The 56490-nt window shown below is 68.1% G+C and carries 56 protein-coding genes and 2 tRNA genes (1 of these 58 running past the window's edge); 21 read left to right on the forward strand and 37 right to left on the reverse strand.

The features are described from left to right. From EV648_RS26780 to EV648_RS26790, 3 genes are all read right to left on the reverse strand, one after another. Window positions 1–57, reverse strand: the beginning of a protein-coding gene (locus EV648_RS26780; RefSeq protein ID WP_132297390.1) for a ClpP family protease. It extends 567 nt beyond the left edge of the window; only the first 57 of its 624 coding nucleotides appear in the window; the start codon lies at window positions 55–57; the stop codon falls past the left edge of the window. A gap of 355 nt (window positions 58–412) precedes the next feature. Next, on the reverse strand, window positions 413–1810 hold the full coding sequence (tig, locus tag EV648_RS26785; protein ID WP_132297393.1) for a trigger factor: 1398 nt from the start codon (window positions 1808–1810) through the stop codon (window positions 413–415). Window positions 1811–1887: 77 nt separating this feature from the next. Beyond that, a tRNA-Pro gene (locus tag EV648_RS26790) sits at window positions 1888–1960 on the reverse strand. A 125-nt stretch (window positions 1961–2085) separates the two neighbouring features. Here EV648_RS26790 and EV648_RS26795 point away from each other — a divergent pair. Further along, window positions 2086–2159: transfer RNA gene (locus tag EV648_RS26795), tRNA-Gly, on the forward strand. A 91-nt stretch (window positions 2160–2250) separates the two neighbouring features. On the opposite strand, the gene EV648_RS26800 is transcribed toward EV648_RS26795, so the two are convergent. The 3 genes from EV648_RS26800 to EV648_RS26805 all read right to left on the reverse strand — a co-directional run bounded on the left by EV648_RS26800 (window position 2251) and on the right by EV648_RS26805 (window position 4982). Next, window positions 2251–3414, reverse strand: coding sequence for a tyrosine-type recombinase/integrase (locus EV648_RS26800; protein WP_199234840.1), 1164 nt, complete (start codon window positions 3412–3414; stop codon window positions 2251–2253). Window positions 3415–3478: 64 nt separating this feature from the next. Further along, window positions 3479–3610, reverse strand: a complete 132-nt coding sequence (locus tag EV648_RS45280) for an excisionase family DNA-binding protein (protein ID WP_199234841.1) — start codon at window positions 3608–3610, stop codon at window positions 3479–3481. Between the two features lie 19 nt (window positions 3611–3629). Next, on the reverse strand, window positions 3630–4982 hold the full coding sequence (locus EV648_RS26805) for a replication initiator (RefSeq protein WP_132297396.1): 1353 nt from the start codon (window positions 4980–4982) through the stop codon (window positions 3630–3632). On the opposite strand from EV648_RS26805, the gene EV648_RS26810 reads away from it, so the two are divergent. Genes EV648_RS26810 through EV648_RS26820 form a run of 4 tightly spaced genes read left to right on the forward strand, consistent with a single transcriptional unit; the run spans window position 4976 to window position 6848 of the window. After that, the gene (locus EV648_RS26810) at window positions 4976–5728 is read left to right on the forward strand and encodes a GntR family transcriptional regulator (RefSeq protein WP_132297399.1); all 753 of its coding nucleotides are present in this window, start codon (window positions 4976–4978) and stop codon (window positions 5726–5728) included. The genes EV648_RS26805 and EV648_RS26810 overlap by 7 nt on opposite strands. Continuing rightward, window positions 5725–5853 carry a hypothetical protein gene (locus tag EV648_RS44820; protein WP_255512874.1) on the forward strand — a complete coding sequence of 43 codons (129 nt, stop codon included), beginning with the start codon at window positions 5725–5727 and terminating at the stop codon, window positions 5851–5853. The genes EV648_RS26810 and EV648_RS44820 overlap by 4 nt, the downstream gene beginning before the upstream one ends. Window positions 5854–5874: 21 nt before the next feature. Continuing rightward, a complete protein-coding gene (locus EV648_RS26815; protein WP_255512876.1) occupies window positions 5875–6348 on the forward strand; it encodes an N-acetyltransferase in 474 nt (157 codons plus the stop codon). Beyond that, entirely contained in the window at window positions 6348–6848 is a 501-nt protein-coding gene (locus EV648_RS26820; RefSeq protein WP_132297402.1) for a hypothetical protein, read from the forward strand. Before EV648_RS26815 ends, EV648_RS26820 begins: the two co-directional genes overlap by 1 nt. Before the next feature lie 54 nt (window positions 6849–6902). On the opposite strand, the gene EV648_RS42715 is transcribed toward EV648_RS26820, so the two are convergent. The 6 genes from EV648_RS42715 to EV648_RS26850 form a co-directional block, all read right to left on the reverse strand. Next, on the reverse strand, window positions 6903–7058 hold the full coding sequence (locus EV648_RS42715; RefSeq protein ID WP_158294070.1) for a hypothetical protein: 156 nt from the start codon (window positions 7056–7058) through the stop codon (window positions 6903–6905). 179 nt (window positions 7059–7237) lie between these two features. Then, window positions 7238–7795, reverse strand: coding sequence for a potassium channel family protein (locus tag EV648_RS26825; protein ID WP_132297405.1), 558 nt, complete (start codon window positions 7793–7795; stop codon window positions 7238–7240). Window positions 7796–8234: 439 nt separating this feature from the next. After that, a complete protein-coding gene (locus tag EV648_RS26830) occupies window positions 8235–9269 on the reverse strand; it encodes an FUSC family protein (RefSeq protein ID WP_132297408.1) in 1035 nt (344 codons plus the stop codon). Window positions 9270–9311: 42 nt separating this feature from the next. Next, the gene (locus EV648_RS26835) at window positions 9312–9599 is read right to left on the reverse strand and encodes a hypothetical protein (protein ID WP_132297411.1); all 288 of its coding nucleotides are present in this window, start codon (window positions 9597–9599) and stop codon (window positions 9312–9314) included. A gap of 1433 nt (window positions 9600–11032) precedes the next feature. Continuing rightward, entirely contained in the window at window positions 11033–11695 is a 663-nt protein-coding gene (locus EV648_RS26845; RefSeq protein ID WP_132297414.1) for a hypothetical protein, read from the reverse strand. Between the two features lie 186 nt (window positions 11696–11881). Next, window positions 11882–12481 carry a dihydrofolate reductase family protein gene (locus EV648_RS26850; RefSeq protein ID WP_132297417.1) on the reverse strand — a complete coding sequence of 200 codons (600 nt, stop codon included), beginning with the start codon at window positions 12479–12481 and terminating at the stop codon, window positions 11882–11884. A 353-nt stretch (window positions 12482–12834) separates the two neighbouring features. On the opposite strand from EV648_RS26850, the gene EV648_RS42720 reads away from it, so the two are divergent. Beyond that, window positions 12835–13011: a hypothetical protein gene (locus tag EV648_RS42720; RefSeq protein ID WP_158294072.1), complete on the forward strand. Its 177-nt coding sequence runs from the start codon at window positions 12835–12837 to the stop codon at window positions 13009–13011. A 580-nt stretch (window positions 13012–13591) separates the two neighbouring features. Then, window positions 13592–14146, forward strand: a complete 555-nt coding sequence (locus tag EV648_RS26855; protein WP_132297420.1) for a TIGR03086 family metal-binding protein — start codon at window positions 13592–13594, stop codon at window positions 14144–14146. A gap of 46 nt (window positions 14147–14192) precedes the next feature. On the opposite strand, the gene EV648_RS26860 is transcribed toward EV648_RS26855, so the two are convergent. From EV648_RS26860 to EV648_RS26875, 4 genes are all read right to left on the reverse strand, one after another. Continuing rightward, a complete protein-coding gene (locus EV648_RS26860; RefSeq protein ID WP_132297422.1) occupies window positions 14193–14480 on the reverse strand; it encodes a DUF1905 domain-containing protein in 288 nt (95 codons plus the stop codon). 79 nt (window positions 14481–14559) lie between these two features. Next, window positions 14560–15222 carry an MFS transporter gene (locus EV648_RS26865; protein WP_132297425.1) on the reverse strand — a complete coding sequence of 221 codons (663 nt, stop codon included), beginning with the start codon at window positions 15220–15222 and terminating at the stop codon, window positions 14560–14562. 13 nt (window positions 15223–15235) lie between these two features. Continuing rightward, a complete protein-coding gene (locus EV648_RS26870; protein WP_241995626.1) occupies window positions 15236–17020 on the reverse strand; it encodes a hypothetical protein in 1785 nt (594 codons plus the stop codon). 75 nt (window positions 17021–17095) lie between these two features. Next, window positions 17096–18157, reverse strand: coding sequence for an AAA family ATPase (locus EV648_RS26875; protein ID WP_132297428.1), 1062 nt, complete (start codon window positions 18155–18157; stop codon window positions 17096–17098). 166 nt (window positions 18158–18323) lie between these two features. Here EV648_RS26875 and EV648_RS26880 point away from each other — a divergent pair, with 166 nt between their 5' ends. The 4 genes from EV648_RS26880 (at window position 18324) to EV648_RS26895 (ending at window position 25853) form a co-directional block, all read left to right on the forward strand. Next, window positions 18324–21131 carry a hypothetical protein gene (locus EV648_RS26880; RefSeq protein ID WP_132297431.1) on the forward strand — a complete coding sequence of 936 codons (2808 nt, stop codon included), beginning with the start codon at window positions 18324–18326 and terminating at the stop codon, window positions 21129–21131. 371 nt (window positions 21132–21502) lie between these two features. Beyond that, window positions 21503–23167 (forward strand): ABC transporter ATP-binding protein, encoded by a 1665-nt coding sequence (locus EV648_RS26885; RefSeq protein WP_132297434.1) that lies wholly within the window; start codon window positions 21503–21505, stop codon window positions 23165–23167. Further along, window positions 23164–25032, forward strand: a complete 1869-nt coding sequence (locus EV648_RS26890) for an ABC transporter ATP-binding protein (RefSeq protein WP_199234843.1) — start codon at window positions 23164–23166, stop codon at window positions 25030–25032. The genes EV648_RS26885 and EV648_RS26890 overlap by 4 nt, the downstream gene beginning before the upstream one ends. A gap of 80 nt (window positions 25033–25112) precedes the next feature. After that, on the forward strand, window positions 25113–25853 hold the full coding sequence (locus EV648_RS26895) for a hypothetical protein (protein WP_132297437.1): 741 nt from the start codon (window positions 25113–25115) through the stop codon (window positions 25851–25853). Here EV648_RS26895 and EV648_RS44825 read toward each other — a convergent pair. Continuing rightward, a complete protein-coding gene (locus EV648_RS44825; RefSeq protein WP_132297440.1) occupies window positions 25820–26824 on the reverse strand; it encodes a Gfo/Idh/MocA family protein in 1005 nt (334 codons plus the stop codon). The two genes, EV648_RS26895 and EV648_RS44825, sit on opposite strands and share 34 nt — an antisense overlap. A gap of 248 nt (window positions 26825–27072) precedes the next feature. On the opposite strand from EV648_RS44825, the gene EV648_RS26905 reads away from it, so the two are divergent. Further along, on the forward strand, window positions 27073–28269 hold the full coding sequence (locus tag EV648_RS26905; RefSeq protein ID WP_132297443.1) for an AAA family ATPase: 1197 nt from the start codon (window positions 27073–27075) through the stop codon (window positions 28267–28269). A 6-nt stretch (window positions 28270–28275) separates the two neighbouring features. Here the strand turns inward: EV648_RS26905 and EV648_RS26910 are convergent, their stop codons facing one another. From EV648_RS26910 to EV648_RS26935, 6 genes are all read right to left on the reverse strand, one after another. Next, window positions 28276–29139 (reverse strand): hypothetical protein, encoded by an 864-nt coding sequence (locus EV648_RS26910; RefSeq protein ID WP_132297446.1) that lies wholly within the window; start codon window positions 29137–29139, stop codon window positions 28276–28278. Between the two features lie 34 nt (window positions 29140–29173). Next, window positions 29174–29902 (reverse strand): phosphatidylcholine/phosphatidylserine synthase, encoded by a 729-nt coding sequence (locus tag EV648_RS26915; protein ID WP_132297449.1) that lies wholly within the window; start codon window positions 29900–29902, stop codon window positions 29174–29176. 299 nt (window positions 29903–30201) lie between these two features. Beyond that, complete coding sequence (locus EV648_RS26920) at window positions 30202–30639, reverse strand: nitroreductase family deazaflavin-dependent oxidoreductase (protein ID WP_132297452.1); 438 nt, start codon at window positions 30637–30639, stop codon at window positions 30202–30204. A 10-nt stretch (window positions 30640–30649) separates the two neighbouring features. Next, the gene (locus EV648_RS26925) at window positions 30650–31015 is read right to left on the reverse strand and encodes a helix-turn-helix transcriptional regulator (protein WP_241995627.1); all 366 of its coding nucleotides are present in this window, start codon (window positions 31013–31015) and stop codon (window positions 30650–30652) included. Window positions 31016–31031: 16 nt separating this feature from the next. Then, on the reverse strand, window positions 31032–31466 hold the full coding sequence (locus EV648_RS26930) for an SRPBCC domain-containing protein (RefSeq protein WP_132297458.1): 435 nt from the start codon (window positions 31464–31466) through the stop codon (window positions 31032–31034). 63 nt (window positions 31467–31529) lie between these two features. Next, complete coding sequence (locus EV648_RS26935; protein WP_132297461.1) at window positions 31530–31724, reverse strand: hypothetical protein; 195 nt, start codon at window positions 31722–31724, stop codon at window positions 31530–31532. A gap of 79 nt (window positions 31725–31803) precedes the next feature. Between EV648_RS26935 and EV648_RS26940 the strand changes: the two genes are divergently transcribed. From EV648_RS26940 to EV648_RS26950, 3 genes are all read left to right on the forward strand, one after another. Continuing rightward, complete coding sequence (locus EV648_RS26940; protein ID WP_132297464.1) at window positions 31804–32259, forward strand: MarR family winged helix-turn-helix transcriptional regulator; 456 nt, start codon at window positions 31804–31806, stop codon at window positions 32257–32259. Between the two features lie 68 nt (window positions 32260–32327). Continuing rightward, window positions 32328–32615, forward strand: a complete 288-nt coding sequence (locus EV648_RS26945; RefSeq protein WP_132297467.1) for a DUF1778 domain-containing protein — start codon at window positions 32328–32330, stop codon at window positions 32613–32615. Continuing rightward, window positions 32615–32995, forward strand: coding sequence for a PIN domain-containing protein (locus EV648_RS26950; protein ID WP_132297470.1), 381 nt, complete (start codon window positions 32615–32617; stop codon window positions 32993–32995). Before EV648_RS26945 ends, EV648_RS26950 begins: the two co-directional genes overlap by 1 nt. A 16-nt stretch (window positions 32996–33011) precedes the next feature. Here EV648_RS26950 and EV648_RS26955 read toward each other — a convergent pair whose 3' ends face one another. The 3 genes from EV648_RS26955 to EV648_RS26965 all read right to left on the reverse strand — a co-directional run bounded on the left by EV648_RS26955 (window position 33012) and on the right by EV648_RS26965 (window position 35647). Further along, window positions 33012–33473 carry a hypothetical protein gene (locus EV648_RS26955; protein ID WP_241995628.1) on the reverse strand — a complete coding sequence of 154 codons (462 nt, stop codon included), beginning with the start codon at window positions 33471–33473 and terminating at the stop codon, window positions 33012–33014. A gap of 61 nt (window positions 33474–33534) precedes the next feature. Further along, window positions 33535–34704: a PP2C family protein-serine/threonine phosphatase gene (locus EV648_RS26960; protein ID WP_132297473.1), complete on the reverse strand. Its 1170-nt coding sequence runs from the start codon at window positions 34702–34704 to the stop codon at window positions 33535–33537. Window positions 34705–34819: 115 nt separating this feature from the next. Continuing rightward, entirely contained in the window at window positions 34820–35647 is an 828-nt protein-coding gene (locus EV648_RS26965; protein ID WP_132297476.1) for an Fpg/Nei family DNA glycosylase, read from the reverse strand. 10 nt (window positions 35648–35657) lie between these two features. Here EV648_RS26965 and EV648_RS26970 point away from each other — a divergent pair, with 10 nt between their 5' ends. Next, the gene (locus EV648_RS26970) at window positions 35658–35864 is read left to right on the forward strand and encodes a hypothetical protein (protein WP_132297479.1); all 207 of its coding nucleotides are present in this window, start codon (window positions 35658–35660) and stop codon (window positions 35862–35864) included. Here the strand turns inward: EV648_RS26970 and EV648_RS26975 are convergent. From EV648_RS26975 to EV648_RS26985, 3 genes are all read right to left on the reverse strand, one after another. After that, entirely contained in the window at window positions 35822–36295 is a 474-nt protein-coding gene (locus tag EV648_RS26975; protein WP_132297482.1) for a ribose-5-phosphate isomerase, read from the reverse strand. The two genes, EV648_RS26970 and EV648_RS26975, sit on opposite strands and share 43 nt — an antisense overlap. Window positions 36296–36317: 22 nt before the next feature. Then, window positions 36318–37325, reverse strand: coding sequence for a hypothetical protein (locus EV648_RS26980; protein WP_241995629.1), 1008 nt, complete (start codon window positions 37323–37325; stop codon window positions 36318–36320). A gap of 93 nt (window positions 37326–37418) precedes the next feature. Next, window positions 37419–38033 carry a disulfide bond formation protein DsbA gene (locus EV648_RS26985; protein ID WP_132297485.1) on the reverse strand — a complete coding sequence of 205 codons (615 nt, stop codon included), beginning with the start codon at window positions 38031–38033 and terminating at the stop codon, window positions 37419–37421. A 161-nt stretch (window positions 38034–38194) separates the two neighbouring features. On the opposite strand from EV648_RS26985, the gene pepN reads away from it, so the two are divergent. From pepN to EV648_RS27000, 3 genes are all read left to right on the forward strand, one after another. Then, window positions 38195–40768 carry an aminopeptidase N gene (pepN, locus tag EV648_RS26990; RefSeq protein ID WP_132297488.1) on the forward strand — a complete coding sequence of 858 codons (2574 nt, stop codon included), beginning with the start codon at window positions 38195–38197 and terminating at the stop codon, window positions 40766–40768. Window positions 40769–40857: 89 nt separating this feature from the next. After that, complete coding sequence (locus EV648_RS26995) at window positions 40858–41295, forward strand: hypothetical protein (RefSeq protein WP_241995630.1); 438 nt, start codon at window positions 40858–40860, stop codon at window positions 41293–41295. Between the two features lie 229 nt (window positions 41296–41524). Then, on the forward strand, window positions 41525–42241 hold the full coding sequence (locus tag EV648_RS27000; RefSeq protein WP_206751952.1) for a hypothetical protein: 717 nt from the start codon (window positions 41525–41527) through the stop codon (window positions 42239–42241). Between the two features lie 65 nt (window positions 42242–42306). Here the strand turns inward: EV648_RS27000 and EV648_RS27005 are convergent, their stop codons facing one another. Then, window positions 42307–44616 (reverse strand): Hsp70 family protein, encoded by a 2310-nt coding sequence (locus tag EV648_RS27005; protein ID WP_132297497.1) that lies wholly within the window; start codon window positions 44614–44616, stop codon window positions 42307–42309. A gap of 49 nt (window positions 44617–44665) precedes the next feature. Between EV648_RS27005 and EV648_RS27010 the strand changes: the two genes are divergently transcribed. Together EV648_RS27010 and EV648_RS27015 are read left to right on the forward strand one after the other, a co-directional pair. Beyond that, window positions 44666–46717 (forward strand): NlpC/P60 family protein, encoded by a 2052-nt coding sequence (locus EV648_RS27010; RefSeq protein ID WP_132297500.1) that lies wholly within the window; start codon window positions 44666–44668, stop codon window positions 46715–46717. Window positions 46718–46827: 110 nt separating this feature from the next. After that, window positions 46828–49569 (forward strand): winged helix-turn-helix domain-containing protein, encoded by a 2742-nt coding sequence (locus tag EV648_RS27015; protein ID WP_132297503.1) that lies wholly within the window; start codon window positions 46828–46830, stop codon window positions 49567–49569. On the opposite strand, the gene EV648_RS27020 is transcribed toward EV648_RS27015, so the two are convergent. Genes EV648_RS27020 through EV648_RS27050 form a run of 7 tightly spaced genes read right to left on the reverse strand, consistent with a single transcriptional unit; the run spans window position 49520 to window position 55675 of the window. Then, window positions 49520–50062: a phage tail protein gene (locus EV648_RS27020; RefSeq protein ID WP_132297506.1), complete on the reverse strand. Its 543-nt coding sequence runs from the start codon at window positions 50060–50062 to the stop codon at window positions 49520–49522. The two genes, EV648_RS27015 and EV648_RS27020, sit on opposite strands and share 50 nt — an antisense overlap. Then, window positions 50062–52008 (reverse strand): putative baseplate assembly protein, encoded by a 1947-nt coding sequence (locus tag EV648_RS27025; protein WP_132297509.1) that lies wholly within the window; start codon window positions 52006–52008, stop codon window positions 50062–50064. The genes EV648_RS27020 and EV648_RS27025 overlap by 1 nt, the downstream gene beginning before the upstream one ends. A 1-nt stretch (window position 52009) precedes the next feature. Next, entirely contained in the window at window positions 52010–52444 is a 435-nt protein-coding gene (locus tag EV648_RS27030; protein ID WP_132297512.1) for a GPW/gp25 family protein, read from the reverse strand. A gap of 1 nt (window position 52445) precedes the next feature. Next, window positions 52446–52727, reverse strand: a complete 282-nt coding sequence (locus EV648_RS27035) for a PAAR domain-containing protein (RefSeq protein ID WP_132297515.1) — start codon at window positions 52725–52727, stop codon at window positions 52446–52448. A 10-nt stretch (window positions 52728–52737) separates the two neighbouring features. Further along, window positions 52738–54489: a VgrG-related protein gene (locus tag EV648_RS27040; RefSeq protein WP_132297518.1), complete on the reverse strand. Its 1752-nt coding sequence runs from the start codon at window positions 54487–54489 to the stop codon at window positions 52738–52740. Continuing rightward, entirely contained in the window at window positions 54489–55235 is a 747-nt protein-coding gene (locus tag EV648_RS27045) for a peptidase M23 (protein WP_132297521.1), read from the reverse strand. The genes EV648_RS27040 and EV648_RS27045 overlap by 1 nt, the downstream gene beginning before the upstream one ends. After that, complete coding sequence (locus EV648_RS27050) at window positions 55235–55675, reverse strand: phage tail protein (protein ID WP_132297524.1); 441 nt, start codon at window positions 55673–55675, stop codon at window positions 55235–55237. Before EV648_RS27050 ends, EV648_RS27045 begins: the two co-directional genes overlap by 1 nt. Window positions 55676–56490: the final 815 nt, after the last annotated feature.

Consider the following 56490-nt stretch of genomic DNA (forward strand, 5'->3'; position numbering starts at 1 on the left):
TCCGCCGGATCCGTTGCCGCCCGCGGCGGTGGGGCTGGCTGCAAATGTCTCGTTCACGAAGCCGACATTACTGGTCCGTGGCGACAGACCTAAGGGTGGTCGGCAAGTGTTCGCTCACGGCGCACTGTGTCTGCTCAGAGCGAATACGCCCGACCTCACCACGCACACACGACAGCCGACCCGAAGTCGTGCAGTTTCTTCCGCTTGCGGACCGCCGGTACTGCGGGGCCACGCGCCGTACGCGCGGCTCCTGGAGATCCGTCACCTTCGGCTTCATCAACCGACCCCTCTCGCGGTTGGGAAGAACAGCCGCAAAGGTAGGGACGGTCGCTTTCAGATCGCTTTCACCAACGAACTACGGCCCGGATCCAGCAGGATCCGGGCCGTAGGTAGTGCTCTGTGCAGGGCTTGGTCAGGCCTTCGCGGGCTCTTCCGCCGGGGCCGCGGCCTCGTCCGTGTCGGCCTGCTCCGCCTCCGGGTCGGCGTACGTGCCGTCCGGCTGCAGGGTCTTCAGCTCGACCTCGTTGCCGGAGGCGTCGGTGACCTTGGCGTTCTCGACCAGGTGCGCGAGCGCCTTGCCGCGGACGACCTCGGAGACCAGGCTCGGCACCAGGTTGTTCTCGACCGCGTGCTGGGCGAACTGGTCCGGGCTGACGCTGGAACGCTGCGCGTGCCGGACGATGTGCTCGGTCAACTCCTGGTCGTTGACGCTCAGCTCCTGCTGCTCGGCGACCATGTCGAGCACGAACTGGGCCTTGATCGCGTCCTCGGAGCGCTTCTTCAGGTCCTCGTCGAACTCTTCCTCGGTCTGCTCCTCACCCTCGAGGAACTGCGCGAAGGTCATCCCGGAGTAGCCGAGCTGCTGCTCGAGGTTCTCCCGGCGGGCCGCCAGCTCGTCGGTCAGCAGGCCCTCGGGAACCGGCACGTCGACCATCGTGAGGATCTTCTCGAGCACCGCGTCACGGGCGTCGCCGGCCTGCTCGAGGCGCTTGCCGCGCTCCAGCCGGCCGCGTACGTCGGCGGTCAGCTCCTCGGCGGTGTCGAACTCCGAGGCGGTCTGCGCGAAGTCGTCGTCGAACTCGGGCAGCTCCTGCTCCTTGACCGCGGTCACCTTGACCTCGACCTGGACGTCCTCGCCCTTGAGCTCGCCGCCGACCAGCTGGGTGGTGAAGGTGGCCGACTCGTCCGCGGACAGGCCGATGACGGCCTCGTCCAGGCCGTCGAGCAGCTGACCGCTGCCGACCTGGTACGACAGGCCGGTCGCCTGCGCCTCCTCGATCTTCTCGCCGTCCTTGGTGGCCGACAGGTCGATCGTGATGAAGTCCTTGTCCTGCACCGCGCGCTCGACCGGGTTCAGCGAGCCGAACCGCTGCCGCAGCGCCTCGATCTGCTCGGTCACCTCGTCGTCGCCGATCGCGATGTCGTCGACACCGGCCTCGATCCCGTCCAGGTCCGGCAGGGTGATCTCGGGACGGACCTCGACCTCGGCGGAGAACTGCAGGCTCTCCTTGTCGTTGAACTCGGTCACGTCGACCTCGGGCCTGCCGATCGCCTTGACCTGGTTGTCCTGGACGGCCTGCGAGTACAGCTTCGGCAGCGCGTCGTTGATGGCCTCTTCGAGAACCGGCCCACGACCGACCCGCTGGTCGATCACCTGCGGGGGAACCTTGCCCTTGCGGAAGCCCGGGACGACGATCTGCTGGGCGATGCTCTGGTACGCCGCGTCGAGGCTCGGCTTGAGCTCCTCGAACGGCACCTCGACGATGAGCCGGACCTTGGTCGGGCTCACGGACTCGACGGTGCTCTTCACGGTGGCGGTTCTCCTTGGTAGATGACGTTCACAGCCGGGGCCGGACAGGCCACGCTGCACGGTGCTGCTGGGGTTTGTCGGGGCGACAGGACTCGAACCTGCGGTCTCCTGCTCCCAAAGCAGGCGCGCTAGCCACTACGCTACGCCCCGCAGTGACCGCACGAGTCTAGTGGACGCGGACCAGTGCTCGCTCCACCACCCTCCCCGACCCCGGAATTGGGTCCGGACCGCAGGATGTGGAATCATGTCCGAGCGCTCGCCGACCGCGACCGCACGCGGGTGTAGCTCAATGGTAGAGCCCCAGTCTTCCAAACTGGCTACGCGAGTTCGATTCTCGTCACCCGCTCCACACGACGAAGGCCCAGGTCAGAGGCACAAAACCTCCGAACTGGGCCTTCCGGCTGTCTAGCCCAATCGGGCCTTGGGCGATTAGCGGGCGATTAGCGCGCCAGCGCCGGAAGCCCGGTCCCTCCCTCGTCGTCGCCCGGCTTGTTCTCCCGGGCGACCACCTCGTTCAGCGCAGCGGCGATCTCCCGCGCCCGCGCGTCGGTGTGATGCTGGTATATCAGCGCGGCACGCATCGACCCATGCCCCATCCGGTGCATCAGCTCCCTCGTGGATGCGCCACTCCTCGACGCCAGGTGATTACCGGTATGACGCAGATCGTGGAAGTGGAACCCGGCGGGCAGGCCGGCCTCTTTGACCTTGGCCGTCCACTTCACGGTTGAGCGCCAGCTCCCCCGCTTCGGCGTCCCCCCGCGCTCGCCGGTGAAGACAAGACTCTCAGCGTGCGGCTCGACGTACTTCACCAGGTGAACCCGCAATTCCTCGACCAGCACGGCCGGGATCGGGACGGTGCGGATGCCGGCAGCCGACTTGGGCCGCTTTGCCACCAGCCGTCCACCGCTCAGCTCCGCGAAACTCCGGTGAACGCTGATGGTCGCGTCGTCCAGGTCGATGTCCACTCGCCGAAGCGCGATCAGCTCGCCCCACCGAAGTCCGGTGAGCGCGGCGGCCAGGACGAACACCCGAAACCGGGGCCCGATGGCCTCAGCCAGGGCGTACACCTGCTTGACCGAGGCGACCGGCCGCTCAGCCCGGGCAGCGGTGTCAGCTCCCTTGATCCGGCACGGGTTCCGCTTGATCCGCTCATCGTCCACGGCGGTGGTCATGATGGCGCGAACCAGCCGGTACGCCTTGGCCACGGTGTCGGCTGACCGATCAGCATCCTGCAAGTCCTTCCGCCACTTGCGCACGGTCTCCGGCCCGATCTTGGCCAACTCCTTCTTCCCGAGGAACGGGTCGATATGCAGCCGGAGCAGCGCCTTGTACAGCTCCCGCGTGCGCGGACTCAGCTCGTGCTCGTCCACCCAGCTCGCGCCGAAGTTGCCGAACGAAATGCGGCCGAGGTCCGGGTCGTTCCATTCCCCCCGGATCAGGTCCGCCTCTCGCAGGGTCAGCCATCGCCCTGCCGAGGTCTCGTCCGGAAAGGTGCTGGGAGCGAAACGCCGGATGCCGTCCGGGCCGAGGTAGCTTGCCTGCCACCGGCCGGACTCCCGCCTCCGCACGTTCCCGAACTGGCGGTGACCAGGCTTGTTCCCCACTATGCCGCCCCTGCAATCAATCGGCTCGACCGTGTTCGCCTCGACGTACTCCCTGATGGCCGACTCAGGAACCCCGGACGTTGCGCCCCACCCTGACGAACCGGATGCGACGCTGTGCGATCAGACGTCGAGCAAGGCGTGCCGATGTCGCCCCGAGGTACGGTGCCGCCTCATCGACCGTCAACAGCCGTTCCATTTTGGTGATGTCCTCTCACTCATGCCGCACTCGTCGCAGTCGCTTGGTCAGTTGCCGAATGGGTGTCTCCGGGTGGCGATGTTCCGTCGCGCGCACGTTGTTTGGCTTGCTCGTATTCGGTGCGCCATCGGATGCGTTTGGTGATGGCGTAGGCCATGACTTCTTTGTGCGTTGGTACGTCTTCGTCACCAGGTCTGACCGGGGTCCACACGAACCGCGGTTGTTCGTCGTCGCTGGTGTTCTGGGTGACAGACAGTGCGTTCTGGTCTTCCATCTGGACGCCGGCAGCGGCCAGGGTCTGGCGGATGACTTCGGCGCGGTCGGCGCGGTGATCGGTCAGGGTCTTACCGGTCCATTGGCGAGAGACGAGCACGCGCCGGCCACCGACGCCGAGGTGCTGGCGGTCGTGCGCTTTGGCGTCACACGCGCCCGGCGTGACGTTGCCGTCGGCATCCTTCGGGGTGACGCCGTAGAGGAGCCAGTTCGCGCAGGTGGGCGAGCACGGTAGGACCTTGACCTGGTCGTGGAGGCGGATCATGTGGTCGAGCTGGGCCGGGTGGAGTTCGTCCGGGTCGTCGCCGTAGGTCTCCGCGATCGCTTTGCCGAGGTACTTGGTCAGGTAGCCGATGGCCTTGCCGACCTTGGACCGATTGCCGGTGTCGTCGTCGGCCACGATGCCCTTGTAGTCGAGCTGCGCACCGAACCGGACCACGTGCGCAGGCTCAGCGGCATCGTCGGCGGCCAGGTCGTCTAGTGCTTCGTCCCAGGTGGGCAGGAGAACGCCCGTAGCCGGGTCGAGGAACCGTCCGGACGGCTCGTCCCACACTGGCAGCTCTCGGCCCGCGTGAAGGCCGTACAAGACCGTTTCGTGGGAGGGCCACCAGACCTGGTGATAGGTAGCTTCGAGGACCTTGCGGACAACCTCGCGCGGGATGGTGCCACGCACAGCCGCATGAAGATGCGGCGCGAGTCGTTTCTGTGGCTCGACCACGGCGAAGTACTGGGCCTTGTACCCGGCGCAGCGACGCAGGTTCTGAATGAACCGGTCCACACCTTTCGCGAAGTGCAACGCGTCGAGCGCGGCCCGCCGGTAGTCATAGGTCTTGGGGTCGAGCGGAGTCGACAGCACCGGCGAGTCGGCGCTGTGGTGGACTCCGCAGCCGCACGGAACCAAACCCCTGCCAGGAACCCGGTAGGGCAGCCGGTGAGTCGGGCCGTAAGAATCGCAGGTGACAGTGAGGAACATCGACGGCCGGTAGGTCTTGCCGTTCGGCGCGTGGAACGTCTTGCCCAGAGTGCGCTTGTCCATCGGTACGCGCGGCAGGTCCGGCGCGTCTTGACGGCGGCGGGTCGAGCGGACCCGGCGTGTCACCTCATCGGCCGGCGTCTCGTCCGATCAAGGCCGGCGACCGCCTCCCGACCGAGCAGGAGCTGCGCGAGCAGTACGACGTATCGCGGAACACCGTCCGCCTCGCGCTCGGCTTGCTTCAGAACGAAGGCATGATCAGCAGCGTTCAGGGCAGGGGCACCGTCGTGCGCGAGCAGATAATGCTCACCTATCACGCGGCATGGGCCGAGAGTCGGGACCGTGCTGCCAGCGACCAGACGGACGCCTTCTACGCCGAGATGAAGGACCAAGGGCGCACGGGCGAGTACCGCGACTTTGAGATGCGGATCAAGCCAGCCAGTGTCCAGCTCGCAGCCCGTCTCAGGGTCGAGGAAGGCGATTCGCTCGTATCGCGTGCGATCAGCCGCTACGTCGATGGGCAGCCGTTCAGCCTGCAAGACAGCTACTACCCCATGGACATTGCGCAGGAGTGCGGCCTCATCACCCCACACGACGTACCGGGTGGAGTCATCCGCGCCATGGCCGCCAAGGGACACGCGGAGATCGGCTACGTAGACGAGCTAACCACCCGGATGCCACAGCCCGACGAGGCGCGGAAGCTCGGGCTAGGTACAGGCACGCCGGTCATGGTGTACGTGCGCACGACCTACAGTGAGGTTCGGCCGCTTCGGCTCACCCTGACGATCTTCCCGGGCGACAAGAACCGCGTGGTCTACGAGCTCGGCGACCTCCAGGCCTACACGCCCACCACGAACGGCGCGGCGTCGTGATCGTCGAGCAGGCGACCATAGGCGACCTGCCCGTCATCCTCGCGATGCGCCAGGAGGCGAGCGACTGGCTGGCCAAGAAGGGGATCGAACAGTGGGCTGTCGCATGGCCCAATCCCGAGGCCTAGGCCGAGCGCATCCTCTCCAGCATCCGCGCCGGCGAGACTTGGATGATCCGGACAGATGACGGCGAGACGGCAGCTACTGTCGCGCTCGATTCGTTCTCCGACCCTCAGCTCTGGGTACCGAGCGAGCAGGCCGAACCGGCGATGTATCTGCATCGGCTGATCGTCCGCCGCAAGTACGCCGGTCTCGGAGACGACATCATCGACTGGGCATGCAGGCGCGCCGGACAGCTCGGAAACCACTGGGTCCGCATCGACGTGTGGACCGACAACGTCGGCCTGCATCGCTACTACGAGGAACGCGGATTCAAGCATGTCCGGACACTCGATCTGGACTATCCGTCTGGCGCCCTTTTCCAGCGTCCTGCGACCGATTGGCGCGAGCAGACGGATTCCGACGCGCTTGCCCAGCAGCCGCAAGCCCTGCCAACGCGACGAGGACGATTCGAGAACCTTCAGCGCACCCTTTGGCCGGTGCCGAGCGAAGCGGTCATCTGATGCTGCAGATCGTCGCTGGCGCTGCCATCGGTGCACTGGCCACCTTGCTTGTCACTTGGTGGTCGAACCGCAACAGCGCAAGCCGCACAGCTCGACGTGAGACGTATCTCGACCTCCTCACCATGCTCCAGGCCGCGCTGCGTGTTCAGCAGTCGGCGGTGTATGACCACACTGCTCCGATGCCCGACATCATCAGCAATGACAAGATCGACCAGTTCAACGCTCGACTTGAGATCGACTCCTCGCCTCAGGTACGCGAGCTTGCTAAGGCCTCTTTCCAGCTCATCCATCGGTTCAACGTCTCGCATATGTTGAGGGTCCCGATTGACGTTGACGACCACGGCCTGTTTCATCACAGATTCGATCTCGTGCGGGGGGTCGATGAAGAGGCCGCAAGCCTGCATATTCGAATGTCACTCGGCAAACTCCACGACGACCTTCAGAGCGCGATTGATCGACTCGCACGCCGGGTGCGTTACGAAGTTCATGGAGCGAATTGATAGACAGCTCGCTTACCTGTGATCCGCCAACTGCGGCGCAGTACAACGCGTAGTTCACGCCCCGAACGTGACGCTGAGCAGGTACTTGTCCTCGTCGAGCACGATCAGCACCACGACCGGCACCGCCGGCCCAGCGAGAACCTCGAAGAGGCCGAACACGTCGAGCGCTTCGCGGTTGAGGGCGAACGCCTTCGCGAGCCGACCCATCACGCTGCCCAGACTGCCCGAAACAGAACCCGGTCACCAGACGTCAGCGAAAGCGCATCCAACACCCGCACAGAGCCACCGACAGAGCGCGACCGTGCCGATGAGTGTTACGTTCGTGCCCGGTGCCTGGGTTCAGGCCGTATCGCGTTGCGCGGAACTCGCTGATTCCGGGAATGCTGATGTCAGGCGTCTGCGGTTGGGGTCCCCGAACGCTTGGGGGCGACCTTGGCCGCCTGAACAAGCGCCCTGATCACGGCACCGATCAGGACCAGGTCGAGGATCATTTGGGCCGTTACGATCGTGCGGGCGCTGTGGCTGGTGGCCAAGATGTCGCCAAAGCCCACCGTCGTAAAGACCGTGACCGTGAAGTAGAGACTGTCGCCGCGGGTGAGCCCGGTCAGGTTGAAGTTCCCCGGGTTGGCCTGCGACATCATGTAGTACGTCGAGGCGAACAGCAGCAGGAACAGCGGTACGGTCACGGCCAGGGCCTCAATCGCCTTGGCCGCCGGTTGGGCTGCCCGGATGATCGAGCGCACCTGGAGCATGGTCACGGCGGCAACAATGACGACACCGCCGGCGACAATCACGCCGAACGGTACCTTCGCCAGCTCGTCGAGTGGCAGAGTGAAGTAGGCCACCACGAGGACGGTCACGATGCTCAGGCCACGGACAACAGCGATAAGTAACACGCGACGCCGGTGAGCCGGCATCGGCGTCTGGACCTCCGCAGGGTCGGGCATGCCGCCTCCTTTGCTCGGGAATCACTGTCCACCAGTGTCCTTGGTGGACCACGAGGCGGCCGATGTCGTGGTGACAAAGAGTTTCCGCACACGCCGCGATCCGAGCTCAGTCACGTGCCGATGTGCGGATGCTGACGGCGACCCCGATGTCAGAATGCCGCATGCCCACTGAGCGCTTCGAGGGTGCAGCCAGGCGAGTGCTCGCCGGGGACGAGTCGGTTCAAGCGGCCCAAGAGCTGAAGTTGGTACGCGTATCCCGCTCGGTTCTGAGCATCCCTGAGAAGGCGAAGATCTGCCGGCTGTCTTCCACCCGCAAGAACTTACCAACGTCCGGACATGGCCGCGATCCGCGCGGTCATGGGGATTTGCGTGTGCCTTGTTGCGGGCGCCGGTTCTCATCTGAAGGTCCCGCCGCGTGGCGACCGGCCAGGGTCAGCGATCAGGCACCCGGCGCGTTGCTTGCCAGTTCTGGTTGTGGGTATCGCCTGGCCAGCCTGTCCGCGATGAGATGGAGGGCGGCCAGGCCGATGATCAGCAGGGCGACACCGGCGAGAATCTGGACCCCGCGTTCCTCGGCTTCGTGCGCGACGTCCCCTGGAGCGGCCAGGAACAAAACGAGCGCGAACGTGTACAGGCCGTACATCCGCCAGTACGTCGCCCGCTGCAGCACCGCGAGCAAGACTGCGACGATGGCGAGCGCGGTCATGGCCCACGGGGGCGGGGCGATGATCGCCACGACCACCGCGGCGGCCGCGCCGACCGCGGTGCCGAGCGCCTTGTCTTGAATCCGCTCACGGTGTCCCATCAACACGTACATGACCAGGACGAGGACCGGTTCTGGCACCCAGTACGGCTCGGTCCACGACAGCGCCACGCCAACGGCTGCGGCGGCACCCATCACCGCGCCGAAAGCGAGCGCGATGACGGCGGTGACTGGCAGCGAGTACCGGGCGCCATCGACCACCGCCGGAGCACCGAAACGACGCACGATCACGATGCCGTACCCGGTGCCCACCGCGACGATTGCGCCGAAGGTGACCGCGGATGTGGCGGTCGAGACCGGCGTGACGAAGGTGGCCGCGAAGGGAGCCATCAGCAGCGGGGCGAACCAGCCGAACCGGTACCCGGCACCAGCGATTGCGCCCGTTGCCGCCAGCAGCGCCACCCACCACCAGTCGTATGCGGTGTATGCGCCCAGCCCGGCAACGATCCCGACCAGCGGCGTCACGTAGAGCATCCTGCGTGTCCCGCCGAGCTTCGCACCGATAGCGCCCCACACCACGCCGGTGAACAACGCCGAGACACCCAACTCGCCCACCAACACGCCGACCACGACCGCAGGTAGCACCACCCCGACCAGCACCGCGCCGAGAAGATGGAGGATCCGACGACCACCCGACGGCCCGTCCGCCGCAGGCCCCGCAGCCTCGGTCGGCTCTTGGTCCCCGGGGCCGACATTCTCACCATCACCCATGTCCACCACCCACCCAAGAATCCGCCCGGCCCCGTGGCGACTCTACGCGCCGACCAACGGACCGAGCCACCCCGACCACCGAGCCACTCGACCACCGCCCGGACGGCTCCAGAACGGAAGGGCACGGAACCTAGCCTCGCGCGCGAACCGATCACGCTCGATGGCGAGCCGCACGCCCAGCACCACCACCGCCAGCAGCAACCAGACGCCCACAGCGAACCAGAGCGTGAGGGCAGAGAGGACCGCCCGATGGTCAGGGTAGAGATCGATGGAGACGACGCCGGAGGCCATCACGACCGCTCCCAGTGCCGGCCGGATCGCATCCTCCACCCGCCGCATGCGGGGCGGCCCAGACGCCGGGAACGGTCCCGCAGGGCTGGACACGCCTAGAGTCTCGCACGGTGCCGCCCCTTGATCGCGTGCCCTGCGGACATCCGGACATGCCGCAGTCCGCGCGGTCATGCCGATGACAACCATCAGCTGGCACTGGACTGTCAAGCATGAGCCGTGACAGGACAGGCGTACTGACGTCCCCGCTGCCGAGTTGACCTCTTATGGATCAAGGGCGCGCCTCCGGCGCGCCAGCCGGGGCCCCGCCCTCCGGGGGCGGGGCGGCCCATGCGGACTGCCGTCCGAACCCGCCCCGCCCCCGGAAGGCACCCCGGCCATCACCAGGAGAACGACCAGCTCCTGCGGTCATTCGACGTGCCGGCACGATCGAGCTGAGGCCACGACGGCTGGCAACGGGGAGGGTCGGGTCTCGCTGACGCACCAGGTAGTCGTCCAGCGACTCAAGCCGACACCACGCGCCGAAACCGGGGACCCGGCGTCCAGGTGCTCCGGGGCCGCCCCGAAGAAGTCGGGCTTCGTGCCTGCCCGAGTTTGTCAATAGAGGCTGGAGGCGCTGCCGCAAGACAGCGAACGTCACGGCGATCTGCCGTGCTGTCGGCTGGGCGATTAACGGGCGATTAGGAGGGGCCAGCCGAGGTCAACCGGGGCCACTTGGAGGGCACCGGTTGGCGGTCAGGGCCGCGCGGTGAGCATGCCTTCGTCCGATCTTCCAAACTGGCTACGCGAGTTCGATTCTCGTCACCCGCTCGGCACACGAAAGGCCCTCAGCCACAGGGATTCTGCGGCTGGGGGCCTTCGTCATGCCGAGATCGGTTTCCGGCGGCGTGCCCTCCACGTGCCCTAAGTGCTCGGGACCAGCACTCCGGCCGCCCGTCCTCATCGCCAGGCGTGCCCCCATCAGCAGCCTTGGTCTGTCGTTCAACTACCCCGTTCAGCTGGTCGGCGATCTCCCGAGCCCGCTCGTCCGTGGCGTGGTGGTAGATGAGCGCCGCACGCATCGTGGAGTGCCCCATGCGCTGCATCAGCTCCCGCGTGGACGCGCCACTCACCGAGGCCAGGTGGTTACCGGTGTGGCGCAGGTCATGGAAGGTGAACCCTGCCGGGAGTGCCCCGATGCCCCAAAGACGACCAGCAAGAAAGCAGCCATGACGAGCATCCGGCTCCTCCTTGACATCCCCACGCTAGTCAGCGGTGGCCGGTGGATCGACGCAGGGTGCGCACTGATCTCGGCATGAGCGTGCGTTGGTTCACTCGGTTAGTGCCGGATCGCGAGCGCGCCGAACCGTTCCCGCGAGGCGTACCATGCTGGGCCTTGCAACGGCCGGTCCGCTCGGGTTACGCCCTCGCCGCGCAGCAGCCAAAGGAGATGGAGACAACCCGCCTCTTGAGGGCGGGCTGTCTCCATCATCCTCCTACTTCGATCCAACAATCGAACATCGGTAGACCTCGTCCGTCGAGACGAGCGTGATTTCAGGATTGGCCCCAGCCGCAGCCGCCAGGACCTCGTCCTCAGACGTGAACTGGTGGGGAGTGACTCCCGCGTTGAAGACGATGAGGACCTGGTGCCACAGGGGGTTGAACCCCTCACCCTGGATTGCATCGATCACCGAAAGGAAGTCCTGCTCTTCGTCGAGGTCGTTCGAGGCGTAGATCGTGTTGACGCCCTTGTTGTGCGCGAGCAGCGGGTCAGACGCGGCCACCTCGAACATGTTGACGGTGACTTGCTGCCCCTCGTAGAAGACGGGCCTTTGAGTCGAAGCGCCGTTCGGGCTCCCCTGCGCGAGCGCGGTGCCGGCCGTGAGGGCAACGAACAGGCCAGCGGTGACGAGCAAGGCTCCGATCCTCGATGTGACTCTGTTCAGCGGCATGCTGAACCTCCCTTGTGTCGAAGCGGGACCTTCCCGCCCCGTACTGGGGACTACGTGCGGGTTCGTATCAAGGTTCACTGAAACGAGGTAAACGCTCGGCGACCAACCGTCTGTGAACAGCGGGGGGCCGCTCGACGCATCGACACTGAACACGGGGGCAGCGTCATCCAGACCGCCGGTGAAGATGAGGACCCCGGCAGCCTTCATCTCTGCCTGCCCTCAGCGCGCCGGCAGCCTTAGCCGCAGCGCGTAGATCCTCGTCCGTGAGGTCGGGCACCCACTCGTCGTTGAATGCGATGAGGTACTCGGTCATGTCACCTCCTTTTGCGGCGTGGCTCCAGCGGCCACTCTCCACCTTCTCCACGAACGGCGGCAGCCCACTCCGACACCGGGTCAGGATCTTCCGGCATCCGCGTGCAGGGTGGGCCGGTAGGTGAGCTCTTGGATGTTGCCGTCGAGCGTCCGGCTCTCGATCAACTCGAGGTCGAAGTCGGCCGCACCCTGGAAGATCGGGTCCACTCCGGTCTGACCGGTGATCACAGGAAAGATCGTCACCTGGACACGATCGACCAGACCGGCGGCCATCAGCGCCCGGTTCATCGACAGGCTGCCGTGCGAGCGCAACGGCACCTCGGACTCCTCCTTCAGCCGGGCGACGACCTCAACGGCGTCGCCGCTCACGAGGGTCGCGTCCGGCCAGTCGAGGGGTCCCTGCAGTGTCGTCGACACCACCGTTGTCGGCAGGTTCCTCATCCGGGTGTTCACTGGGTCACCCACCTCGGACTCCTCGGTGCTCGAGCCCAGCAACTGCACGAATTGCCGAAAGGTGTTGGCCCCGAGGACCATCCGCTGCTCCGCGCCGTACACGGCGAGGCGACGGTCGTCCAGCTCGGGGCCTTGCTTGCCCCAGTAACCGCCCCAGTCGCCACTGCTGTTGTAAGAGCCGAAGCCGTCGAGGCTGGAAAAGACGTCGAAGGTGTAAGTAGCAGTCATCATGCTCTCCTTGAATACGGTGGCGCGCCCTCGTGGGCAGCCGCTCACTCCTGCTACGAACACAGCGATCCCGCTCCGACACCACCTCCCCGATTTCCTCCGAGGACTTTCGGTACGCCGGTCGTGACTGCCCGGCCGCGAGACGGTTTCGGAGCGCACTGCGCCCGGACATTCGGGGTCTCGCCGAGAGTCGACGGGCCCCGCCAACAACCGCCCTTCCACTGCAGGTCCACAAGCCTGCTGCGCAAACGTCCTGTCAGGCCGATGAGCGCTCGACTGAACGGTAGTAGGCGCGCTATCCCTTGCCATGCAGGAGGAGTAGCGTCGAAGACTCTAAGCGCAGGAGGTGCGCCATGTTCGTCTTGCTGCTAGTCATCGTGCCCATCGGACTCCTAGCGATCTGGGCCATCGTCTACGACATAAAGCACCGTCGGGCGCCGCTGACGGACAACAACCCTCGAGCGGTCGCAAAGAATGTGAGGATCGAGGGTGAGGGCAAGTCGTCCGAGTGGGGAGCCGGAGGATTCTGACCGGCGACATCTGATCGGCAAGAGTCTCCCACGACGCGCGACCGCCCGGTTGCGTAGTGCATGCGCACGCTCGATGCGTTCACCGTCGTTCCACGATGAGGCCGAACCCGTAACCGCCGACTGGTTTCTCGCCCCTTGACTCTGCGCGGACGAGACCCCGCGCACGAGTCGCCAGGAAAAGTCCGGATTTGCGGCGTTCATGCCGATGTCCGGGCGCTGGGCTGAGGCCCGTTCCACGCCGATGTCGACAGTCGCACGCTGACCGCTGCTCGCCCAACCCCAGCAGCGCCGCGACGCGTCACTTCGCCCAGAGTGACAGCATGCCCACGATCCGCCCGGAGCCGAAGCTTGGGTACGTCGCCGCCTCCCAGGCCGAGGGGCACCCGGCCGACTCGGCCAATCACCGACAGCTTCGCTGCACTACTGCCAGCTCACTCGCTGTCGCTGGACCTCGGCGAAGACGCCGCTCAGCGGAGACCCAGGCCAGAGGGAACCCCTCTGCCTCGGTCCTCTGTTTACACCATGACGGCCTCGGGCTCGCGGGTGGCGGGTGGCGGGTGGCGGCGTAGCCTCCCGGGCCGTGGAGATTATTCGGGCGGCGGCTGGTGAGTTCGAGCGAGTGGTTGCGTCACTGCCGGCGGACGCGTGGGACAACGGCACTCCCTGTGACATCACGGTTCGCGAGGTTGTCGGGCATGTGGTGGCCGGCAACGTCTTCGCGGTACGGCTTCTGGCGGGGGCGTCGGCGGCGGAGGCGACTGCTGGGCTTGACGCGGATCAGTTGGGCGACGACCCGCTGGGCGCCGTGGTGGCGTCCTGCGAAAACCAGACGACGGCGTTCGCGGGCGCCGACGAGAACCGGGTGCTGCACCACCCGAGCGGCGATATCTCTCTGGATACCTTCGTCCGGTTCCGGCTCGGAGAGCTGGTCGTTCACGCGTGGGACCTGACGGTTGGCGGTGGCCTCGACCGGTCCCTGGATGCGGCTATGGTGGAGGCCCTGTGGGCTCTGGTCGAACCGAATCTCGACGAGATGCGCACGATGGGCGCCTTCGGTCCCGGCGCAAGCGCCAGCCTCTCAGACAACGCGTCACCCCAGAGCCGCCTGCTAGACGCCTTCGGCCGCCGCCCCTGATCACCTATACGTCAGATGTTCCGTACTGCGTGCCCCGTGGCCGAGGTCAGAGGTCGACTTCCAGGTTGACGGTGACGAGGTCGCCGAGTTCCAGGTCTTCGGCTTTTCGGACCCAGGACTTGATCGGGACGATGTAGGCGCCGTCCTTGGGCCAGAGGGCCGTCTTCCAGTTGGTCTCGCCGATCTGGGCGGTGACGGGGATCATGCCCCAGCCGTAGGAGACGGCGGTGGACGTCGCTTCCAGGTCGCCGCAATGGTCGTCGGGGACGGTGACGAAGTGCCACGGCGCAGGACCTTTCCAGAACCACATCTCACCGCTGAACTCCAGCTCCATCCCGCAAGCATAAGAATCCAGCCGCGGACACGCGTTGGGGCACCAGGTGAAGGAACCAGGAGAACCCCGGACGGATCGGTCACGCGGTTCGAGACGGTTTGTACTCGGATGCGGAAGCAGCCGGTGTAGACGAGAGCTGGCGGAGCGGTGAGAGGGCCACGGGCAGGGTGCCGAGGAGCATGCCGGTTGTGCTGAGGGTCAGGGTCAGGCGGAGACCCAACACGCCGGCGAGTAGGCCGGAGGTGAGGGCGCCGAGGGTTTGGCCTCCTATGACGAGGGTTCGCCAAGTGGCTGTGGTTTGGCCTAGGAGGGACTCGGGGACCAGCGACTGGCGGAGGGTTTGTTGGGGGACGCCGTAGAGCGGCATGCTCAGGCCGCTGAAGAGTTGGGCCAGGAAGACCAGCGGGGTTGCGGCCAAAGCAAGGAGGACGCCGCCGAGCGAGGCCAGGATTTGGCCGGAGAAGTAGGCGCGGCCCAAGCCGAGGCGGTTGCTGTACGCCGGGGCGACCGCCGCGCCGAGGACTGAAGCGGCGCCCGCGACTGTGATTGCCACGCCGACCAGCGCGGGCGACCAGTGGAGCTCTCGGACCAGGTACAGGACGACCAGCGGTCCCTGCATGGCACCGGCGACCGCGCCGATGGTCGCCGAGATGGTGAGCGGCCGCAGCACCGGATGAGCGAAGAGCACCCGCAGACCTGCACCTGTCAGCCGGCAACGCCCAGTACTACGCCTGTTCACCACCAGCGAAGCCTGTTCACTGCACGCGAAACACAGGCCCACGAGGAGTGAAGGGCAACGTCGCGGAGGCCGGGATCAGCCAGGCATGGTCGCGCCGCACCCGCACCACGTCGCAGTACCCGTCGGTGATGAGCAGGATCGGTCCGTTCGCCGGGAAGTCCTCGGCCTGCTCCAGGAGATCCACCCCCGGCTGCAGCACGGTCCCGCCCCGCCCACGCACCTGCACGCGCCCGCCGATGTCCTCGACCGGGATGTACCCCGCGTCGTAGGCGGCGGCATCGCAGTAGACCACCCGCGCCGCCGGAACGTCCCGCGCCTGCGAGTACGACGCGATCGCGCCGAGCGCCTTCCCCAGCAGTACCCGGTCCATCGAGCCCGAGGTGTCCAGCACCACCCCGTACGTCGGGAGCAACTCCTGCGACACCGGGCGGATCCACCCCGGCCGCGGGATGTCCGGCGTACTGGCCTGACGACGCGAGGCGCGCGCATACGTTCGCAAGCGCGTCACCGAAGGCACGTGTTCCTCGAACCACCGGGCCAACTGCGCGTCCCAGGCCAGTGGCGGGTGATCCAGCGCCCGGATCTCCTCCACCAGCCCAGCAGGGAGCAAGCCACGCGAGGGATCGTGGTAGGCCAGCCCGGTCGTCAGTGCGCGCCGGTAGATGTCGTCCAGCCCAGTGGCCCGGCGGGACTCGCCTGGATGCGGCAGTGGCTGTCCCAGCACGTCGCCGAGTCCCACACCGCGCAGTGTCGCCAGCTTCCGGTAGCGGCGCAGGTCAGTGGTGATCCGGTCGTACACGGCCTCAGCGGACAACCCCTTGAGCGCCGGATCGTGCAGTGCGCCGTCCGGCATCACGCCGACGCCCATCTCCAGTAGCCACCCGTTGATGACCAGATCGGCCGCCACGTTCCACAGGTAGGGATCCCGGCCGCCCACCCGCTCACCGTGCCGCAGGGCGGCGTGCAGCATCTCGTGGGCCATCACGAAGCGCCACTCGTTCTGCGTCAGCGACGTCAGCGGGTTGACATAGATCTCCCCCGCGGCGGCGTTCACGGCCGCCACGTGGATGTCCCAGCCACGCGCGACCTCGACGTCGGCTACCACCTTCGTGCAGGCGGCCATTGCCCCCAGCAACGGATAGGACGAGACGAACCAGCCGAGCGCGGAGTCCCACAGGTCGACGCGGCTCCGCGAGTCCGACAAGGACGTCCGCGCGCCGCCGGCCACATCCACCGCCGCGGTCGCCGCCGCCGACAACCCGGCCGCGAACCGCTCCTGCCACTTCGGTGGATCACCCCAGCCTGTGTACGCCGAGATCAGCACGTCTGCCCGTGCAGCACCCGCCACCCCGAGATCGCAGTACTCGGCCGGTACGCCGACGCGACGCCAGTGCCGCGCGAGGGCATCCTCCTCGGTGCCGGGGTACGACGGGGGCAGCTCGACGACCGGGCGGCCGATCTTGAGCGACCCGAGGAACCGGTTCACGGCGACATCGCAGGCCGCGGCGGCAGCGGCGTCCGGCGCGAGTCGATCGGATCCTGCGTGCCCGAGGCCGAGGTGGATCAGCAGGTGCGCGAAGACCCAGGTCCACTCCTCGACGGTCGCCCGCCGGGTCGGGTGCACACGGACCTGACCGTTCGAGTCGACGGTCGCCCAGCCGTCGCGGGGGAACTGGTCCAGGCGCTGCGGCAGCCGCCACTCACTCGCCATCGGTGCGAACAGCGGATGCGCCGAGATCACCTTCCAGGCCGAATGGATCGCTTCCAGCGCCGGATCCCGCCGCGCCTTCCTGCTAACCACCGCACACCGAACCAGGCACCGACCCACGGCAACTCCGAAGACCGCGGCGCCACGGACCACGCATCGGCGCGCTCATCAGGCCCGAGCAGCCACGAGGCGCGGCAGGTCCCGCGTCACCTCGACCAGGAACCAGGCCGGCAGCACCGGCCGGCCGTCCTCGTCCGACGCGATCACGATCTGCGCCACCTCGAGCGAGATCTCCGCCAGCTCCACCAGCAACGCCTTGCCCCGATGGGCCAGCTGCTTGGCCGCCGGACTCGCCGAGGCCTTGTCCGCCGCCAGTTCCTTCACCAGCCTGGCCCGGAACGTCTCGGCCAGGAAGTACAGCAGGTCGCGGTCCTCAGGCGCCGCCGGCCAGCCGGCCTCACCCTTCAGCACCGCCTCGAACCCGAAGGAGTTCCGGACCGTCTTCACGAACGCCCGGAAGGTCGAGGCGTGCGTCGCCGTCAAGGTGCCGAAGGCAAGCACCCGCAGCATCTCGTCGTCGATCGCGGCGCCGTACGAGTGCAACGCGTCCGACAACATGTGCCAGCTTCGCGGCGTCGAGAACGGCTCCTCCGTCTTCGGCGGCGCGGTCCACAGGTGATCCGGCCGGTTCCGCAGATAGTCGAGCACCCACGGGTGGATCCCGGCGCCACCGGCCCAACGCAGCCAGTCGTCCGCGGAGGCCCGCAGATGAAGGTGCACCAGCCGGTTCACCAACGCCGAGGCCATCGGCCGGGCCAGCGCGTTGTCCGTCGCCCGGTTGCCCGCGCCGATCACGACCGACCCCAGCGGCAGCTCGTACTCCCCGATCCGGCGATCCAGGATCAGCGAGTAGAACGCCTTCTGGACCTCGGCCGTGGACGCGTTCAGCTCGTCCAGGAACAGACAGTACGGCTCGTCCCGCGCGATGCTCAGCGGCGGCGCGAACCGGCTCCGCCCGTCCACGATCTGCGGTACGCCGATCAGGTCCTCGGGTGCGAGCTGGGTGCCGAGCAGCGTGACGCACTCCAGCCCGAGCGACTCCGCGAACGAGCGGACCAGACTGCTCTTGCCGATCCCGGGCGCTCCCCAGAGGAAGACCGGGCGGACCACGGCGACGTGCAGCAACACCTCGGGCAACTGGGCCGGTGTCACCGTGATGGCAGCCTGCATCGGGTCCTTTCCAACGGGAAATCGAATCCCCCTGAGGGTCCCGCAGCGGCCGCTCGCCTGTCACCTGGATATCGACCGGCGCTGTCCGATGACCGGCCGCAACGGTTATTGTTCCGCGGTCAAGGGGACACGCCGAGGGTGCGGCGTCCCCGGGGGAGAGTCACGCATGATGTTCCGTACCAAGGCGCTGGCTGGTGCCTGCGCGCTGATCCTGGTGCCACTCGTCGCGAGTCGGGTGATGGCTGCCGAACCGCCGGCCCACCTCGGGCAGGGCACCGCACTGGGGAACCGCCTGGTCGCCGACCCCGCGGTACAGATCAGGCAGGCGACGAGCTCGTACTACGTGACGTCATACGGGCAGGCGGACGACCAGTCGCCCGAGCCGTGGGAGATCCTCAGCACCACGAACGGCGCGCTCGTCCGCACCGACCCGCGACTCCGCGACGAGCCCGACAAGGCGCCCACCCTGCTCGGCAAGTACGTCGTCACCCCGAGCGCGGTGAAGGTGAGCTTCCGGGACATCGCCACCGACGCGAGCACCGACGTCGACGTACCGGCGGGGGCGACGTACCAGGGCGCGTACCCCGGCGGCATCCTGCTGTCCCGCGCGGCTGACGGCGGCTCGTTCGCCTTGCGCGCCGTGAACAACACCGAGAAGCCCGTCACCGGCGCGACCTTCGGCGACCCCACGATCCTCGACAGCACGGACACCGCGCTCCTGATCGGCGTCGCCGGCCACCTGTACGTCGTCGACCTGGCCACCGGTACTGCGACCTCGGCCGCGACCCTGGTCGCCAATCCCGCCTGGGCGCAACTGACCCCGAACAGGGTGATCTGGCAGACCGCCGCCACCGCAGACTCCAAGACGCTCGGCTGGAAGCAGCGGACGAGCGCGACGACCGGCAGCGTCGAGGTTCCGTTCGGCCAGCCCCTCCTGACCGTCGGCGACGACGTAGCGGTGCTGGTGCCCACGTCCAAGGTGATGGCGAAGGTCGCGGTCAACGACGGAACGGTGACCCAGTCCTTCCTGACCGGCGTGCATGACGCGGCCGACCTCGGCAACGGCCGGTTGCTCGTCTCGGCGCAGAGCAAGGTGGCCAGTGTCGGCGCCGACGGCGTGCTGCAGACCGTGAAGGCGACTCCGGCGTTCGCGGCGCAGGTCAGCAACGTCGGCCTGTCCGGCGCGCGCGTGGTCACCTCGGACAGCCAGCCGGACCACGGCCTCTACGAGACGACCACCGACGGCAGCACCTGGAGCGCGCTGAACACCAGTAACGCGACCAAGCCGCTGCAACTGGAAGGGACCACGCTGGTCAGCTACCAGGGGACCACCGCGCGTGTGCGTGGTTCCGCCGGGGACCTGACCTTCCCGGCGACCGACGAGGTCGTCCTCGGCAAGGGCGGCAAGCTGGTCTCACACCACGTGGCCGGCGCAGCCACCGCCGAGATCTACAACGTCGACACCAAAACCAAGATCGCGGACTACGCTCCCCCGTTCGCGCTGGCGGACAACACCGTCTGGAAGGTGACCGAGCCCGGCGTACTGGCCGGCAAGGACCTCGTCCTCGACACCACCAAGACCGTCACCGTTGCCAGTGGTTGTGCGGTCGGTGCGGATCGGGTCAACGGCCGCTGGGCTCTGCTGTCCGGCTGCAACGGCGGCAACCAGGTCGTCGACGTGAAGGGTCCAGAAGCTCCACGCATCCTGACCGTCGGCGCCGACGCCCAGCTCGGCAACGGGTTCGTGGTGCAGTCCTACGCGAGCGAGGACTCGAGCGGCCTGCCGACGAAGGAACTGCTCGTCACCGACCTCAACGACCAGTCGCTGGGCCAGCGTCGCTACGGCCCGATCCTCGGTCGCCTGCAGCCGGCCAGCTTCCGCGCGGACGGCGCGAGCGGTCCCAAGATCATCTACGCCGATGCCGACGCCCGACCGCGGATCGCCACGCTCAGCTGGCTGGCGCCCGACCCGCAGCAGCGGCCGGACACGACCGCGCCGACCCTGACGAGCGCCTCGGCGGGCGACCGCCTGCGGGACAACACGAGCATCTCGTTCGACTGGGCTTACACAGACCCGCAGGACCCGAACGCACCGGCCAGCGGCATCCTCTCGTACGACCTGAGGATCCAGCAGCGCCCGAACCGGACCTCGCCGTACGGCGCCTGGAACCAGGTGGCCGGCTGGCAGGGGCTGAAGGCCACAGCGGCCAGCATGAGCGCCGCGGCGGGCACCGATACCTGCTGGCAGGTCCGCGCCCGCGACTACGCCGGGAACCTGAGCGCCTGGAGCAGCTCGTACTGCACCGAGGTCGACGGCATCGCGCCGACGGCCGTCACCCTGCGGATCGGCGACCGGATCACCCTGACCAGCCCGACCACGGTCCGCTGGGCGTACACGGACGAGACCTCGGTCTCGACGTACGACGTCGTCTACAAGACCGCCGCCGCGGGTGCCGCGTTCGGGAAGTGGATGTACCCGGCAACCTGGCAGAACACCCAGATCACGTCGATCACCTGGGCTCCGCGGCTGGGCATGGACGAGTGCTTCATGGTCCGCGCCCGGGACGTCCTCGGGAACCTCTCGGCCTGGTCGCCGCAACTGTGCACGGTGGCTCCGCAGGACGACCGGGCCCTGATCTCGTCGTCGGGCGGCACCGTGACCAGGGGGACCAGCACGACGGCCTTCCAGGGGACCACCTCGACCCTGCTCAAGAGCGGCGCCTACCTGACCAAGACCGCCGAGGCCGGCGTGCGGGTCCTGCTGGTCACGATCAACGGCCCGGGCCAGGGCAAGGTGGACGTCTACCACGCGAACATCAAGCTCGCCACGGTGTCACTCACAGCCACCAGCACCCAGCGCAAGGTGACCTACCTGCCGATCACGCCGTTCCGCACCGGGGCGATCAAGATCGTCTCCACCTCGACCGCCCCGGCGGTCATCGACGGGGTCGCGTTCCTCCGCCAGAATCCCTAGCGGCCGCCGCGATCGATGGAGCAGCGCACTCGAGGTGCTGAGATCTATCACGATTCGTGATCAGTGTGAGCCCTGTCACCGCGCGGTGGCGGGGCTCACCCATTGCACAAAGCGGTAATTCATCACCCGGGAATGGAAATCGCAGGACAAGCGCTTACCTACTGAGCGATACTGGAAAGTGCGCCGTTTTCCGGTCGCGTCCCCCTCCCGTGCCGAGCATGTTGGGAAGTGCGCCCCTCCAGATGCCCTCAGAGCAACCTGTCCAAGCGCCGTCGATCGCAGCCCCTTCTAGCCGCCGTACCCCCAGGCGGAGCCAGAATCTCTGGCGGCTCCGCCCCTATCTCCGCCCCCACAAGTGGCGCCTGGCGATCATGTTCTCCACCGCCATGCTGGGCGTCGCCGTCGGCCTCACCGTTCCCCTGGTCACCCGGGCCATCATCGATGGACCGGTCACCCGCCACGAGATCGACCTGCTCCTCCCGCTGGCCCTGCTGGCCCTCGGCCTCAGCATCAGCGAGGTGCTGCTGGTCTGGGCCCGCCGCTGGGCGCAGTCCCGGGCCGTCAGCGACCTCGAGGCCGCTCTCCGTAACGACCTCTACATCCGGCTGCAAGCGCTGCCGATGGAGTTCCACAGCCGCTGGCAGAGCGGTCAGTTGCTGTCCCGGGTCACCGCCGACCTGTCCACCATCCGCCGGTTCATGGGCTTCGGCCTGCTGTTCCTGGTGATCAACGTTTTGCAGCTGGTGGTCGTCACCATCCTGCTGCTCCGGCTGTACTGGCCGCTCGGCATCGTGGTCCTGGTGGCCGCGGCACCGATCATCGTGGTGTCGCTGAAGTTCGAGAAGAAGTACCTGGCGATCTCCCGGCGGGTGCAGGACCAGCAGGGCGACCTGGCCACCCGGATCGAGGAGTCGGCGGTCGGCTTCCGGGTGATCAAGGCCTTCGGCCGCCGCGAGCACGTGAAGCAGCAGTTCAACGGCGGCGCGGTGAAGCTCTACGACACGTCGGTGGACAAGGTCCGGCTGGCGTCGCGGTTCTGGACCTTCCTGGAGGTGATCCCGAACCTGACCCTGGTGATCGTGCTGCTGCTCGGCGCGCTCGCGGTCGGCCGGGAGGCCATCACGCTCGGCACCCTGGTCGCGTTCATCACCTTGATGCTGTCGCTGATCTGGCCGGTGGAGTCGCTCGGCACCATCCTCGCGATGGCGCAGGAGGCGATGACGTCGGCGGACCGGATCAGCGAGATCCTGGACACCGAGTCCACCATCACCGACGGCCCGGACGAGCTGGTGAACCCGCGGGGGCACCTGCGGTTCGAGCACGTCAGCTTCCGGTTCAGCCCGGACTCGGCCGACGTACTGCGTGACATCAACCTGGACCTGCCGCCCGGTACGACGCTGGCGCTGGTCGGCGCCACCGGCTCCGGCAAGACCACGCTCACCTCCCTGGTCCCCCGGCTGTACGACGTGACCGGCGGGCGGATCACGATCGACGGGCACGACGTCCGGGATCTCACCCTGAAATCGCTGCGGACCGCGGTGGCCTCGGCCTTCGACGACCCGACGCTGTTCTCGATGAGTGCCCGGGAGAACATCACGCTGGGCCGGCCGGACGCGTCCGAGGCGGACGTGCAGCAGGCCCTGGAGATCGCCCAGGCGACCTTCGCGAACGACCTGCCCTGGGGTCTGGACACCCGGGTCGGTGAGCAGGGCATGTCCCTGTCCGGTGGCCAACGGCAACGACTCGCGCTCGCGCGTGCGGTGCTCGCCAGGCCCGCCGTACTGGTGCTCGACGACACGCTGTCGGCGCTCGACGTACACACCGAGGCCCTGGTGGAGGAGGCGCTGCGGAACGTGCTCGCGGCGACCACCGGCATCGTGGTGGCACACCGCGCGTCCACGGTGATGCTGGCCGACCAGGTGGCGCTGCTGGAGAACGGCACGATCACCCACGTCGGCACTCACGCGGAACTGCTCGCCACCGTTCCGGCGTACCGGACCTTGCTCGCGGCGGAAGAGGAGGAGGTGCACGCATGACGACGACCCAGCAGACACCTCCGCAGTCCTCGACCGACCAGCCTGCCGCCCAGCAGGACTCCTGGCGCGGGTACGCCGAGGAGGGCAACGACGAGTTGTCGAGGGCAACGACCGTGCGGCTCAAGGAGCAGTCGCGCAAGTTGCTCGGCGAACTCCTGCGGCCGTACCACAAGCTGATCTGGCTGCTCGTCGTGATCGTCGTGGTGGAGAACGCGGCGCGGCTCGCGGTGCCGTACCTGGTCCACCTCGGCATCGACAAGGGCATCCCGCCGATCCTGGCCGGCGAGGGCAGTAAGACACTGCTCACGGTGGTCGCGGCGGTGTTCGCCTCGGCCCTGATCCAGGCCGCGGCCCGGTGGCTCTTCCTGATGCGGTCCGGCCGGCTCGGTCAGACGATCCTGCTCGGCCTGCGCCGGCGGGTGTTCGACCACTTCCAGCGGCTCAGCCCGTCGTTCCACGACAAGTACACCTCGGGCCGGGTGATCTCCCGGCTGACGTCGGACGTCGACGTCATCGACGAGATGCTGGAGACCGGGTTCGACGGCCTGGTGACAGCGCTGCTCACCCTGATCGGAACGTCCGTCCTGCTGCTCACGCTGGACGTCAAGCTCGGCCTGCTCGCCCTGTTGTCGTTCCCGGCGCTGTTCCTGCTGACCGCGTGGTTCCGCCGCCGGTCGGCGATCGTCTACCGGCGCACGCGTGAGGCCGTAGTACTGGTGATCGTGCACTTCGTCGAGTCGATGACCGGTATTCGCGCCGTCCAGGCGTTCCGCCGGGAACCGCGCAACGAGGAGATCTTCTGGGGCGTCAACGACAAGTACCGCGAGGCCAACCTCGAGTCGTTCCGGATCAACGCGATCTTCATGCCGTCGATCAAGGGCGTCGGCAACATCACCATCGTCGCCATCCTGGCCTACGGCGGCTGGCAGGCCTACCACGGGCACGTCACGGTCGGCGTGCTGACCGCGTTCCTGCTGTACCTGCGGCAGTTCTTCGAGCCGCTGCAGGACATCTCGCAGTTCTACAACACCTTCCTGTCCGCGAGCGCCGCGCTGGAGAAGCTGTCCGGCGTGCTCAACGAGAAGCCCGACGTCGCCGAGCCGGTGCAGCCGGCCCAGCCGACCAAGGCACGGGGTCACCTGCAACTGCGCAACGTGCAGTTCTCGTACGTCGACGGGGTGGCCGTGCTGCCCGGGCTCGAGCTCGACGTACCGGCCGGGCAGACGCTTGCCCTGGTCGGGACCACCGGCGCGGGCAAGACCACGATCGCCAAACTGGTGGCGAGGTTCTACGACCCGACCGGCGGGCACGTGATGCTGGACGGGATCGACCTGCGGAAGCTGACCGAGGACGACCTGCGCGAGCGGGTGGTGATGGTGACGCAGGAGAACTTCCTGTTCACCGGGACCGTGGCCGACAACATCCGGTTCGGCAAGCCGGACGCGACCATGGACGAGATCGTCGAAGCGGCCAAGGTGATCGGCGCGCACGACTTCATCATGGCGCTGCCGGACGGCTACGAGACCCCGGTCGCGAAGCGGGGCAGCCGGCTGTCCGCGGGCCAGCGGCAACTGGTCGCGTTCGCCCGGGCCTTCCTGGCGGACCCGGCGGTGCTGATCCTGGACGAGGCAACCTCCAGCCTCGACATCCCCAGCGAGCGGCTGATCCAGCGCGCGCTGCGGACCATCCTGGACGACCGGACCGCGATCGTGATCGCCCACCGCCTCTCCACCGTGGAGACCGCGGACCGGGTGATCGTGCTCGAACACGGCCGCATCATCGAGGACGGCACCCCCGCCGACCTCATCACCACCGGCGGCAACTACGCCGGCCTCCACCAGGCCTGGGAAGACTCCCTCGCCTAACCCCGCAGTACCACGAAACCGCCCCGAGCCTCCCGGCTCGGGGCGGTTTCTGTTGCAGCATCCGGCTCTAGGCTCTCGGCATGCGCACTGCTGAGGAACTGAAGGACAAGTGGCTGGCCGAACTGCCATTGATCATGGCTCGGACCGGCATGTACGGGATCAACGGCGCCCACGTCCAAGACCTCTGCCGGCGACTACTGGACGACCTGTGCTTCCTCGACGAGCGGCATGACGGCTACTGGCGCGATTCGATGGACCGATACGGCAGTCGCGGGGTACAAGGACCGTTCCTGGAGATGTTCGGACGCGACCGCAACTGCACGGCCGAAGTTGCCTCCGTCTTTGCCGAGCATTTCCATCGGCTGGGCTATCTGGCCGTCGACCGAACGCTTGACGAGACGGACTGGCTGATGTTCACCTCCGCGGTTCGCGAGCGCTTCGGAACCACCGACGTACGACGGAGCGAGATCGTTGCGGAGTTCGGCGAGCCGAGTCTGGTCGTGGACAGACGGGTGCTCTGTTATGTGCCCGGCGACTCCAGCGGCTGGGCGTTCGTAGATTGCTGGACGGATTACCAGAGCAGCTACGTCCCGGGCGAAGGCACCTACGAAACGGCACGGGACGACGACCCCTTGGTCAGGGAGTTCCGCTTGCCTGCCGACACCTTCGAGTCGGGACTGCACCTGACACTGTTCGGGAAGGTACTGCGCTGGGGGCCGGGCTGGTGGATCCATCACCCGGACGACACCGTGCCGGCCGAGTCCCAGGCGATCGCGGCCCAACTCCGTCAGATCGAGTCGGACGACCCTTCGCTGCCGTAGGCAGTTGACCGGACACCTTGGTGGAAGGACTCGACTACGTGTTGGATCCGGTGGGCGGTGGGGAAGGTGGCCAGGTCGGGGGTGGGGCTGCCGTGGATGGCTTGGGCGAAGAGGGCTAGGCGGGTGGACTCCGAGGCGGGGGCGGGGAGGTCGAGGGAGGCCCAGGAGTTGCCGTGGGCAACGGATAGGGCGGTCCAGTTGGTGAGGCGGTAGGACTGCTTGGAGCCACGCAGGGTCCACTCGTACGTTGTGGGCCCGGCGGCGCCCGCGATGCCTGTCAGGTGCACTGGGATCTTGCCTGCTCGCAGTAGGCCGCACGCCGTTGTCTCGGATGAGGTGGGGTCGTGATGGTCCACTGCGACGTGGATCGGGTCGAGGGGGCCCAGTAGGCGGTCGGTGAGATAGGCGAAGTGGGAGAAGACCTCGCGGAGGAAGCCGCCCTGCTCACGGCCCGCGAGCCAGGTGGCCTCGGCTTGGAACTTGCGCGGCCACTCGGCGAAGGCGAACCGGATCTCGACCGCCAGTACGTCGCCCGCTCGCCCGTCGGCGATCGCCTGTTCGAGGTACTGCGTGGCCGGCTGGTTCGACAGGGCGAAGTTGACGGCAGTCGCTCGGCCGGAGGCTTGCGCCGCAGCCACCATCGCCTCGCCATCGGCGGCCGACACGGCCAGCGGCTTCTCGCAGAAGACCGCCTGCCCCGCCTCGAAAGCCGGTACTACGAGCGCCGCGTGCGTGGCCGGTGGAGTTGCGACATAGACGGCGTCGACCGAATCTGCGCCGATCACGTCCTCCACCTTCGTACTGAAGCTCACCCCGGACTCCACCGTCTCCCAGGCCGCGGCGACAGCTGCCGGGTTCAGGTCGACGGCGTGGGTGAGCGCGAAGTCGGGATGGGTCACGGCCTCCGCGAGCATCCGGCGGCCCATCGCACCCAGGCCGACGATTCCAAGGCGAATCGGAGCATCAGTCATAGCCCATTCTGAGCCCGCGAGCTCCCACCCGCTCCACTTGATCAACACCCAGCGACCCCCCGCCGGTGAGCGGGCACTCAGTCGTGGATTGTGTGCAGGGGAAACCGATTACCCGCAACGAGAATCCACGAGTGAGCGACCCCTCACCCCGAACCACTGACCCGGGCGCCGGGTTGCCACGGAGGCTGCTGCTTGGCGTCGAAGCAAGTTGCCGCGGCTTGTCGGAGGGCGCGGGTACGTTGGCGGGCATGTTGAGCACGCTCGCCATCGAGAACTACCGGTCCCTCCGGCGGCTGGTGATGCCGCTGGGCCGGGTGAACGTGGTGACCGGCGCCAACGGGACCGGCAAGTCCAGCCTGTACCGCGCGCTCCGCCTGCTGGCCGATGCCTCGCGGAACGGAGCGGTGGCGGCCCTGGCGCGTGAGGGTGGGCTGCCGTCGACCCTGTGGGCCGGACCGGAGAACATCTCCAAGGCGGTCCGTCGAGGTGAGCAGCCGATCCAGGGGACCGTCCGGACCGGTCCGCTCAGTCTGCGGATGGGGTTCGCGTCCGACGACTACGGCTACGCGATGGACTTCGGTCTCCCCCAGCCGACGCTGGGCGAGTTCAGGCGTCCCTCTGCCTTCAACCTCGATCCCGAGATCAAGCGGGAGGTGCTGTGGGCCGGGCCGTTCCTGCGGCCGGCCTCGCTGCTCGTCGAGCGGGGCGGCGGCGGAGTGCGGATCCGCAAGGCCGACGGGAAATGGCACGACGGCGGCCACGTGCTGCAGCCGTTCGACAGCATGCTGAGTGAGTTCGCCGACCCGGAGCGGGCGCCGGAGTTGCTCACCCTTCGGGAGCGGATCCGGTCCTGGCGGTTCTACGACCATCTGCGGACCGACGCCGACGCACCGGCTCGCCAGGTCCAGATCGGCACCCGGACCACGATCCTCGGCCCGGAGGGAGCCGATGTCGCCGCCGCACTGCAGACGATCCGGGAGATCGGCCCGAACGGCGCGCTGGACGAGGCGATCGACCTGGCCTTCCCGGGCAGCAAGCTCGAGATCCGCAACAACGCCGGCCGCTTCGAGATCGCGTTCCAGCAGCACGGACTGCTGCGGCCGCTCTCCGGTGCGGAGTTGTCCGACGGCACCCTGCGGTATCTGCTCTGGGTCGCGGCGCTCCTGACTCCGCGACCGCCCGAACTGCTGGTGCTGAACGAGCCGGAGACGAGTCTGCACCCGGATCTCCTGCCTGCGTTGGCGAATCTCGTCGTCACCGCGGCCAAGGAGACCCAGATCATCATCGTGACCCACTCGCGCCCGTTCCTCGCGGCGCTCCAGGCCGGCTCGGACGAGACCGGCCTCGACCTGCGCAGCGCCGAACTGGTGAAGGAGTTCGGCGCCACCACCATCGAAGGTCAACGCCCTCTGGACGAGCCGCCGTGGAAGTGGCCCAGCCGCTAAGACCGGCTAGTGGTTGGCCTCGGCCGGTTCGGACTCGTCCTTGACGGATTCGAAGCGGACCAGGATCAGCGCGCCGATCGCGGTCACCACGAACCCGGCCACCGCCCCGGCGTACCAACCTTCGCGTACGTCGTCGCCGAGGACCAGTACGCCGACCGCGGCCGGGGTGATCGTCTGCAGGGCGATCATCGGGGTGGTTGCCAGCGTCACCGAACCGCGTTGCAGCGCGAGCGAGTACAGCACGAAGGCGAGTGCTCCGCTGATCGGCAGGGTGTACGCCGTCGGGCTCCTCACGAGTTCACCGAACGAGCCGTCCTCGAGCAAGCGGGCCGAGATGGCGACTCCGGCGTACCCGAGTCCGGCGAGCAGTCCCAGCACGGCCGTGGCGCTCGCGTGCTTCGATCGGCTCGCCAGTCCACCGAGCACGGCGATGCAGACGAGTCCGATGATCAAGCCGACCGTCAGCCCGTGGTGGCGGGCGCTCTCCCCCGCGTCACCGGCCGACACCGCGAGCAGGCCGAGGCCGACGCAGACGCCGACCACCGCCGCCCACTCGATCGCGCTGAGCTGGTCCGCCATCAGCCGGGTCGCGAGCAGCGCGGTGACGACGAGGCTTGCGGCGATCCCGGCCTGGGCCAGGTAGAGGGGCAGCAGCCGCAGTGCGATGAAGTGCAGCCCGAACCCGGCGAGGTTGAGCACCAGGGCGCCGAGGAACGCGGGCTGCCGCAACAGCGCGCCCACGAACCCGACGAGCCGCCGCGGGTCAAGCTCCGACCCGGTCGGCACCTTGCGTGAGCCGACCGCCTGCAGGATCGCGGCGATGCCGAAGAGCACCGCCGCCCCGAGTGCGGCGCCCAGTCCACCTATCACTCAGTCAGCCCTGTCACTCGGTCAATCCTGCCACTCAGGCGACCTTGCGCCGTGGTACCCAGAAAGTGAGGTAGAGGCTGAGCCCGCCGTAGTACACGAGATAGGCGAGCGAGACTCCGACCACGATCGGGTTCGGGTCCGGCATCTGCGCCAGCAACACGGCGTACGCCGCCAGCCAGATCGCGGTGGTCACCAGGTTCATCGACCTGAACGCCTTCGTCCGCGACGGGTAGACGTACTTCACCGGCACGAACACCAGGATCGAGCAGATCAGCAGGATCAGCCCGGTCGCAGTCGGGGCGAGGCCGAGCACCACGACATAGAAGGCGACCACGTTCCAGTAGCTCGGGAAGCCCAGGAAGAAGTGGTCGTCGGTCTTCGCGTCGGTCCGGCAGAACTGGTAGCTGGAGGCAAGCAGCGGCAGTGCCGCCAGAGCCGCGCCGAGGAACCCGTTCGGCAGGTAGTCGCCGGTCCACAGCAGCACGATCGGCGCGAACGCGTAGGTCAGGTAGTCGACGATGTTGTCGAGCATCGCCCCGTCGAACCACGGGATCGTCTCCTTGACCCGGAGCCGGCGGGCGATCATTCCGTCCGTGCCGTCGATCACCAGCGCGGCCAGGCCGAGCCAGAGCGCCCGGACGGCGTCGCCGTCGATGGCGGCGATCACGATCAGCAGCGCGAGCACCGTTCCGCTCGCGGTATAGGCATGCAGTGCAAGTCCGGCCAGACGCAGTCGCGTCGACCCGACGAACGGTTCCTGCACCGCGTCGTGTGTGGTCAGGAGGACTCCCAGAACTCGGTCGACGCCTCGCGTCGGTCTACTGCGGTCAGCGTCTCACAAGGCGGGTGCCAGCCCGGTGACCGCATACCCTTCCGGGGTGGATGTTCTGACGGACCTTGATGGCAAGGCCCGGACCTTCCCCCTGATGAACGCGGGACTCGGGCTGCTGGTGCCCGGGATCCCCTACCGGGCCCTCTGGATCACCGACGGCGTCCTGAAGATCGCCGCCGGCTCCAGCATGGTCTGGCAGTTACTGAACGAGTACCTGCTGAACGTCTGGGTTACTGAACGGGCTCCAGCACGAACTGCGGGATTTTCCGGGTGGTCTTCTTCTGGTACTCGGCGTAGTCCGGGTAGGCAGCCACGGACCGCTTCCACCACAGCTCGTACTCCTCGCCCTCGATCTCGCGGGCGACGTACTCGCCGGTCTCCTCGCCGTCCTGCAACTGCACGGTGGGGTCGGCCTTGAGGTTGTAGTACCAGACCGGGTTCTTCGGGGCGCCGCCGAGCGACGCGACCGCGACGTACACGCCGTCGTGCTCGACACGCATCAGCGGCACCTTGCGGATCTTGCCGGACTTGGCGCCGCGCATGGTCAGCAGCACGACACCCCTTCCGCCGAAACCGGCCACGCTGGTGCTGCCGGTCTCCTCGATCTTCTCCACCGCGTTGCGGACCCATGCGGTCGGACTGGGGGCATATTCGTCTTCGGGAGGCATGTCGCCGAGTCTACCGTTGACGCGTCATCATCTCGTCGTCCTGCGTTTCCGCGTCGACGATCTGCGTTTCCGCCTCGGCGAGCTGCTTGATCACAGCCAGCCGCTGGTCCCACTGCGCCGCGACGTCCTCCATCCACCGGGCGGTCGCGGTCAACGCGTCCGGCCGTAACCCGAACCGGACCTCCCGCCCGCTCCTCAGACTGCCGACGACACCCGCCTCCTTCAGCACCCCCAGATGCTGTACGACGGCCTGCCGGGTGACGGGAAGTTCGCCCGCCAGGGAGGTCGCCGTACGGTCGCCCGCCCGGGCGAGGAGTTCCACCAGCCGGCGGCGGGTCGGGTCTGCCAGGGCGGCCAGGACCTCGCCCGTGGTCACAAGATCTCCCCGGTGATCACAGGTTCCGCGCGACGGCGGCCAGGCCTTCGAGCCCGACGTCCCAGCCGTTGGCGGCATCCTCGGCCTGCTTGGCCCGCACGTCCGCGGGAAGGTCGAGCCGGTCGAAGCCGCTCTCGACCACGCGCAGGCGGGTCCCCTCGCCCTCGGGCGTCAGGGTGAACTCGACCAGGTTGGAGTTGCCCGGCGCGGGATCCACGTCCGGGTCGACCGCATACCTGTAGGCGAACCGGCGGCCGGGCTCCAGCTTCTCCACGAAACCGCGGTACTCACCGTGCTCCTCCCAGCGCATCACCAACTGCCCGCCGGGACGGAGGTCGATGTCGGCACCACCGAACGCGTACCAGGTGGCGAAGTGCTCCGGCCGCGTCAGTGCGGTCCAGACCTGCTCCGGCCGCGCCTCGACGTACACCTCTCGCTCAACGCTGTCCATGCCCCCGGAGTCTGTCAGCTGGGCACCTGATGTGCAAGTACTTGCTTGCACATCAGAGAGGGTCTACAGCCGACCGGCTTCCTTCTCCCGCTTGGCCCGCTGGGCGCGCGCGACCTTGGCGGCCCGCTCGCGCTCCATCCGGCTGCGAGGATCCAGGTGGTCGGGCAGGCTGGCCGGGCCGGCGACGTGCAGCAGCAACCAGGTGAGGCGCCACCTGAAGCGGTACAGCAGACTCAGACCCTCGTTCTTGTTGCTCATCAAGACTCTCCAGACGTTTGGTGTGGCAATAGTTTGTGCACCAATTGATACTCTAGTCAACGCTGACCGAAGGAGAGAAATGCCCGGAACGTCTGAAACTTCTGAAGAGCTCGACCTGCTGGCGCTGGATCGTCAGGTCTGTTTCGCGCTCGCGGTGGCGTCCCGCAGCGTGATCGCGCTGTACCGCCCGCTGCTGGAGCCGATGGGCCTCACCCATCCGCAGTACCTGGTGATGCTCGCGCTGTGGGAGGAATCACCCCTGTCGGTGAAGCAACTGAGCGGCCTGCTCCAGCTCGACCCCGGCACCCTCTCCCCCTTGCTCAAGCGCCTGGAGTCCAGCGGCTACGTGCTCCGCCAGCGAGACCCCCGCGACGAACGCTCCCTCGCCGTCACCCTCACCCCCGCCGGCCAGTCCCTCCGCGCCAAGGCTCTTGCCATCCCCCCAGCCATCATCGACCGCCTGGGCATGTCCCTGACCGAACTGGAAAACCTGCACAAATCCCTCACCCGAGTCATCGCCGCAGCGACAGACTGACCACTCACAGGTCAGGTCTTCGAGTGCAACGGTAGGAATCCATTCCTACCGTCGGATGGTCTGACTGCATGACAGCGCGGAAGTTGTCGATCTCCGTACCGCCAGAGGTCGAGGAGACGATCAAGGCGGCCGCCGCCGAGGAGGGCAAGCCTGTCTCCGCGTGGCTGGCCGAGGCGGCAGTCGAGAAGGCGCAGGCAGCCGCAGCTCACGCCGCAGGCCGTGCCGCGGCCCGCGAGTTGATCACCGAGTACGAAGCCGAGCAGGGACCGTTGCCTGATGAGTCTCGTCAGCGTGCCCGTCAGTTCATGATGGATGCGGGTCTGCTGGACGATGACAACTGGCAGACGGCCGGCTAGTGCGCACCGTCGTCTACGACGCCGGCGCCCTCCTGGCAGCCGAACGACGCAATCCGGACCTGCTCGCACTCCACGACGAACTGACCGCAGCCCACATCCGTCCGCTGGTACCGGTTGTGGTGCTGGCCCAGGCCTGGCGGGGCGGACCCCAACGCCAGATCTCGCGACTGCTCAAGGGGTGCGACATCCTGTCGGACGATCAGCGGGCCGGTCGTGCCGCCGGGGTGGTGTGCAAGGCGGCGGGGACCGCGGACGTCGTCGACGCCATCGTGGTGGTGACCGCCGTGCAGCACCACGCGTCCGTCGTCACCAGCGATCCTGACGACTTGACTCACCTTGCGTCCTCGATCGGGGTCAAGCTTCAACTGTTCACCGTCTAGAGCGAACAGATGCGCCCTACGCGGTGCACTCCTGGAGTTGGGTGGCGGTGGCTATTTTGGCTTCGATCCAGCGGCGGCGGAGGAAGTGGGCCTTCAGGAGGCGATGGACGCCGTCGAGGACGACCAGGCGGCCGCGGTAGGCGACCAGGTGGATGGGGAAGTCCAGGTCAGTGTCCATCACCCGCTGGTAGTGCGGGCGGAAGTTCATCGGGGTGGCGGCGACCTGGTTCGGGGTGACCTTGAAGCGTTCGCCGTTCAGCTGCCACAGCGGCAGGTCGAACATCCAGAGCAGGTCGGCGACCTCGACCGGTTCGACCCGCAGGTCGAGGGCCCATAGCTTGCCGAGCTGCCAGCGCGTCGGCGGGAACACGTCACGCATCGAGTCCGGCGTCATCGCCAGCAGTTCCTCGAACGACACCTCCGGCGCCGTCCGGTCCGCGCCACTCAGATCCGGCTCGCCCAACCCATCGATCGTCACGGACGAGCAGGCTACGCCATCCACAGGCTGACTAAGGCCGCACTCCGCGCGAGGCCCGGTGTCAGAGCCGGAGGAGGGCTGAGCCGCGGCGGCGGAGCTGGGCGGCTCGGTCGGGCGGGCATTCCGGGGTGAGGTCGGCGGGGTGCATCCGGCGGTGGATGATGACGATGGCGGAATCGTCGCCCGGGCCGCCGATCTTCTTCACCAACTCGTCGGCGGCGCCCTTGAAGCCTTTCGCCACCAGGCGTTCGGCGTGACCGGCCAGCCGATCCGTGCCCTGGCCGATGTCGCGCTGCGGCGTCTCGACCATGCCGTCGCTGTAGAGGAAGAGCGCGTCCCCCAGCTTCAGCTGCCCCTTGTTCACCTGGAAGTCGGGCGCTTCCATCAGGCCGAGCAGCGGCCCGTCGGCGTCGCGGGTCTGCCAGCGCCCCGACCACGCGTCGAACTGGATCGCCGGCGGATGCCCAGCGGTCCGTACTTCGAAGTCGCCGCTGGTGAGGTTGACCGCGACGTGCACGACGGTGGCGAAGTCGTCGTCCCAGTCCTGCCTGCGCAGGTAGTGGTTCGCGGCCGGCAGGAACTCCTCGACCGGCACCACCCCGAGCAAGCCGCCGAAGGCACCGGACAGCAGCAGCGCCCGGGTCCCGGCATCGATTCCTTTGCCTGAGACATCGACCAGCGCGACCTCTAGCTCGTCACCGCGGGTCGTCGACACCACGAAGTCGCCGGAGAACTTCGCTCCCCCGGCCGACTGGATCGACTGCTCGGCGAGCCATTCCGCGGGCAGGTCCGGCAGTTCGCCCTGCGCGGTGAGGGTGTCCCGCAGCTCGATCAGCATGGACTCACCCCGGGTGCCCGGCACTCCCAGCCGGCTGCGGACCTTGGCACTGGTGAGCACGATCCAGGCCGCGATCCCCAGGGTCAGGACGAACCCGGTCTTCGGCAGCCCGGCCGCCCGTTCGGACACGACGTACGAGCCCAGCATCAGCGTGATCAGCGTCAGCGCGAGCAGCGGCCGGAACCTCAGCAACAATCCGCCGAGCAACAGAGGTATGACGAAGACGGTAGTGGGTATGAGGGACGGCAGCGCCAACGCGGTGACGCTCAGACCGACCGTGAAAACCAGCAGGCCGACGAAGGCCAGCCGGTGTGATCGGCGCGCGCGACGAAGCGCCGTCTCGACCCGTCGGCCGATCCGTCGCACTACAGCGATGCCAGCGCCGCCACTCATGGTGAGATGAATGTAACGGTCTGGTGCGATCCGCGCATCAAGTTGTCACAACTTGTCCGGTCGGCGAGCAGGATTCGGTGCGATCGTATCTCCTTCGAGACCTGCCGGCACACGATCAGCCCCTTCTGGTCAGCCCGGTGCGCTGGCACTTCGGGCACCAGAAGAGGTTGCGTCCGGCCAGGATCTCGGTCCGGATCACCGAGTTGCAGACGAAGCAGTGCTGGCCTTGCCGGCGGTACACGTAGACCTCGCCACCGTGGTCGTCCCGACGCGGGTCGCGACCCATCGCCTCGGGGGTGTGGTCGTCACCGACGGTGTCGATCCGGCCGGTCTCGACGCCGTACTTCATCAGGTCGAGCAGGTCTTCCCACACGCCCTGCCACTCGCGCTTCTTCACCAGGTGGCCGGGCGTCTTCGGGTGCAGCTTGGCCCGGAACAGCACCTCGGCGCGGTACACGTTGCCGACGCCGCTCAGCACCTCCTGGTCCATCAGCAACTGCCCGATCGGCTGCTTGCTGCGGTGGATCCGCTTCCAGGCCAGGGCCGGATCGGCGTCGTCACGCAACGGGTCCGGGCCGAGCCGGCCGATCAACGTCTCCCGCTCGTCCTCGGTCAGTACCTCGCACACCGTCGCGCCGCGCAGATCGGCGTACGCCGTGGCGTTCTGCAGGCGGAGCCGGACCTGGCCGACGGGTTCGGGGACCGGCGCCTCGCCGAAGTCGACCTTGCCGATCAGGCCCAGGTGGATGTGCAGCCAGCCGGCTCCTTCGAAGTCCGCGAGGAAGTGTTTGCCGTGGGCCTCGGTCCCGCGCAGCACGTGGCCGTTCAGCCGCGCGGCACCCTCGACAAACCGGCCCTGCGGGCTCGAGGCGGTGACGGGCCGGCCACCGAAGGCGTCCCAGACGTCGTTCGCCAGTCTGTGCAGGGTGTGACCTTCGGGCATGATTCCTCTTATGGGTGCGACATCAGGCAAGGGCCGGAGCGGTGGGCCCACTCCGGCCGTCGTGGGGACCGGCCGGTCGATGCGGGCCCGGGATGTCTCGAGACCCCGCACGGCCGAACAGCGCAAGCCTCAGAACAAGCAGAGCAAACAGCAGGACCAGCAGGACCAGCAGGATCAGGACGACGGCAAGGGCGGCAGTTCGCCGGTCTCCTCGTAGCGCGCGAGCATCTCGATCCGCCGGCTGTGCCGCTCCTCGCCCGAGTAGCCGGTGGCCAGGAACGTCTCCACGAACCCGGTCGCCTCCTCCTCGGAGTGCATCCGCGCGCCGACGCTCACCACGTTCGCGTTGTTGTGCTCGCGGCTGAGCTTGGCGATCTCGGTGCTCCAGGCCAGCGCGGCCCGGACCCCCTTCACCTTGTTCGCGGCGATCTGCTCGCCGTTGCCCGACCCCCCGATCACGATGCCGAGGCTGCCCTCGTCCTTGGTCACGGCCTCGGCCGTGCGCAGGCAGAACGGCGGGTAGTCGTCCACCGCGTCGTACACGGCAGGGCCGTGGTCGACGACGTCGTGGCCGGCACCGGTGAGGTGCTGGACCAGGTGGTTCTTCAGTTCGAAGCCGGCATGGTCAGAGCCGATGTGCACTCGCATGGGCCGAAGTCTTCCACTCACTTCAGCAGTCCGGGACGCCGGGGAGCTTGGCGCCGCCCGAGCCGACGTACACGTTGGTGACGTAGCCGCCGTACTTCGGCAGGTACGCCCACCACTCGCTGCTGCGCGGCGGCGCTTCGATGAGCTGGCCCTTCTTCTGACAGGTGACCAGTACGTCGACGCCCGCCGGCAGGGCGCCGAGGATGGCGCCCGAGGTGTTCGGAGCACTCCGCACCCGTACTCCGGAACCCGTGGTGGTCAGCCAGCTACCGGCAGACAACACGCCGCCTGGCACGTTCAGGGTCCGGGTGAGTCGGGTCAGGTCGGTGTACGCCTTCCCGTACGGCGTGCCGTCCGGGTGCAGGGTGAACACGGCAACGATGGTCCGGTCGCCCCTACCGACAGTCCCGGTGGTGTGCAGGGCCTCCCGGGTGAGGTCCACCCCGGCCGCCACGGGCTTGGCGCGATCGGTGCCGAACCCGCTCGAGCCGGTGAACCCGGACCAGCCCTGCTTGATGCTGAAGGCCGGGTCGAACACCGACGCGATCCCGAAGTACTGGTCGAACCCGTCGCTGCCGAAGCGGGTTGCCTGGTGCAAGTTGCCCATCACGAAACCGCGCACCGGCGTCGGCGCCTGGTCCAGCAAGTACCGGTAGATCCGGACCGTGTCGGCCGCCGTGAAGGCGACGTACCCCCAGAAGCCCGGGTGGGTGGCCGGCGGCCCGGCCGTGTAGGTCAGGCCGAGCCGCGGCACCATCCGGTCGACGATGTCGGCACCGCCGAGGTGCTCCCAGTAGTAGCTGGCCGCATCGTCGTCACTGCTGCGCAGCATGACTTCCAGCCGGGCCCGGTCGGCCGCGGGGATGTCGTACTCCGGGCCGCGGTCCCACAGGTAGTCGAGCGCGATCAGCAGCTTCACCACCGAGGCGGACCGGAACTGCAGGTCCGGGTTCAGCACGTCGGTGAACGTGTTCGCCTGCCGGTCGAACACCGCGACGCCGGCCGTGACACAGCCACGCAAAAGCTTCACTCGGGAACCTACTCACCATCCGACGATGTGCTTGGTGAGTAACCTTCGCCGCTGCTGGTCGAACGTTCAACCCTTGTCAGGCTGCTCGAAGGATCAGTCGAAGATCGGGCCGCGGTCGCGGGTGCGCTTGATCTCGAAGAAGCCCTCGGTGCCGGCCACCAGCCGGACTCCGTCCCAGAGCTTGCCCGCCGCCTCGCCCTTCGGGGCCGGCGTGACCACCGGACCGAAGAACGCGGATCCCTCGACCGAGATGACCGGAGTACCGACCTCCATGCCGACCTGGTCCATGCCCCCATGGTGCGACTTCTTCAGGGCGTCGTCGTACCGGTCGGTGGTCGCGGCCTCGATCAGCGAGGCGGGCAGGCCGACCTCGGCGAGCGACTCGGCGATCACCTCGTCGGCGCCGTCGCGGATGCCCCGGCCCTCGACGTGGATGCGCTGACCCATAGCGGTGTACAGCGGCAGCAGCACCTCGTTGCCGTGCGCCTGCTCGGCGGCGATCAGCACCCGGACCGGGCCCCAGGCGTGGACCAGGAAGCTCTTGTATTCGTCGGAGAGTTCGTCTCGGCCGTCGTTCAGGACGGCGAGGCTCATCACGTGCCAGGTGGTGCTGACGTCGCGGACCTTCTCGACCTCGAGCATCCAGCGGGACGTCATCCAGGCCCAGGGGCAGGCCGGGTCGAACCAGAAATCTGCGGGAGCGGTCATATGCACGATCGTACAAAGTGAAACCAACTCGGTCACCCCGGGGCGTGGCGGCGTCACGATCCGGCAACGGCCCCGGGCCGATGGATGCGCTTTCATATCCGTTTCGGAAGTCGCGGGGAAACCCTCGGCAATCGAAGCATCCAGGTGCATAGGATGCCGACATGCCTGGAACCAACCTGACGCGCAACGAAGCGCGTACCCGCGCCGGCCTGATCAGTGACGTCAGCTACGCGATCGAACTCGACCTGACCACGGCCGCGAGCGGAGCCGCGACGTTCGCGTCGACGACCACCCTCGGCTTCAGCGCCGAACCCGGCGCGAGCACCTTCGCCGACCTCATCGCGGCCACCGTCCGCGAGGTCACGCTGAACGGCCGCTCGCTCGACCCGGACACCGTGTACGACGGCGCCCGGATCCAGCTCGAGGATCTCCAGGAGCGCAACGTGCTCCGGGTGGTCGCGGACTGCGTCTACTCGCGCACCGGCGAAGGGCTGCACCGCTCGGTCGACCCGGCCGACAAGGAGACCTACCTCTACACCCAGTTCGAGGTGCCGGACGCGCGCCGCGTGTTCACCACCTTCGAGCAGCCCGACCTCAAGGCACCCTTCACCTTCACCGTCTCCGCGCCCGCCCGCTGGGTGGTCATCTCGAACGCCCCGACCCCCGAGCCCACGCCGTACAAGGGTGAGAACGGCGAGGACCTGGCCCGCTGGGAGTTCGCGCCGACGCAGCCGATCTCGACGTACATCACCGCCGTCGTGTCCGGTCCGTACCACGTGGTCACCGACTCCTACGACGGGCCGAACGGCAGCTACCCGCTGTCCCTGCTCTGCCGGCCGTCGCTGAAGGACGCGCTGGACACCGAGGATCTGTTCGAGGTGACCAAGCAGGGCTTCGAGCTGTTCGAGCGCGCCTTCGGTACGCCGTACCCGTTCGCCAAGTACGACCAGGCCTTCGTGCCGGAGTACAACATGGGCGCGATGGAGAACGCGGGCTGCGTGACGCTGCGGGACGAGTACCTTTTCCGCAGCCGCACCACGCACGCGGAGCTGGAGTCGCGGGCGAACACCGTGCTGCACGAGCTCGCGCACATGTGGTTCGGCGACCTGGTCACGATGACCTGGTGGGACGACCTGTGGCTGAACGAGTCCTTCGCCGAGTGGGCCAGCCACTGGGCCCAGGCGGTCGCGACGACGAAGTACCCCGACGCCTGGACCACCTTCTGCAACGCGCGGAAGAACTGGGCCTACCGGCAGGACCAGCTGCCCTCGACGCACCCGATCGCCGCGGACATGGTCGACTTCCACGCGGTCGAGGTGAACTTCGACGGCATCACCTACGCCAAGGGCGCGTCCACGCTGCGCCAGCTGGTCGCGTTCGTCGGCGAGGACACCTTCATCAGCGCGCTGAAGGAGTACTTCGCCGACCACGCGTTCGGCAACACCGAGCTGACCGACCTGCTCAAGCCGCTGGAGAAGGCGTCCGGGCGCGACCTGGACGACTGGACCGAGCGCTGGCTGCGGACCGCCGGGGTGAACACCCTGCGGACCGACTTCAGCGTCGACGAGGCCGGCGCGTTCACCAACTTCGCGATCGAGCAGACCGCGGCGCCGGCCTTCCCGACGCTGCGGCCGCACCGGCTCGCGGTCGGCCTGTACCGCAGGACCGACGACGGCCTGGTCCGGACCGAGCGGTTCGAGGTGGACGTCGACGGTCCGCGCACCGAGCTCGCCGAACTGGTCGGCGCTACCCAGCCCGATCTGGTGCTGCTGAACGACGACGACCTCACCTACGCCAAGATCCGGCTGGACGAGCGGTCCCGCGAGACGCTGGTCGACTCGATCGACCAGCTGAAGGACTCGCTGGCCCGGGCGCTGGCCTGGGGCGCGGCGTGGGACATGACCCGCGACGCCGAGATGCCCGCCAGCCAGTACGTCGGGATCGTGCTGAAGGGCATCCGTGCCGAGACCGACCTGACGGCGGTCCGCGCGCTGCTCGGGCAGGCCACCTCTGCGATCAACAGCTACGCGGCGCCGGAGAATCGCGCCGAGCTGCGCACGTCGTACGAGCGGACCCTGGCCGAGCTGCTCGCCGACGCCGAGTCGGGCAGCGACCACCAGCTCGCCTTCGCCCGGGCGTACATCGCCGGCGTCTTCTCCGACGCGGGCGCAGACCGGCTGGCCGGCTGGCTCGACGGCAACGACCTGCCACCTGGCCTGGTGGTCGACACCGACCTGCGCTGGACGCTGATCGTGGCGCTGGCGCGGCTGGGCCGGGTCGACGCGGACGCGATCGAGGACGAGCTCACCCACGACACCACCATCACCGGGCAGGAGCGGGCCGCCCAGGCGCGCGCGGCCCGGCCGACCGCCGAGGCGAAGGCCGACGCCTGGCGGATCGCGGTGGAGTCCGAGGACACCCCGAACGAGACGCAGTTCCGCACCATCCTGGGCTTCCAGCAGCCGGGCCAGGAGGAGCTGCTCCGCCCGTACGTCGGCAAGTACCTGAGCGCGGCCAAGGACGTCTACACCCGGCTCGGGTCCTCGATGGGCGAGAACGTGCTGGTCTACCTCTCCCCGCGCAACCTGCCCGAGGCCGCCACCCTGGAGGCTCTGACCGGCTGGCTCGACACCGAGGCGGAGTCGGTCGACGCCCCGACCCTCCGGTACGTCGGGGAGGCGCGCGCCGATCTCGAGCGGGCCCTGGAGGCACAGCGGCGCGACGCGGTCGGCTGATGGGTTCGGATCCCTCGTTAGCGGGCCGGTCCGCGGTGGCACTGACGGGACTGGCCGAGGCCTATCGACCTCGGCCGGTCACACCGTTGATGCCCTGGCGGTTCCCCGGCCGGTTGGTGAAGCCGTACGTGATCACCGCACGAGGACGATCCTGGGACGACCAGATGGTGGGGGTGGCGCGGGTCGCCGCCGCCCGCCAGCTGGAGTTCGACGACGCGATGGGCGCGCTCGGCCTGGCCGTGGTGATCCTGCACCTCGGTGACGACGGGATCTACCTGGTCGTGCAGAGCTGGGCGAAGGACTTCCAGTCGCGGCTGAGCATCTTCAGCGGCATCGACGTGGACGACCTCCGCCCGGCGCCGACCGGAGTCGCGCCGTGCGTCTGGGAGCTGGAGGTGCTCAGCCACGAGCGGGCGGCGTACGTGAACCACATCCTGAACGCCGAGGTCGACGTCGAGTCCTGGCTCGACGACTGTCTCGACACCCGGCCGACGCCCCGGACGGACGGCGTTCCGTCCGGAACATAATCCGGCCGGCGCCTAATTCGGCCGACGCCCAATTCAGAACGTGTCGTCGCGAATGCTCGCAGTGATATTCAAACGGCTGCTTGGCAGCGGATAGTCGCAGAGCGCCTCCGGTGCGCAATCAATTGTTTCACAAGGGATTCCCGTCACCTGAACAGTGCTCACTTTATTGCCGGATCGGCTTATGCTGACCGCGATATCCGCTCAGAGGACTTTGGGGAGGGCCTTTGTCGTGACACCCGTTGATCACCGGAGAGCACCCAACCGGGCCTCGCACGCAAGCCGGCCCGAGCACGGTCCCGCAGGACGCGCCGAGGGTCGCGCGGAGGGTCGCGCGGCTGCCCGGGCGGCGCGGAAGAAATCGAACCGGTCCCACAGCGCGGTCGGAGCCGCGATCGTCGCGGGTGCCGCGATGGTCGCGACTTTTGTTTTCATCATCACCAACGGCACGTCCCCGTCCCCATCGGCCGACGAGAGCCAGCCACCCCTGCCCGCGGCCTCGGCCCCCGTCTCGGCGCCGCCGAAGCAGAGCGCGAAGCCGGCGCCGGCGGCCAGCACCGCCAAGGCCGACCGGAATCCGCCGGCGACCGTGAAGTCCGCGGCCTCGCCGAACACCGGCGCGGAGTCGCCCGTCTTCAAGCGCGGCCAATGGATCGCCGTTCTCGACACCTACCCGACCGACGCCGGTCTGGAGGCGGACAAGCTGGCCAAGAACCTCGCGGCCAGGCTGATCGCCAAAGGCGTCCCGGCCAAGGCCTTGTGGGCGAAGGGACAGTACCCGGGGCTGGCGAGCAGCAGCGGAGTAGCGGTCAGCGATGCCTGGGTCGTCTACCTCGGCCCCAGCTCGACGTCCGAGGGTGCTCTCGACCTCTGCCTGGCACCGAAGACCCAGCAGGCCTACACGAACGCCGCCTGCCCGACCTACGAACCCGCCAGCTCACTCGGCTGATCCGTCGCACCGGATCCATCGCACTGGGGTCGGCCGCATCGGAGGTCCGCCGCGTCGGGTACGCCTCAGCGGGTCGTCCAGGCCGGTGCGTTCTGGTTGCCCGGGCTGCTGGACCAGATCGGCCTAGGGTCGCCCTTGCCGCTCGCTGCCGTGACGTAGATGCCGGTCCCGGCGCCGACGTTGCGCTTGAAGGCGAGCTGGTCCCCCGCCGGCGACCAGGTCGGATCCTGATCAAGCGTGCTGCCGTCGGTCACCTGACATTGCTTGCCGCCACCTAGTTCGTTGGGCCGGACCAGCCCCGCACAGGCAACATCTGCCCCATTCGCGTTCACCAGCAGGATCGCCCACGAGTTCGCCGTGATCGCGTGCCGGTAGGCGACGAGTCCGGGCGCGGTAGGCGACCAGACCGGATCGGCATCGGCGCCGGACGTCACCTGGACCGGCTTGCTCTTGCCGTCCGTCGCCACCACGTACGTCCCGAAGCCGGGAATCCGCTGGGCCTGGAAGGCGACCCGCCTGCCGTCCGGGGAGATGGCGGGATCGCTGACACCGACGCCTTCTCCGCTGGCGGTGAAAAGGGTGCGGAGGACTTTGCCGTCGGTGTTGACCAGGTACAACCCGGTGGTCTTGCCCGCGAAGCAGGCCAAGACGAGCTGCGTCGGGTCCTTGGCGTTCCAGGCCGGCCGGGTGATGCCATCCGCGCACTGGGTGGGCAGCTTCTGGAACAACGGCCGCGCTCCGCTGCCGTCCGTCCCGGAGACCCACGGGATGCCCTTGCCCGGCGCCGTCGCGTGCATGTAGATCATCGACCGCCGATCGGGCGACAGCGCGGGCCCGGAGTCGGTCCCCGGCCCGTTGCTGAGCTTGGTCCGCTTGTCGGGGTCCGTCGCATCAGCGAGATACAGCCGCTCGCCGTCCGGGGTCTTCAAGGGGATGACCAGCTCGGAGGCGCTCAGTGGAACCGGCGCGACCGGCAGAACCTTCAGCGCGGGCGGTGCCGTGGCCGGAGCCGAGGTCGCCGTCGAGCTCGCCGGAGCCGATTTGGACGGTGGCGGCTGGCCCCCGCTCGTCGCGGCGGCACCGGAGGGATCGCCGGTGAGCAGTTGCACTCCCACCACGGCTCCGATCGCGAGCAGTGCCAGGCCCCCAGCCAGCACGCCGATGCGGCGCTTGGCCTGGGCCGACAGCGGCTGCCTGGTCGGCTTCGGGAGCACGCCGGGCGCGGTACCGGCTGCTGCGCCGTTCGTCGAGGCGAGTGCTGCCAGCGGCTCGGTGGTTGCTTCGACGACGTCCGAGAACTGCACCGCGCCCATGGCGATGTCGTGCTTGGGGTGGGTGTCCAGCGCCGTCGGCGTGGCGAAGCGGGACTGCAGCAGGTGGCTGACCAGCGGGATCCGTGAGCTACCGCCGACCAGGACGATCGCGGTCAACTGCTCAGCCGTCGTCCCGGCTGTGCGCAGAGCCCGGCCGGTCGCCTCGACGGTCTGCTCGAGCGCGGGAGCGATCAAGGTCTCCAGCTCCGCACGGGTGAGGCGCACCGACGTACTGCGGCCCGGCAGCGTCACCGGGATCATCGTGTCCACGTCGACCGACAACGCTTCCTTGGCCTCGACGCAATCGCGGCGCAGCCTGGTGAGCGCGGCCCGGCCTTCCGGGGTGTCGAGATCGAGCTGCTCCAGCGCCGGGCCGAGCGCGCCGACGACGTGCTGGAAGACGGCTTCGTCGAAGTCGACCCCACCGAGCTGCTCGATGCCTTCGGGGTTGCCGAGGATGGTGAATCCGGTACCGGTCTTCTCCAGCACACACACGTCGAAGGTGCCGCCGCCGAGGTCGTAGACGGCCACCCGGTCGCCGGGTTGAAGGTGCGCCTGCGCGGCGTACTGGATGGCGGCGGCCTGCGGCTCGGGGCAGGTCACGGTGGGCCCGACGTCGGCGAGCGAGATCACCTGGTCGACCAGGTCGCGTTTGTACGCGCCCCAGTTGGCCGGGTAGGTCAGGACGATCTCGTCCGGCGCCGCGCCCCGGCGCTCGGTGGCGGTCGCGACCACCGACGCCAGCAGCCGGGCCGACAGCGCCTGCGCGGAGAACGGCGAACCGGCGACCATCAGCGGGATGGGGTCACCGATCCGTCGCTTGAACTCCCGGACCACCCGGGACGGGTCGGTGGCGCCGCGGCGCTCGGCGGCTTCGCCGACCAGGAACTGGCCGTCCTCCTGCAGGTAGAGCACGGACGGGATCTGCAGCGCGCGATTACCGAGTCCGAGCATGCTCGGCGGACCGCCGTTGCGTACCGCGGCGGCGGTGAAAGTCGTCCCCAGATCCACGCCCAGCCGATAGCCCATTCCCCACCCCGGATAGCCCGACGGTTCACTCATCGTAGGGCAAGTACTTACACTCGAGGCAGGATCGGAACAGGGGGTTCTGATGGCCAAACTGTCGATCGGGGAGATCTACAACGCCGCTCTGTCCGCGGGGTTCACTCCGCAGCAGGCGACGACGTGGACCGCTATCGCCATGGCCGAATCGGGTGGCCGGACCGGCGCGCTCAACGATCGGGGCGAGCACTCGATGGGCCTGTGGCAGATCAACGTCGCCTCCGACGGCAGCCGCGGCACGAAGTACGGCGATCTGAACGACCCGCTGAACAACGCCAGGGCGGCGTACGACATCTCCCACCACGGCAAGGACATGCGGCCGTGGACGACCACCCACGATTCCAACAAGGGCACCGCGGCCGACTACCGCACCTACCTGGACAAGGTGGAAGCCGTCACCGGTGTGCAGGGCGACGGTCGTGGCGTGGGCGGCTACGGCTCCCAACTGCCTCCGCCCCTGCCGTCCTCGAACGAGTCGCTGCAGCCGGCCGGGATGGTTGCCGCGTCGTACGACCGGATCGATGCCGGACAGACGGTCGGGATGCAACTGGACACCGACCGCGACGGTCTGACGGACGCGTTCGAGCGGGCCGCCGGGACCGGATTGAAGCTGGCCGACACGGACCACGACGGGCTGGCCGACGGGTACGAGATCGCCGTCAGCCATTCGAATCCGAAGCTGGCCGACAGCGACCTGGATAGCCTGTCGGACAGCACCGAGGCGACGCTCGGCAGCGATCCGCTGAAATGGGACAGCGACAACGACGGGCTGTCGGACCAGATCGAGGTGCAGTACGGATCGGATCCGCAGCACGCGGACAGCGGTGACGGGGTGATCCCCGGGACGCAGCCTGCCGGTACGACGCAGACCGTTGCCATGCAACCCGTAGTACAGACGGTTGCCACCCAGCCCGTAGTACAGACTCTGCAGGCTGCTGGTACGCCGTCGGCGGGAGCCGGTGGGAACACCAAGGTGGAGCGGTTCGTCGACGAAGCGCTGGCACAGAAGGGCGATCAGTACGTCTTCGGGGTCCGCGCCAAACTGGACGATCCGGATCCGGAGAAGTTCGACTGCTCCGAGCTGACCAAGTGGGCCGCGCACCAGGCCGGGGTGGAGATCCCCGACGGCGCGATGTACCAGTACCTGGATCTGAAGAAGCAGGACGCGCTGATCCCGGTCGACCAAGCGATGCACACCAAGGGTGCGCTGCTGTTCTACTTCTCGAACGAGCCCACTCCGGGTGGCGGCCGGCCGTCGAGGGCGCACGTCGCGATCAGCCTCGGCGACGGGCGGACGATCGAGGCCAAGGGCACGAAGTACGGCGTGGGCGAGTTCACCGCGCACAACCGGTTCAACTACGCCGGGGTGATCCCCGGGCTGGACTCGTCGCCGGCACCACCGACGAACCCGGCAGGCACCTCGATGCCGGTCGCGACCGTCGCCGCGACCAACCACTACGACCAGATCGACCTCGGTACGGCGATGGCTGCTCCCCCGGACACCGACAAAGACGGCCTCACGGATGCCTTCGAGAAGCTCGCCGGGACCGATCCGGCCTCGGCCGACACGGACAAGGACGGGTTGCCGGACGCGTTCGAGGCGATCAAGTCGCACACCGACCCACTGGTCGCGGACACCGACAAGGACGGACTGTCCGATCCGTTCGAGATCTCGTCGGGCAGCGATCCCGGCAAGATCCCGGGCGTCGCCGGAGTGGGCGGCCAGGGCCAGTTCGCCGAGGTGATCCGGGGCGGTGTGGTGGACACCGACCACGACGGGCTGACGGACACGTACGAGACCAAGGCGGGCCTCAACCCGAAGAGCATGGACACCGACCTCGACGGTCTGTCCGACAACACGGAACTGTCGCTGGGGACGAAGCCGACGATGCTCGACTCGGACGGCGACGGCCTCGGTGACGCGCTCGAGGTGCAGTTCGGTTCCGATCCGCTGAAGAGCGGTCTGGGCGGCGAACTCGGCGCCGGTGCGGGCGACGGAGTGGGCGGCACGGCGGCCGGGCTGGACGGCCTGGATCAAGGGGTCGGCGGAATCGATGGGCCTGATGGGCTGGGCGGGACCCCCGATGGTGCTCCACACTGAATCCTGACGTCTGTCACGCCGGGGGGCTTGCAGTGGGTTCAGTGGTGTTCAGGGAGAAGGTCCGTCGACCGGAGCCATCCGGCCTGTCCCGCGACCGCTTGGAACGTCCGTTGCTCGATGAATCGGGCCCCAGCGTCTGTCTGCTGCTGGCACCGGCCGGCTCGGGCAAGACGACCCTGCTCGGGCAGGTGGCCGCTACCCCGCTCCGGCCGACTGCCTGGTACCGGGCCAGACCAGAAGACCGATCCGAGGACGCGCTCGTCCAGCACGTGACCGAAGCTCTGTCGGTGGTGCTGCCGAACACGCTGGCTCCTTCCACCACGGTCGACCAGCTCATCGTCGCCACCGAGAGCGGGGTGCCTTCGCCGGCCCAGCTGATCGTCGACGACGTCCACGAGTTGGCCGGCAGCCCGGCCGAAGCAGCGCTGGAGCGGTTCCTCGAGTTCCGCCCACGCCATCTGCGGCTGCTGCTCGGATCCCGGCGGCCGCTCGCTCTGAACACGCCGCGGCTGATCGTGTCCGGGGACCTGCTGGAGCTGGACACCGACGACCTGCGGTTCCGCTCCTGGGAGGTCGAGGAGTTGTTCCGGTCGGTCTACCGGCAGCCGCTGTCACCTGAAGCGGCGGCCGCGCTGACCCGTCGTACGGGCGGGTGGGCTGCCGGGTTGCAGCTGTTCCACCTGGCCACGATGGGCAAGTCCAGTACAGAGCGGATCCGGGCCGCGACCGAGCTCGGTGGCCGGTCGCGGTTGGTGCGCGCCTACCTGACTCGCAATGTGCTTGCCGGGTTGGCTCCTGAGCGGCGGAACTTCCTGCTGATCACCAGTGCGCTGGGGCGACTCACCGGACCGCTCTGTGACGAGTTGCTGGAGCAGACCGGCAGTTCGGCTGTGCTGGAGGAGTTGGAGACGCTGCAGTTCTTCACGACGTCTACGGACGACGGCTCGACGTACAGGTATCACCAGGTGCTGCAGACGCACTTGGAAGGCTTGCTGATCGACGAGTTGGGTGCTGCGGCGTCGCGGGAGATCCACTCGCGCAGCGGGCACCTGCTGGAGAAGGCCGGGCATCCGCGCGAGGCGATGCGAGCACACGCACTGGCTGACGACTGGGCTTCGGTGGCGCGGTTGCTGCAGCAAGGCAACACGGTCGCGCACGACTGGGTTGCCCGGTCAGGCCTGCCGGACGACGACCCCTGGCTGGCGTTGGCCCGGGCCAGACGGCTGTTCCGGTCCGGTGCGGTCGATGCCGCTGTCGCTGCCTATCGGGATGCCGAGGCTCTGCTGGACGACCCCGAGTTCCAGGCGCGCTGCGCTGACGAACGGGCGCAGGTTGAGGTCTGGATGACGCAACCACCCGCGCAAGCAACACCCGTACGGCGTACTGGGCAGGTGATCCGGCAAGCGACCAAGCGGTTGCCTGGGCTGGGTCCTGGGCCGCAGGCGGCTCCGGGCGATCCACTGGCGGCAGGGACGATCGCCTTGCTGGGTGGACGATTCGACCTGGCCCGGGAGTGTTTGACGCCGGTGGCGGCGGACCCTGCGATGCGACAGGCGGGCCGATTGTGGGCCGCGATCGCTGTCGTCGTCACGGACCTCGCGGTGGGGAACTGGGCGCACGCGGAAATGCCGCTGGAGGAGATCGCGCTGTCGGCCGAGCTGGAGGAACTCCCCTGGCTGGCCCGGATCGCCCGAGGGCTGCAGGCCGCTGTCCTGCTGGCGACGCGACCCGAGGACTGGCGGCCGGACGGTTGCGCCGCGCTGGTCGACGAGTGCACCCGGGACGGCGACCGTTGGGGATCGTTGCTGATGGCAATCTTCATCGGGACGGCGCAGCTGAAGGCCGGCCAGGACCGGGCCGCGGTCGAGTGGCTCCGGCGAGCAGCGACGGCGGCCGAAAATCTCGAGGCCCGCGCGCTCCAGGCCTGGGCGTTCACGCTCGGGGCCGTCGCGATGGCAAGGCTGCGGCATCCGAACACGGCTGTCCAGCTGAGAGGGGCCGAGGCCCTCATCCGCTCAGCGGCCGTGACCGGCGCCTACCGACTCCTCGACCACGCCCGCCAGCTGGCCGACGAGGGCAACAGCACGAACGACGTCGCAGCCGCGGTCCCGCCGAGCGCCGTGCCCGAGCGAAGCGGCTGTGTACTGCGGACTCTTGGTGGGTTCGAGGTGGTCCTCAACGGAAAGCCGGTCGCCTGGCCGCCCTTGCGTCCGCGGGCGCGAGCGCTGCTGCTGTTGCTGGCCATCCACCAGGGCAAGGATCTCCACCGCGAGCGGCTGATCGACGCGTTGTGGCCGGACGCGCCTGCCGATGCCGGGCCCCATCGCCTGCAGGTGGCGGCTTCCAACGTGCGGCAGAGCCTTGCCGCAGTCGGGCTGGGCGATCAGGCGGTCCAGCGCAACGGCGACGCCTATCGACTGGTTCTCCCCGGCACCTGGATCGATCTGACCGAGTTCGAGACCAGGCTTCGGCGAGCCAGACGATCCGGCACGCTCGCGGACTGGTCGGGAGTGCTCGACTTGTACGTCGGCGAGTTGCTGCCAGAGGTAGGCGCCGCCGAGTGGGTTCTTGCCGAGCGGGATCGATACCGCCTGGCCGCGGCCGACGCCGCAGTACAGGTCGCTGGTCTGGCAACCGATGCCCAGGCACTGCGAGCAGCACATCGTGCCGTCGACCTTGACCCGCTGCGGGACTCCTCCTGGCTCCTATTGGCAGATTTGCAAGAGGCGCAAGGCGATCCGACCGCTGCAGCGGCCACCCGTCGGGAGCACGCCCGGATCTGTGTCGAGCTGGCAGCTCCTGTCAGTCCGCGGGTACGACCTGTACGCGATGGATCACGTGTGCAGGCTTGAGCGCCGCCACCGCTTCCTTCAGCCGTTCCTCGTCGATCTCCTGCCCTGCCAACGGAAACACCTGTACGACGACCGCGGGCCGCGCCTCCCCCGGCAACGGGTCGTTGGGGTCGACGGACCAGCTGGCACCACCAGTCTCGACCACCTCGGTCCGCACGCCCAGTACTGCGCTGATGGCCAACTCGATGCCGAGCCGCGTCCCTTGCCGGCCGTGCAGCTCGCTGGTCGACCGCAGTAGCTCCCGCTGCCGGACCGGGTCGTCACCACGATCGACAGCCAGCCCGATCCAGTGTGCCAACCAGGGCAGCAGGTCCTCGGGCGCGGTACCGAGATCCAGGTACGCGGGCAGGTTGTCGAGCGCACTGATCACCGGCGCCAGGACGTCGTCGAAGCTCGCGCACAGCTGCTGCGTGAACTGATCCGTCCGGTAGACCGATGGCAGCGTCTCGCCGAGCGGATGTGGGCTCGGCAGCTTTTCCAGCGCGCCACGCATCAGCGCACCCGCACTTGGTGTTCGTAGGAGAAGACCAGCGCCGTGGCCGGCAGGTCGAGGCGCTGAACGGGCGCCGACCTCCGCCCGGTCACCGGGTCCGCCGGGAACAGCGCGACGCTGATCTCCTGGGCCATGTCGACACCAGGGATGCGCGCCAGCGCAGCGTGGACCTCGTGCGACTGCACCGAACGCCCGAACGGCCAGCCAGTACCGTCCGGCCCACCGGTCAGCGGATGCAGCAGGTCGTACAGGGCCTTGAGCACGCCCTCCTTGACCTCTTCCGGCTCGAACCTGGACCGCGCGCTCACGTCGACCACCGCCGTGAGCCCGACGTACTCCGGCGGCGCCACCAGCAGCCGCGTGCCGACCAGGCGTCGCTCGTCCAACGTCTGGGTGATCCGCTCCAGCGTTCCCTCGGGCGGGATCAGGTCGTCCCGGCGGATTCTTCCAACGCTGTCGCCCGAGACGTGCGGTACTACGAGAACGCGGATCCCGCCCGCATCGGCGGCTTCGGTCGCCGGGACACAGTGCACCCGGGCGGCGTCCGGCGCGACTTCGCGAGCCAACTCCTCGAAGTCCTCCACGGTGACCGCGCGCCCGCGCGACCGGAGCAGCATCGGGCCCCGGACCTTCGCCTCGTCGAGGGTCTCGGCGTCCGCGCCGCCGATCGCGGGCGCGCGGTTCTCCACCCGGGCGACGTACGGCACGCTCGTCTTCAGGACCCGGACCTGGCCGCGCGCGACGTTCCCGCGCCGGCCGCCGCCGGTCCGATACGAGGAGATCGCGATGCTGGTGCCCGAGCGCGGCGCTGCGCCGTAGTGCTGGAGTCGCCCGTCGGCAGTCCGTACCGCGGGGCCGAACTGGACACCGCCGGAGAACGCGTCGATCCGGAAGTGCCGATCAGTCTCGGTCGAGTCGGCGAAACTCGTCACCGGCTCCCAGCTCTCCACCCCGTTCTCGTCGGTGAGCTCGACCGTGGAGGGTTCCTCGGATGGCACGACCGGACGGCGCTTCAGCGCGAACCGCTGCCCGGGGGTCCCGTCGGAGCGCCCGAGCAGCTCGTGCCGGACCACCTCGGCGTGCAGCATCGGGACCGTCCCGCCGATCGTGAACGCGGACGCCGAGAGCACCCGCGGAGACGCCGTGTACGTCGGGCGGCCGTCGTCCACCGGCAGCAACCGGCACCGGATCCAGCCGGCCCGCTGCCGCGCGATGATCGAGGTCTCGTGCTGCGGCGGGACGTGGATGACGACGTCACCCGCCTTGTTCAGCCCGCCCGTGTCGTCCTTGTCGAGATCGCACTCGGTCCAGCCGGAGCCGGTCCAGGCCTCCCAGACGAGCGGTGGATGCCGCGGGTCCACACCGGCTCCGGAGACGCTGCAGTTCAGCCGGATCGTCACCGCGCACGACGGTACGGCGTCGCTCAGGCCGATCAGCAGCGCGTCACCTGGAGTCGGAACTTCCTGGAAACAGGGGAATCCGTTCTTGCCGGCCAGTGCCGTGGTGAGGTCGGCCGGTGTCCCGTCGACCGGTGCCGCGCCGGCCCGCGAGAACGAGCATGGGATGATCTCCAGGTCCTGGCCGGTGGTGAAGACGATCGGCTCGTGGATGTCCGTCCGCGGGGTCGCGACCTCGGTGCCGGCCCGAACCAGCACGGGTTGTGGCTGGGGCGAAGACAGCCAGAACGTCACCGCACCCCGAGCCGCCGCCGGTGGCCGGAGCTCGACCCCGATCAGCTCCAGGAACTTCACGTAGTTGAGGTCGGGCACCCGGTTGAGCCGGTAGATCAACTGGTCGACCATCTGCGCGAAGGCCTCGATCAGCGTCACCCCCGGGTCCGAGACGTTGTGGTCGGTCCATTCGGGGCAACGCCGTTGGACCAGCCGTTTGGCCTCGTCCACCAGCCCTTGGAAGGTCCTGTCGTCCAGGTTCGGCGCCGGCAGCATCTCAGACCCCCAGCTCGGCCGGCAGCGTCGTACCGGCGATCTCTTCGTCCGGGATCGTGTAGAACGGGAAGACCAGGTTGCGCGGATCGTTGGTGCCGAGGATGACGTAGCCGATGTCGACAAGCACCCGGCCCTGTTCGATCCGGTCGTAGCCGACGCCGACGTCCTCGACCGAGATCCGCGGCTCCCAGCGTTCCAGCGCCTCCCGGACGTCGTACGCGATCTGGCCCGCGGTGGCCGCGTTCGCCGGCCCGAAGACGTGGTCGTGGATCCGGCAGCCGAACTCGGGCCGCATCGGCCGCTCGCCCCTGGCGGTGCCGAGGATGAGGCGGATCGCCTGCTCGATCTCGCGTTCCCGGGTGACCAGTGCGACCCCTCCGGTGGCGTCCGTGCTGACCGGGAAGGCCCAGCCGGCGCCGATGAAGTCGGTACTCATCTCATCCTCCGATCATCACTGTCGGGGCGCCCATCACGATCGGCGAACCACAGGCCGACAGGTCGCCCATCCGCGCGGCCGGCATGCCGCCGATCAGCACGGTCGGGCAACCGGGCGGCGCGATCACGGTCGGCGGATGCACCGCCGGCGGTGGGAACGAGCAGATGTGCGGCGTCCCGACCGTCGCCGCGGGCATCCCGGCGATCAGCACGGTCGGTACGCCGGGTGGGCCGATCACCCCCGGATGTCCGGTCGGGTCGCCGACCCGGGCTGCTGCGGGCATGGCTGCCTCCTCAATTGATCTTGACCAGGGCGGCCGAGACGGAGCACATCGCGCCGCCCTTGACCTCGGTGTTGGCGCTGCCTTCGACGGTCGTGTTGGCGCCTTTGAGTTGCAGGTTGCCGGTGGCGGTGACCGCGACCTCGCCACCCTTGAGTTCGAGTTTGGCGGCGACCGCGTCGATCACGATGCCCTTGCTGCCCTCGATCTTCACCGTCCCGTCGGCGTGCACGGTGATCGTCGTACTGGTCGAGTCGACCGTCACGCTGAGCTTGCCGTCGCCGGTGGCCAGCGTGATGCCTTCCTTCTGGCCGTCCTGGTCGAGCAGGTCGATGCGATGACCCTTCCTCGACACGATCGATCGCCGGTTGACCGCGCCCGAGCCGGAGTCGATCGGGTCGATGCCGTTGGCATCCGGTTTGTCGACGCCGTTGTAGAGGCCGCCGAGGACATAAGGCCTTCTCAGGTCGCCCTGCTCGAAGACGACCAGCACCTCGTCACCGACCTCGGGGATGATCAGCGTGCCGCGGTCCTTGCCCGCACCAGCGTGGACGGTCCGGGCCCAGGCGCTCACGTAGTCGTCCGACAGCCACGGAAGCGTCACCTTCACCCGGCCGAGTTTCTCGGGGTCGTTGTTGTCGCTGACCTGGCCGATGACGACGCCCGTCGGCGCCCGCTGGGCTCCCGTCGAGCCGGTCAGGCCGAGCAGGCTGCGGTCGTGGGCGCCGGTGACCGCGAACGACGTCGTGTAGCCCGTCGTCGGGTCGATCCGGTGCCTGGTCGTGGTCACGGTGTACTTGCCGTCGAAGGGCGCGCCCAGGTTGTCAACGGTGATCGCCACGCCGGCTTTCAGGGCCGGGTTCCCTTGGGCGACCCCGGTGAACTCGGCGAACGCTCCCGCGATCCCCTCCGCGATCGCGGCGGCGGCCGCATCCACCTCGGCCTGGGTCCGGTGCGGTACGTCGGTCGCGACGTACACCTTGTCGCCGAAGGCATGCGCGAAATCGGCCGGGCTCGCCTGCGGCAGTTCGGCGCTCCTGGTCTCGGCCGGGCGCCTGGTCGTGAGTGCTTGCTTGGTCGACGTGTCCCAACCGCGGACCTCGACCTCCTTGACCTGTCCGGCCGAGGTGAGCACGGCACGGAATCTGAGCAGGTCCGTGCCGAGCTTGAGAACGAGCGGGTTCTCTTCGCCGTTGGGTGCGGCCGACGCCGTTTCCGGTGGACCGAAGTTGAACTTGCCGTCGCGGACCGAGACCTCGTAGCCGGCATCCGCGGCCAGCGCGTCCAGCAACTCCCAGTCGCTCGTACCGGCTTGTGACACGTGCTCGAACACGGTGGTCGTCGACTTGATCGTGCCGTTGGTGAATCCGGCTCGCTGGGACACCTTGTGCGCGATGTCCGACGCCGTCATCTGCAGGTAGCTGCCGGTCCCGCGTCCCCGGAACAGTCGATGGGCCGGGTCATAGCCCCGGATCACCGTGAACGACCCGCCGGTGTCGAACTCGGCCTCCAGCGCGGTGATCTCGCCGGCCATCAACAGGACGGCGGTCTGACTGGTATTGGGCAGCACCGAGATCCGTACCGTGGAGCCGATCTTCGCGCCGGTCTTCGCCAGTACGACGTGGTCGCCGTCGCGGAACCTGATCTCGAACAGATCCGGCAACCGCTGGCTGTCGTCCACGTAGATCGTGCTCAACAGGTTGACCACGTCCTCCGGCAGCGGCGACCCGTTGATCTCGATCAGGCAGCTGTTGACGATCGACATCAGACCAGCTCCTCGGCCGCCGGGAACACGACCACCGAGCCACTCGGCAGCCGCATCGGATCGTCGATCCCGTTGTACTTCGCGATCGTGCGCCACATGCCGGGATCGCCGTACTCCGCGTAGGCCAGCGAGGCGAGCGTGTCACCGTCGATCGTCCGGTGCGACCGGCGGACGGACTGGCCGCCGGAGGTCGGGTTCTGCCGCCACGGCTCGTTGGGCATCTCCTCCATCGCGACACTGCAGACCGCGCGGATCGGGACACCGTCGGAGCTGAACAGCGTGTACTTCACGTTCACCGAGGTGACGAAGGCCGGGAAGCTGGCGATCTTGCCCCAATGCAACATGACCAGCGGCGGCGTCGGCTTGTCCTTGCCCCGGCTGTCCTCGGTCGGCACGCAGCAGCTGAACAGCTTCTCGACCGCCGCCACCACACTGCCATCCTGGTTGCCGGAGGCATCGAAGAACATCTCGACGGTGAGCTTGCACGGCTCGGCGCCGTTGAACTCAACCGACCCGGCCGACTTCGCCTTCTTGGCCGGCTTCCGCTCCCACTTGGCGGACTTCTGGATCGTCACCTCCTTCGGGTTGAACTGGAACGGGATCTCGCCGCGATCCTGGCCCAGCGGACCACCCTTGGTGGTCGGATCGAACAGCTTCAGCTTCGCCTTCTGCAGCGACTTCTTGTCCTCCGCCGGTGCCGAACTCCCAGCACCGCCCGAGGCCTTGAGCGCGATCGGATTGGTCATCACGCGACCCGCTCCGCGGTGAAACCGTGATGCGCGATCTCCAGCGTCTCCATCGCCACCTTCGGCGAGTCCAGGTTCAGCCCCGGTCCGCTCCACTTCACCGGGATCACGCCGGCCAGCTTCCACTGCGCCACCGGCTTGAGGGCGGCCGTCATCGCCGTGATGCAACCGGTCGACGGTTTCACCCCCGACGTCATGCTGGCCAGCCAGGCCATCACCTCGGTGGTGTCCTGGCACAGCGGCCGGGTCAGCTTGATGTTCGTGTACTTGATCCGGGTCGGAAGCTGCCAGATGAACCCGTTCTGCCCGCCCTCCTCGCGCTGCTCCAGCACGACCTCCAGCCCGAGCCCCTCACAGCTGTTGAACGCACCCAGCCGCTTGTCGTCGATGGTCACCCCGAAGCAGACGCTCACCGCCGGTTCCGGATACTGCGGATTCATCCCGCCACCCCCACTGCAGTCGGTCCTACCATCTGTCAGTCACCCGCCCGGCGCGTTCACGATCCAGCCAGAGTTCGGCCCGTAGTTTCGCGGTCAACGGCTCGTACAACCGTTTCGCCAACTCCTCCACCTCGGCCGCACTCACCGTCTTCGCTCCGCCGCCTGCCGCAGCACCCGCCGCTGGTGCTGGTACTGGTGCCGCCGCTGGTGCTGGTGCTGGTTCTGCCGTCTGGACCGCGGGTGCTTCCTGCGGTGCTCCATCCCGCTGTACTGCGTGGTCCGCCTCTGCTGGTGCCGTCATGGCATGCCCACTGAACATCTGCTGCAGGGACACCGACCGAACAATTTCAGCCCGCTGTACTGCGGGCTTTGCTGGTTCCCCCGCATGAAAGCTGTCCCCCAAAGACCAGGAGAGCACCTCCCCGTCCGCATTTCCCTGCCCAACGGAGGCCGGTACCTGCGCTTCTTGTGGTGCAGGTGCGGTTTGTATTGAAGGCGCTTGCGGTGTGGCTCGTGGAGGCCTGGCCGGTGAGCCGAGACCAGGGTGTCCGTAAACAACCCGCTGAACTGCCGGGGACGTGCTCCCCACCGGAACGCTCACGGGCCGCTGCACCTCCGGCACAGTCAGGGGCTTTGCACTGGACAACGGCGCCGTCTCACCCTCATCCACTCCACCTCGAGGCGGCCACAACAGTTCAGCCGGCCCTGCTACGTCCCGTGCCACCATCGGCCCAACGTCAACGGCCCTCTGCACAATCCGTTCGCTCCCCGCACCGTGTGCGGCCGCTGCGCCCCCACCCACGATGCTCCGCTGC

It is taken from the genome of Kribbella sp. VKM Ac-2568 (assembly GCF_004345365.1).
GTDB lineage: Bacteria > Actinomycetota > Actinomycetes > Propionibacteriales > Kribbellaceae > Kribbella > Kribbella orskensis.

What these genes read in the sequence shown, in the direction of transcription:
- EV648_RS45280 (WP_199234841.1), bottom strand. Translation starts at nt 3,610, where the DNA reads ATGGAACGGCTGTTGACGGTCGATGAGGCGGCACCGTACCTCGGGGCG.
- EV648_RS26820 (WP_132297402.1), top strand. Translation starts at nt 6,348, where the DNA reads ATGCTGCAGATCGTCGCTGGCGCTGCCATCGGTGCACTGGCCACCTTG.
- EV648_RS26825 (WP_132297405.1), bottom strand. Translation starts at nt 7,795, where the DNA reads ATGCCCGACCCTGCGGAGGTCCAGACGCCGATGCCGGCTCACCGGCGT.
- EV648_RS26830 (WP_132297408.1), bottom strand. Translation starts at nt 9,269, where the DNA reads ATGGGTGATGGTGAGAATGTCGGCCCCGGGGACCAAGAGCCGACCGAG.
- EV648_RS26845 (WP_132297414.1), bottom strand. Translation starts at nt 11,695, where the DNA reads ATGAAGGCTGCCGGGGTCCTCATCTTCACCGGCGGTCTGGATGACGCT.
- EV648_RS26850 (WP_132297417.1), bottom strand. Translation starts at nt 12,481, where the DNA reads ATGACTGCTACTTACACCTTCGACGTCTTTTCCAGCCTCGACGGCTTC.
- EV648_RS42720 (WP_158294072.1), top strand. Translation starts at nt 12,835, where the DNA reads ATGTTCGTCTTGCTGCTAGTCATCGTGCCCATCGGACTCCTAGCGATC.
- EV648_RS26860 (WP_132297422.1), bottom strand. Translation starts at nt 14,480, where the DNA reads ATGGAGCTGGAGTTCAGCGGTGAGATGTGGTTCTGGAAAGGTCCTGCG.
- EV648_RS26875 (WP_132297428.1), bottom strand. Translation starts at nt 18,157, where the DNA reads ATGCAGGCTGCCATCACGGTGACACCGGCCCAGTTGCCCGAGGTGTTG.
- EV648_RS26880 (WP_132297431.1), top strand. Translation starts at nt 18,324, where the DNA reads ATGATGTTCCGTACCAAGGCGCTGGCTGGTGCCTGCGCGCTGATCCTG.
- EV648_RS26885 (WP_132297434.1), top strand. Translation starts at nt 21,503, where the DNA reads ATGTTCTCCACCGCCATGCTGGGCGTCGCCGTCGGCCTCACCGTTCCC.
- EV648_RS26890 (WP_199234843.1), top strand. Translation starts at nt 23,164, where the DNA reads ATGACGACGACCCAGCAGACACCTCCGCAGTCCTCGACCGACCAGCCT.
- EV648_RS26895 (WP_132297437.1), top strand. Translation starts at nt 25,113, where the DNA reads ATGCGCACTGCTGAGGAACTGAAGGACAAGTGGCTGGCCGAACTGCCA.
- EV648_RS44825 (WP_132297440.1), bottom strand. Translation starts at nt 26,824, where the DNA reads ATGACTGATGCTCCGATTCGCCTTGGAATCGTCGGCCTGGGTGCGATG.
- EV648_RS26905 (WP_132297443.1), top strand. Translation starts at nt 27,073, where the DNA reads ATGTTGAGCACGCTCGCCATCGAGAACTACCGGTCCCTCCGGCGGCTG.
- EV648_RS26920 (WP_132297452.1), bottom strand. Translation starts at nt 30,639, where the DNA reads ATGCCTCCCGAAGACGAATATGCCCCCAGTCCGACCGCATGGGTCCGC.
- EV648_RS26930 (WP_132297458.1), bottom strand. Translation starts at nt 31,466, where the DNA reads ATGGACAGCGTTGAGCGAGAGGTGTACGTCGAGGCGCGGCCGGAGCAG.
- EV648_RS26935 (WP_132297461.1), bottom strand. Translation starts at nt 31,724, where the DNA reads ATGAGCAACAAGAACGAGGGTCTGAGTCTGCTGTACCGCTTCAGGTGG.
- EV648_RS26940 (WP_132297464.1), top strand. Translation starts at nt 31,804, where the DNA reads ATGCCCGGAACGTCTGAAACTTCTGAAGAGCTCGACCTGCTGGCGCTG.
- EV648_RS26945 (WP_132297467.1), top strand. Translation starts at nt 32,328, where the DNA reads ATGACAGCGCGGAAGTTGTCGATCTCCGTACCGCCAGAGGTCGAGGAG.
- EV648_RS26960 (WP_132297473.1), bottom strand. Translation starts at nt 34,704, where the DNA reads ATGAGTGGCGGCGCTGGCATCGCTGTAGTGCGACGGATCGGCCGACGG.
- EV648_RS26965 (WP_132297476.1), bottom strand. Translation starts at nt 35,647, where the DNA reads ATGCCCGAAGGTCACACCCTGCACAGACTGGCGAACGACGTCTGGGAC.
- EV648_RS26970 (WP_132297479.1), top strand. Translation starts at nt 35,658, where the DNA reads ATGGGTGCGACATCAGGCAAGGGCCGGAGCGGTGGGCCCACTCCGGCC.
- EV648_RS26975 (WP_132297482.1), bottom strand. Translation starts at nt 36,295, where the DNA reads ATGCGAGTGCACATCGGCTCTGACCATGCCGGCTTCGAACTGAAGAAC.
- EV648_RS26985 (WP_132297485.1), bottom strand. Translation starts at nt 38,033, where the DNA reads ATGACCGCTCCCGCAGATTTCTGGTTCGACCCGGCCTGCCCCTGGGCC.
- pepN (WP_132297488.1), top strand. Translation starts at nt 38,195, where the DNA reads ATGCCTGGAACCAACCTGACGCGCAACGAAGCGCGTACCCGCGCCGGC.
- EV648_RS26995 (WP_241995630.1), top strand. Translation starts at nt 40,858, where the DNA reads ATGCCCTGGCGGTTCCCCGGCCGGTTGGTGAAGCCGTACGTGATCACC.
- EV648_RS27005 (WP_132297497.1), bottom strand. Translation starts at nt 44,616, where the DNA reads ATGAGTGAACCGTCGGGCTATCCGGGGTGGGGAATGGGCTATCGGCTG.
- EV648_RS27010 (WP_132297500.1), top strand. Translation starts at nt 44,666, where the DNA reads ATGGCCAAACTGTCGATCGGGGAGATCTACAACGCCGCTCTGTCCGCG.
- EV648_RS27020 (WP_132297506.1), bottom strand. Translation starts at nt 50,062, where the DNA reads ATGCGTGGCGCGCTGGAAAAGCTGCCGAGCCCACATCCGCTCGGCGAG.
- EV648_RS27025 (WP_132297509.1), bottom strand. Translation starts at nt 52,008, where the DNA reads ATGCTGCCGGCGCCGAACCTGGACGACAGGACCTTCCAAGGGCTGGTG.
- EV648_RS27030 (WP_132297512.1), bottom strand. Translation starts at nt 52,444, where the DNA reads ATGAGTACCGACTTCATCGGCGCCGGCTGGGCCTTCCCGGTCAGCACG.
- EV648_RS27035 (WP_132297515.1), bottom strand. Translation starts at nt 52,727, where the DNA reads ATGCCCGCAGCAGCCCGGGTCGGCGACCCGACCGGACATCCGGGGGTG.
- EV648_RS27040 (WP_132297518.1), bottom strand. Translation starts at nt 54,489, where the DNA reads ATGTCGATCGTCAACAGCTGCCTGATCGAGATCAACGGGTCGCCGCTG.
- EV648_RS27045 (WP_132297521.1), bottom strand. Translation starts at nt 55,235, where the DNA reads ATGACCAATCCGATCGCGCTCAAGGCCTCGGGCGGTGCTGGGAGTTCG.
- EV648_RS27050 (WP_132297524.1), bottom strand. Translation starts at nt 55,675, where the DNA reads ATGAATCCGCAGTATCCGGAACCGGCGGTGAGCGTCTGCTTCGGGGTG.